The organism is Ramlibacter sp., from assembly GCF_028291745.1.
Taxonomy (GTDB): Bacteria; Pseudomonadota; Gammaproteobacteria; order Burkholderiales; family Burkholderiaceae_C; genus Ramlibacter.
The window spans coordinates 56,903-114,573 of record NZ_JAQGNQ010000051.1 but is presented as its reverse complement, the minus strand read 5'-3'; the positions used below and the strand labels follow the sequence as shown (position 1 = coordinate 114,573).

Annotated in this window: 46 protein-coding genes (2 of these 46 running past the window's edge); 15 read left to right on the top strand and 31 right to left on the bottom strand. The window is 67.8% G+C overall.

Annotated features, from left to right (window positions below; all coding sequences use genetic code 11):
- Window positions 1-790, bottom strand: the 5' portion of a protein-coding gene (locus tag JWP60_RS08090) for a carbon-nitrogen hydrolase family protein (RefSeq protein ID WP_299788923.1). It extends 20 nt beyond the left edge of the window; 790 of the gene's 810 nt are visible here — the first part of the coding sequence; its start codon is at window positions 788-790; its stop codon lies off the left edge, out of view.
- A gap of 11 nt (window positions 791-801) precedes the next feature.
- Complete coding sequence (locus JWP60_RS08085; protein ID WP_299788920.1) at window positions 802-4,926, bottom strand: YhdP family protein; 4,125 nt, start codon at window positions 4,924-4,926, stop codon at window positions 802-804.
- 24 nt (window positions 4,927-4,950) lie between these two features.
- Between JWP60_RS08085 and glnE the strand changes: the two genes are divergently transcribed.
- The 4 genes from glnE (at window position 4,951) to JWP60_RS08065 (ending at window position 13,681) form a co-directional block, all read left to right on the top strand.
- Window positions 4,951-7,752, top strand: coding sequence for a bifunctional [glutamate--ammonia ligase]-adenylyl-L-tyrosine phosphorylase/[glutamate--ammonia-ligase] adenylyltransferase (glnE, locus tag JWP60_RS08080; RefSeq protein WP_299788917.1), 2,802 nt, complete (start codon window positions 4,951-4,953; stop codon window positions 7,750-7,752).
- 211 nt (window positions 7,753-7,963) lie between these two features.
- Complete coding sequence (locus JWP60_RS08075; RefSeq protein WP_299788914.1) at window positions 7,964-9,403, top strand: efflux transporter outer membrane subunit; 1,440 nt, start codon at window positions 7,964-7,966, stop codon at window positions 9,401-9,403.
- Window positions 9,404-9,414: 11 nt separating this feature from the next.
- The gene (locus tag JWP60_RS08070) at window positions 9,415-10,584 is read left to right on the top strand and encodes an efflux RND transporter periplasmic adaptor subunit (RefSeq protein ID WP_299788911.1); all 1,170 of its coding nucleotides are present in this window, start codon (window positions 9,415-9,417) and stop codon (window positions 10,582-10,584) included.
- A gap of 13 nt (window positions 10,585-10,597) precedes the next feature.
- Window positions 10,598-13,681, top strand: coding sequence for an efflux RND transporter permease subunit (locus tag JWP60_RS08065; protein ID WP_299788908.1), 3,084 nt, complete (start codon window positions 10,598-10,600; stop codon window positions 13,679-13,681).
- A 119-nt stretch (window positions 13,682-13,800) separates the two neighbouring features.
- Here JWP60_RS08065 and rfaE2 read toward each other — a convergent pair whose 3' ends face one another.
- On the bottom strand, window positions 13,801-14,283 hold the full coding sequence (rfaE2, locus tag JWP60_RS08060; protein ID WP_299788905.1) for a D-glycero-beta-D-manno-heptose 1-phosphate adenylyltransferase: 483 nt from the start codon (window positions 14,281-14,283) through the stop codon (window positions 13,801-13,803).
- Entirely contained in the window at window positions 14,280-15,143 is an 864-nt protein-coding gene (locus tag JWP60_RS08055) for a ferritin-like domain-containing protein (protein ID WP_299788902.1), read from the bottom strand. Before JWP60_RS08055 ends, rfaE2 begins: the two co-directional genes overlap by 4 nt.
- A 168-nt stretch (window positions 15,144-15,311) precedes the next feature.
- Between JWP60_RS08055 and JWP60_RS08050 the strand changes: the two genes are divergently transcribed.
- Window positions 15,312-15,914 (top strand): glutathione peroxidase, encoded by a 603-nt coding sequence (locus JWP60_RS08050; RefSeq protein WP_299788899.1) that lies wholly within the window; start codon window positions 15,312-15,314, stop codon window positions 15,912-15,914.
- A 367-nt stretch (window positions 15,915-16,281) separates the two neighbouring features.
- Here the strand turns inward: JWP60_RS08050 and JWP60_RS08045 are convergent, their stop codons facing one another.
- Window positions 16,282-16,896: a glutathione S-transferase N-terminal domain-containing protein gene (locus tag JWP60_RS08045; RefSeq protein ID WP_299788896.1), complete on the bottom strand. Its 615-nt coding sequence runs from the start codon at window positions 16,894-16,896 to the stop codon at window positions 16,282-16,284.
- A 142-nt stretch (window positions 16,897-17,038) separates the two neighbouring features.
- On the opposite strand from JWP60_RS08045, the gene purB reads away from it, so the two are divergent.
- Both purB and JWP60_RS08035 read left to right on the top strand, forming a co-directional pair.
- A complete protein-coding gene (gene purB, locus JWP60_RS08040) occupies window positions 17,039-18,418 on the top strand; it encodes an adenylosuccinate lyase (protein WP_299788893.1) in 1,380 nt (459 codons plus the stop codon).
- Between the two features lie 10 nt (window positions 18,419-18,428).
- Complete coding sequence (locus JWP60_RS08035) at window positions 18,429-18,989, top strand: YaeQ family protein (protein ID WP_299788890.1); 561 nt, start codon at window positions 18,429-18,431, stop codon at window positions 18,987-18,989.
- Window positions 18,990-19,160: 171 nt separating this feature from the next.
- Here the strand turns inward: JWP60_RS08035 and JWP60_RS08030 are convergent, their stop codons facing one another.
- On the bottom strand, window positions 19,161-19,460 hold the full coding sequence (locus JWP60_RS08030; protein WP_299788887.1) for a DUF2007 domain-containing protein: 300 nt from the start codon (window positions 19,458-19,460) through the stop codon (window positions 19,161-19,163).
- A gap of 2 nt (window positions 19,461-19,462) precedes the next feature.
- Window positions 19,463-19,885 (bottom strand): DUF3717 domain-containing protein, encoded by a 423-nt coding sequence (locus tag JWP60_RS08025; protein WP_299788885.1) that lies wholly within the window; start codon window positions 19,883-19,885, stop codon window positions 19,463-19,465.
- Window positions 19,886-20,163: 278 nt separating this feature from the next.
- Here JWP60_RS08025 and JWP60_RS08020 point away from each other — a divergent pair, with 278 nt between their 5' ends.
- The 3 genes from JWP60_RS08020 to JWP60_RS08010 are packed head-to-tail and all read left to right on the top strand — an operon-like array spanning window position 20,164 to window position 21,667.
- On the top strand, window positions 20,164-20,847 hold the full coding sequence (locus tag JWP60_RS08020; protein ID WP_299788883.1) for a TerC family protein: 684 nt from the start codon (window positions 20,164-20,166) through the stop codon (window positions 20,845-20,847).
- 22 nt (window positions 20,848-20,869) lie between these two features.
- Entirely contained in the window at window positions 20,870-21,274 is a 405-nt protein-coding gene (locus tag JWP60_RS08015) for a hypothetical protein (protein ID WP_299788881.1), read from the top strand.
- A gap of 39 nt (window positions 21,275-21,313) precedes the next feature.
- Window positions 21,314-21,667: a phage holin family protein gene (locus tag JWP60_RS08010; protein ID WP_299788941.1), complete on the top strand. Its 354-nt coding sequence runs from the start codon at window positions 21,314-21,316 to the stop codon at window positions 21,665-21,667.
- On the opposite strand, the gene JWP60_RS08005 is transcribed toward JWP60_RS08010, so the two are convergent.
- A complete protein-coding gene (locus JWP60_RS08005) occupies window positions 21,635-23,023 on the bottom strand; it encodes a M48 family metalloprotease (protein WP_299788938.1) in 1,389 nt (462 codons plus the stop codon). The genes JWP60_RS08010 and JWP60_RS08005 overlap by 33 nt on opposite strands.
- A 168-nt stretch (window positions 23,024-23,191) precedes the next feature.
- On the opposite strand from JWP60_RS08005, the gene moaC reads away from it, so the two are divergent.
- On the top strand, window positions 23,192-23,677 hold the full coding sequence (gene moaC, locus JWP60_RS08000; protein ID WP_299788879.1) for a cyclic pyranopterin monophosphate synthase MoaC: 486 nt from the start codon (window positions 23,192-23,194) through the stop codon (window positions 23,675-23,677).
- Here the strand turns inward: moaC and JWP60_RS07995 are convergent, their stop codons facing one another.
- Complete coding sequence (locus JWP60_RS07995) at window positions 23,678-25,354, bottom strand: Wzy polymerase domain-containing protein (protein ID WP_299788877.1); 1,677 nt, start codon at window positions 25,352-25,354, stop codon at window positions 23,678-23,680.
- Between JWP60_RS07995 and JWP60_RS07990 the strand changes: the two genes are divergently transcribed.
- Window positions 25,338-27,785, top strand: a complete 2,448-nt coding sequence (locus JWP60_RS07990) for a hypothetical protein (RefSeq protein ID WP_299788875.1) — start codon at window positions 25,338-25,340, stop codon at window positions 27,783-27,785. The two genes, JWP60_RS07995 and JWP60_RS07990, sit on opposite strands and share 17 nt — an antisense overlap.
- A 67-nt stretch (window positions 27,786-27,852) precedes the next feature.
- Here the strand turns inward: JWP60_RS07990 and JWP60_RS07985 are convergent, their stop codons facing one another.
- Complete coding sequence (locus JWP60_RS07985; protein WP_299788873.1) at window positions 27,853-28,986, bottom strand: glycosyltransferase family 4 protein; 1,134 nt, start codon at window positions 28,984-28,986, stop codon at window positions 27,853-27,855.
- A gap of 77 nt (window positions 28,987-29,063) precedes the next feature.
- Here JWP60_RS07985 and JWP60_RS07980 point away from each other — a divergent pair, with 77 nt between their 5' ends.
- Window positions 29,064-30,008: a glycosyltransferase family 2 protein gene (locus JWP60_RS07980; RefSeq protein WP_299788871.1), complete on the top strand. Its 945-nt coding sequence runs from the start codon at window positions 29,064-29,066 to the stop codon at window positions 30,006-30,008.
- Window positions 30,009-30,054: 46 nt separating this feature from the next.
- Here JWP60_RS07980 and JWP60_RS07975 read toward each other — a convergent pair whose 3' ends face one another.
- The 17 genes from JWP60_RS07975 to sucC form a co-directional block, all read right to left on the bottom strand.
- A complete protein-coding gene (locus JWP60_RS07975; protein ID WP_299788869.1) occupies window positions 30,055-31,095 on the bottom strand; it encodes a class I SAM-dependent methyltransferase in 1,041 nt (346 codons plus the stop codon).
- Between the two features lie 18 nt (window positions 31,096-31,113).
- Window positions 31,114-32,664, bottom strand: coding sequence for an oligosaccharide flippase family protein (locus tag JWP60_RS07970; protein ID WP_299788867.1), 1,551 nt, complete (start codon window positions 32,662-32,664; stop codon window positions 31,114-31,116).
- A gap of 30 nt (window positions 32,665-32,694) precedes the next feature.
- On the bottom strand, window positions 32,695-33,867 hold the full coding sequence (locus tag JWP60_RS07965; protein WP_299788865.1) for a glycosyltransferase family 2 protein: 1,173 nt from the start codon (window positions 33,865-33,867) through the stop codon (window positions 32,695-32,697).
- Between the two features lie 34 nt (window positions 33,868-33,901).
- Complete coding sequence (locus JWP60_RS07960) at window positions 33,902-35,623, bottom strand: hypothetical protein (RefSeq protein WP_299788863.1); 1,722 nt, start codon at window positions 35,621-35,623, stop codon at window positions 33,902-33,904.
- Window positions 35,624-35,638: 15 nt separating this feature from the next.
- Window positions 35,639-37,261 carry an NAD(P)/FAD-dependent oxidoreductase gene (locus JWP60_RS07955; RefSeq protein ID WP_299788861.1) on the bottom strand — a complete coding sequence of 541 codons (1,623 nt, stop codon included), beginning with the start codon at window positions 37,259-37,261 and terminating at the stop codon, window positions 35,639-35,641.
- Complete coding sequence (locus JWP60_RS07950) at window positions 37,258-37,707, bottom strand: GtrA family protein (RefSeq protein ID WP_299788846.1); 450 nt, start codon at window positions 37,705-37,707, stop codon at window positions 37,258-37,260. Before JWP60_RS07950 ends, JWP60_RS07955 begins: the two co-directional genes overlap by 4 nt.
- Entirely contained in the window at window positions 37,685-39,592 is a 1,908-nt protein-coding gene (locus JWP60_RS07945; RefSeq protein WP_299788844.1) for a hypothetical protein, read from the bottom strand. Before JWP60_RS07945 ends, JWP60_RS07950 begins: the two co-directional genes overlap by 23 nt.
- Window positions 39,593-39,679: 87 nt before the next feature.
- Window positions 39,680-40,099 carry a prepilin-type N-terminal cleavage/methylation domain-containing protein gene (locus JWP60_RS07940; RefSeq protein ID WP_299788842.1) on the bottom strand — a complete coding sequence of 140 codons (420 nt, stop codon included), beginning with the start codon at window positions 40,097-40,099 and terminating at the stop codon, window positions 39,680-39,682.
- A 189-nt stretch (window positions 40,100-40,288) separates the two neighbouring features.
- On the bottom strand, window positions 40,289-40,708 hold the full coding sequence (locus JWP60_RS07935) for a prepilin-type N-terminal cleavage/methylation domain-containing protein (protein WP_299788840.1): 420 nt from the start codon (window positions 40,706-40,708) through the stop codon (window positions 40,289-40,291).
- A 147-nt stretch (window positions 40,709-40,855) separates the two neighbouring features.
- Window positions 40,856-43,261 carry a GspE/PulE family protein gene (locus tag JWP60_RS07930; protein WP_299788838.1) on the bottom strand — a complete coding sequence of 802 codons (2,406 nt, stop codon included), beginning with the start codon at window positions 43,259-43,261 and terminating at the stop codon, window positions 40,856-40,858.
- 55 nt (window positions 43,262-43,316) lie between these two features.
- A complete protein-coding gene (locus tag JWP60_RS07925) occupies window positions 43,317-44,108 on the bottom strand; it encodes a 3',5'-cyclic-nucleotide phosphodiesterase (RefSeq protein ID WP_299788836.1) in 792 nt (263 codons plus the stop codon).
- Window positions 44,109-44,122: 14 nt separating this feature from the next.
- Window positions 44,123-46,372 (bottom strand): adenylate/guanylate cyclase domain-containing protein, encoded by a 2,250-nt coding sequence (locus JWP60_RS07920; protein WP_299788834.1) that lies wholly within the window; start codon window positions 46,370-46,372, stop codon window positions 44,123-44,125.
- Window positions 46,373-46,391: 19 nt separating this feature from the next.
- Window positions 46,392-47,099 carry an FHA domain-containing protein gene (locus JWP60_RS07915; RefSeq protein WP_299788832.1) on the bottom strand — a complete coding sequence of 236 codons (708 nt, stop codon included), beginning with the start codon at window positions 47,097-47,099 and terminating at the stop codon, window positions 46,392-46,394.
- 46 nt (window positions 47,100-47,145) lie between these two features.
- Window positions 47,146-47,931, bottom strand: a complete 786-nt coding sequence (locus tag JWP60_RS07910) for a Stp1/IreP family PP2C-type Ser/Thr phosphatase (RefSeq protein WP_299788830.1) — start codon at window positions 47,929-47,931, stop codon at window positions 47,146-47,148.
- 10 nt (window positions 47,932-47,941) lie between these two features.
- A complete protein-coding gene (locus JWP60_RS07905) occupies window positions 47,942-50,767 on the bottom strand; it encodes a serine/threonine-protein kinase (protein ID WP_299788828.1) in 2,826 nt (941 codons plus the stop codon).
- Window positions 50,768-51,032: 265 nt separating this feature from the next.
- The gene (gene sucD / locus JWP60_RS07900; RefSeq protein WP_299788825.1) at window positions 51,033-51,926 is read right to left on the bottom strand and encodes a succinate--CoA ligase subunit alpha; all 894 of its coding nucleotides are present in this window, start codon (window positions 51,924-51,926) and stop codon (window positions 51,033-51,035) included.
- Window positions 51,927-51,980: 54 nt separating this feature from the next.
- Window positions 51,981-53,147 (bottom strand): ADP-forming succinate--CoA ligase subunit beta, encoded by a 1,167-nt coding sequence (gene sucC, locus JWP60_RS07895; protein WP_299788823.1) that lies wholly within the window; start codon window positions 53,145-53,147, stop codon window positions 51,981-51,983.
- A 166-nt stretch (window positions 53,148-53,313) separates the two neighbouring features.
- Here sucC and argC point away from each other — a divergent pair, with 166 nt between their 5' ends.
- Complete coding sequence (argC, locus tag JWP60_RS07890; protein ID WP_299788821.1) at window positions 53,314-54,234, top strand: N-acetyl-gamma-glutamyl-phosphate reductase; 921 nt, start codon at window positions 53,314-53,316, stop codon at window positions 54,232-54,234.
- Window positions 54,235-54,350: 116 nt separating this feature from the next.
- Here argC and recX read toward each other — a convergent pair whose 3' ends face one another.
- On the bottom strand, window positions 54,351-54,800 hold the full coding sequence (gene recX / locus JWP60_RS07885; protein ID WP_299788819.1) for a recombination regulator RecX: 450 nt from the start codon (window positions 54,798-54,800) through the stop codon (window positions 54,351-54,353).
- Between the two features lie 15 nt (window positions 54,801-54,815).
- Window positions 54,816-55,877 carry a recombinase RecA gene (gene recA / locus JWP60_RS07880; protein ID WP_299788817.1) on the bottom strand — a complete coding sequence of 354 codons (1,062 nt, stop codon included), beginning with the start codon at window positions 55,875-55,877 and terminating at the stop codon, window positions 54,816-54,818.
- Between the two features lie 148 nt (window positions 55,878-56,025).
- Between recA and JWP60_RS07875 the strand changes: the two genes are divergently transcribed.
- On the top strand, window positions 56,026-56,502 hold the full coding sequence (locus tag JWP60_RS07875; RefSeq protein WP_299788815.1) for a MarR family transcriptional regulator: 477 nt from the start codon (window positions 56,026-56,028) through the stop codon (window positions 56,500-56,502).
- Here JWP60_RS07875 and JWP60_RS07870 read toward each other — a convergent pair.
- Both JWP60_RS07870 and JWP60_RS07865 read right to left on the bottom strand, forming a co-directional pair.
- Window positions 56,499-57,170 (bottom strand): glutathione S-transferase N-terminal domain-containing protein, encoded by a 672-nt coding sequence (locus tag JWP60_RS07870; RefSeq protein ID WP_299788935.1) that lies wholly within the window; start codon window positions 57,168-57,170, stop codon window positions 56,499-56,501. The two genes, JWP60_RS07875 and JWP60_RS07870, sit on opposite strands and share 4 nt — an antisense overlap.
- A 21-nt stretch (window positions 57,171-57,191) precedes the next feature.
- Window positions 57,192-57,671, bottom strand: the 3' portion of a protein-coding gene (locus JWP60_RS07865; RefSeq protein ID WP_299788814.1) for an SPOR domain-containing protein. Its footprint extends 177 nt past the window's final position; the window shows 480 of its 657 coding nt (coding positions 178-657); its start codon lies off the right edge, out of view; it ends in the stop codon at window positions 57,192-57,194.

The following is a 57,671-nucleotide window of genomic DNA, read 5'->3' as shown; positions in this document are numbered from 1 at the left end:
GCGCCGGTAACTGGCGCCGCAGCTGCACCAGTCGATCCGCATCGAGTTCCGCGAGCACCACGCCGGCGCCTTCCTGCTCGCGAACCGCCAGCACCTCGCCCCAGGGATCGACCACCATGGAATGGCCCCAGGTCCGCCGGCCGTTCTCGTGCCGGCCCCCTTGCGCCGGCGCCGCCACATAGGCGAGGTTTTCCACCGCGCGGGCGCGCAGCAGCAGTTCCCAGTGCGCCTGGCCGGTGCCGTAGGTGAAGGCGCTGGGCACCAGCAACAGGTCGGCCCCCAGTCCGCGATAGAGCTCGGGAAAGCGCAGGTCGTAGCAGACCGACAGGCCGACGCGCCAGGCGTGGCCGTCGCGCGCAGGCAGCGTGAAAGCCTGCGGCGTGCTGCCGGCCTCGATCACGCGCGACTCGTCGTACTGCTCGCGCCCGTTGTCGTATTTGAACAAATGGATCTTGTCGTAGCGGGCGACGCACTCCCCCTGCGGCGAGAAGGCCAGGCTGGTGTTGCGCACGTGCGCCTCGCTGTCGGCCGCCAGGGGCAGCGTGCCGCCCACGATCCACAGCGACAAGTCGCGCGCGGCCTGCGCCAGGAAGGACTGCACGGCGCCAGCGCCGAAGGGCTCGCGCACCGCCAGCTTGTCGCTGTCGCGCTGCCCCATGAGGCAGAAGTATTCGGGCAGCACGGCCAGCTCCGCGCCTTGCCGCGCGGCTTCGACCAGCAGCGTGTGCGCGCTCGCCAGGTTGGAGGCGAGGTCGATGCCGGAGACGGTCTGTAGGGCAGCGATCTTCATGCGGGACTCCTTCAGCGGGTCGCGGGTTGGGCTGGCGCGCCGGAGGCGCCAGTGGTTTCGGGAACGGGCGCGGCGGCCGCATGGGCGACGCGCGCGATCCGCGGGTCGGTCCAGCTGCCGTCGACGTGGAACTCCTGCGTGGCGGCGCGCATCAGCGGCTCGCGCAGGAACATCTGCGCCAGGAAAGAGCCAAGGCCGACCGCCGGATTGATGATGGTGGCCACCAGCGAGGCGGTGCCGGCATTGATCTCGGGCACCACCACCACCTTCAGGTCCTGCGTCTCGCGGGCGAGATCGGCCTTGCCCTCCATCAGCACCGCGGCGTTGACGCCCTTCATCTGCAGGTTGTTGGTGGCGGCCACGCCCTGCTCGATGCTGACATCGCCGCGCACGAAGTCGAAGGTGAAGCCCTGGCTGAACACGTCGCGGAAATCCAGTGCCAGCCGGCGCGGCAGCGACTGCAGGCTCAGCACGCCCAGCAGCTTGGCGAGGCCGGGGTCAGCCTTGAGGAACTGCCCGTTCTCCACGTTCACATTGACGCTGCCGGCCAGTGTCGGATAGTCCAACGCGATCGGCGAGCCGATCCACGAAGCGGTGCCTTCCATGCGGCCGTGGCCGCGCCGCACGAGGTCCTTCATGCCGAAGCGCGCGAGCGCCTGGCCCGCATCGACGATGTCGAGGCGGAACTTCATCGAGGTGCGCCGACGCTCGCCGGCCGGCACCGCCTGGCGCGCACCGCCCGGCGCGACTGCCTGCGCGCCGACTGCCGCCCAGTTGCCCGAGGCGCTGAACACGGCATCCGGCGCACTCAGCGTCAGCTTGTCGAGCCGCCATTCGCGAATGCCGCCCTCGCGCGCCACGGTGCCCGCGCCGCGGTTGACGGCCTCCACTTCCAGCCGCCCCAGCTTGTGTCCCTTGAGCTCGAACGAATCCACCACCACGTCGAGTGCCGGGATGTTGCCGGGTTGCTGCTCCAGCAGGTTCTGCACGTGGCTGGCCGCCGCCTCGGCCATGCTCAGGCGGGCAAGCCGCGCATACACGCGGCCGGCGCCGGTGTTCTGCGGCTGCCGGTATTCGACGTAGCCATCGAGTTCGTCGGCATCCACGTTGGCGCGCCACACGAGGCCTTCGCGCGACCCGCCGATCACCACGTTGTGCAGGGCGCGGCCGTCGACGCTCAATTGCCTGGCGCGCAGCGCCAGCACCGTGGGCAGGTAGCTGCTGGCGGTGCCGGCTTCGGCGCTGTCGGCAGAGGCGGCCCCTGCGGCCGCCGGCTCGCTGCCGGCCACGCGCTGCAGCGCGTCCTTCCAGGCATCGACGTTGACGCTGGCCAGCTGCACGTTGGCGGTCACGCCTTCCTGCGGCATCGCCACGGTTTCACCGGGCGCGAGCCCCACCGCGATGGTGCCGCGCTGCACCTGCTGCGCCCCGGCCACGTCACGCACCAGATTGATCGAGGCCAGGCGAGCGAGATCGAGCGACAGCACTTCCTGCATCCGGGCCCCGGGAGCCAGCGATTCGCGCGTGAGCGCCGTCTCGTAGCGCAGCGGCAGCACGCTTTCGGCCGGCTTGTTCAGAGGCGCCGGCAGATCGATCGCCAGCCCCTGCAGGTTGCTGGTGACCTGCACTTCCGGCGGGCCGCGGCGGAAGGCCAGCGTGAGGTTGTAGTTGGTGCTGCCGCTGAAGTCGCGTGCCAGCCGCGAGAGAAAACCCAGCTCGGTGGCCTGCCGCAGGCCCTCGGCGCTGGCGCTGCCCTGGCCGCGCAGCACCACCGTCGCGGGCTCGCCGTTCGCGCCTGCGCGCGTGCCGCCCTCCAGCCGCACCTCGCCGCCGAACGCGCGCGCCTGCACGCCGGCCACCTGGAAGCCCTTTTCGGAAAACAGCACCGGGCCGTGCGCCCGCGCGAGCAGCGGGCTCTCCGGCGTGATCTGCACGTCGTTGCCGGTGAGGGTGACGGTGCCCTGCACCTGCGAACGCGCCAGCTCGCGGATCGGCAGGTCCAGCTTGAGATCGACATCGGCGTTGCCGGTGGCGGTGGTCCGGGCCAGCGCCTGATTGACCATCCCGCCCACCGGCGAGGTGTTGACCACCGTGAGCGCGTCGGCGATCGGGCCACGGATCCTGCCTTGCACCAGCACCTCGGTCTGGTGGAAGTCGGGGATCTGCACGTTGGCCTGCACCTGCAGCCGCGGCAGGCTGGCGACGCGGCCCGTCACGTCCTTGATCTGCATGCCATGGCCCTGGAACACCAGCTCGCCGGCCAACTGGCCGAACGCAGGCCAGGCCACGCTGCCTTGCTGCACGCTGTGCGGCACGTAAGCGAGGTTCACATCCTTGACCTGCGTCGTGACCAGGAACTCGCCGCCCTTGCCGTCGGCAAACGGGAACTGGCGGAGGTCGCCCTTGACGCGGAAGTTCGTGCCGGTGGCGCCGCCGCTCAGGACGGCGTCATGCACGTAGTCGCGCGCGCGCTTGGGCACGGCCAGCGGCAGGTAGCGCCAGACGCGGGCGCCGTCGGCACGGCTGAGGCTCGCCTGCAGGTCGAGCGTGCCGGGAAGGCGCGCACCGCTGCGGGCGTCGCCGCTGTGCCAGCTGGCCTGGCCCTCGCCTTGCGCATCGGCATTGCTGAACTTCAGGTTGGCAACGCTCACCGACCACTGCGGGCCGGTCATGCGCCACCGGACGTCGGCGGCCAGGCTGTCGAGCGGCAGCAGGGGATCCTCGAAGATACCGGGCAGGTCGAGCGCGCCCTGGGCGACCAGCAGCCTGGCCTTGCCGCCGGACTGGTTCAGGTCGAAGTCGAGCGCGGCGCCGCGGATGCCGGGCGTGCCGACATGGCCGGCCGGGTCGGGTTGCGCTGCCAGCTCGAGACCGGTGGCGCGGCCATGCGCCTCGTACTTCTGTAGGGCGTCGAGCGGCCCCTGCCAATGCGCCTGCACCGTCTCGACCAGGCCGCGCGGGGCGTACGCCTGCAAGGCTGCATGCGTCGCGGCGCCCAGGGGCAGGCGGCTGGCGATCTGGCTCAGCGCGGCGAGGTCGAGTTTGTCGGCCCGCAGATCGCCCTGGGCCAGCGCACCGCCTTCGGGCGCCGTCCAGGAAACAGCCACGTTGCCGCCGGGCCAGCGCTCGCCCTGCGCGGTGACGAACTGCAGGTCCTGCGTCTGGAACTCGAAGCCGCCCGCGATGCGCTTGCCACCGAGCCGGCCGGAGACCGACTGCAGCGCCAGCGGCTGCAGGTCGGGAGCCAGCGTGGCGTTGACGTCGGCCAGCACCACGTCCGCGGTGCCGCCGGTGACGCGGCCGCGATCGACATCGGCCCAGGCACGCAGCCGGCCGCGGCCCTGCGCGATGGCGAAGCCCAGGCTCGCATGGGCGCTCAGTTGCGCCAGGTCCACGGCGGCGAAGTCCGCGTGCATCTCGCCGGTCCACTGCTGCCAGCGGCCCGGGTTGCGAGTCAGCAGCGGCTGGCGGAAGATGCCGGCCAGGGTGAAGCGCTGTCCCCATTGCGGCGGGGGCGTGGCATCCAGCCGCAGCTGGTGGCCGCGCGCCTGGTTGCGCGCGACGAACTCGACCTGGGAGAGCGCCAGTGGCGGCGCGCCACGCAATTCGTCCGTCCACTCGATGCGGCCGCCTTCGACCACGAATTCGCGCTGGCTGAAAAACCAGTCGGCGAGCCGGCCGCCGTTGTCGCTGCCCCGCGAAACATCGAGCCCCGCGACGAAGATGTGGCCATCGCGCGCCCGCCGGATCGCGACCTGGGGCCGGTCGATGTACAACTGCTCGAAGCCCAGGTTCCACAGCGAGCGGGGCGACAGCGCGCCCACCACCACCGGCAGCTTCAGCGCCGTGCGACCCTGCGGATCGAGGAGTTCCACGTCCTGCAGCGTGAAGGAAGGCACGAGGCCTTCGCTGCGGGCGCTGATGGCCCCTATGCGCACCGGCACGCCCAGGATGCGGCTGGCGCGAATCTCCACCTGGGGACGCAGGTCACCGATTCGCGGCACAATGAATCCGTGCAGGCCGCCCCACGCGAGCGCCAGCAGCGAGGCGGCAGCAAGCAGCAGCCACAGGGACCACTTGATTGCTGCTGCACAGAACCTCAGCGTGCGTGAGGGAATCGGCGTGGTCGCATTCATGAACAAATCGGACTGGCGGGAATTATGACCCTGGGCGCTGCGCCGGGTTCTGCGAAGAACGAGATTGCTGCCTGCGACAACCGGGCCGCGGCGCCTGGCGTCCAGGCGGCAGCGGGACAAATTCCTCTGGCAGGGCATTCGCGCCTGGTGCAGCGGCTGCGGCGCCGCTACGACAGCGAATTGTCGCTGCTGCCGGCCGGCGCGCCGAACCGCGACACGATGGATGCCTGCTACCAGGCCTTGCGTTCGCGCGGCCACGAGGTGGCGGTGGCGCTGCGGGTGCTGCGCCAGTTGGTCATGGAGCGCCTGGTGGTGCTGGATTGCGAGGAGCGGGCGCCGCTGGCCACCGTAACCTCGGCGGTGACCGAGCTGGCGGAGTTCGCGCTCGATGCCGCCTGCCTGCAGGCCTTCCACGACCTCGACCAGCTGCACGGCGCGCCGCTCACGGCCGAAGGCCAGCGCGCGCAGCTCTGGGTGATCGGCATGGGCAAGCTCGGTGCGCGCGAGCTCAATGTCTCGAGCGACGTCGACCTGGTCTACATCTTCGACCAGGATGGCGAGACCGCCGGCACCCCGCAGGGGCGCGGCCGCATCACCAACCACGAATACTTCGGCAAGGCCGTCAAGTGCATCTTCGGCCTGATCGGCGACGTCACCGAGCACGGCTTCGTGTTCCGCGTCGACCTGGCGCTGCGCCCCAACGGCAACTCGGGCCCACCGGCCGTCTCGCTCGATGCGCTGGAGGATTATTTCCTGGTGCAGGGGCGCGAATGGGAGCGCTTCGCCTGGATGAAGAGCCGCGTGGTCGCGCCGCGCAACTGCATCGAGGACGGCTCGGCGCAGGCCTTGCGGGGCGCGGTGCTGCCTTTCGTGTTCCGCCGCTACCTGGATTACGCGGTGTTCGACGCGCTGCGCACGCTGCACCGGCAGATCCGCGAGCACGCGGCGCGGCGCGCGGCCGGCCGGCCGGAGCGCGCCAACGACGTCAAGCTCTCGCGCGGCGGCATCCGCGAAATCGAATTCACCGTGCAGCTGCTGCAGGTGGTGCGCGGTGGCCAGTTCCCCGAACTGCGCACGCGGCCCACGTTGCAGGCGCTGGAGCGCCTGGCCGTCGCCGGCCTGATGTCCGACGAGACGGCGCAGTCGCTCGCCGCGGCGTACACCTTTCTGCGGCGGGTCGAACACCGCATCCAGTACCTGGACGACCAGCAGACGCACGTGCTGCCCATGGGCTGTCGCGATGACGACGATGGCAGCGATCTCTCCTGGATCGCGCACACGATGGGCTATGCCGATTGCTCCCCTTTCCTGCACGAACTCGATGGCCACCGCGAACTGGTGGCGCAGGAATTCGACAAGCTGCTCGGAGGCGGCGCCGGCGAGTGCCGCACCTGCAACGGCCCCAAGGGCGCCAAGCCGCCGCCGGAACTCGACACCCTGATCGAGTACCTGCCGGCGCAGATGCAGCAGCGCATCAAGCGCTGGTGCACGCATCCGCGCGTGCTGGCGTTGCGCGACGACGCGCGCCATCGCCTCTCGCGGCTGATCGCGCGCACCGGCGTGTGGCTGCAGGAAGGCCGCGTCAGCGAAGAGGCAGCTCTGCGCATGGCCGACTGGATCGAGCCGCTGCTGCGGCGCGAGAGCTATCTGGCGCTGCTCTGGGAGCGCCCTTCGGTGCACGAGCGGCTGCTGCGCCTGCTGGGTGCGGCGCGCTGGCCGGCGCGCTACCTGATCCAGCATCCGGGCGTGATCGACGAACTGGCCAGCGACGCCCTGCTGAGCGAGCGCTTCAATGCGGAAGACTTCGAGCGCGAGCTGGAGCACCGCAAGCGCTCGGTGCAGATCACCGGCGAGGACGACGACGAGACCATGCTCAACCTGCTGCGGCGGGCGCATCACGCGGAGCTGTTTCGCACGCTCGCGCGCGACGTCGAAGGCGCGCTGACGGTGGAACAGGTTGCCGACGAACTGAGTGCCCTGGCCGATGCCACCCTGAACATCACCGCGCGCTGGTGCTGGCAGCGCCTGAAGCAGCGGCATCGCGAGACGCCGCTGTTCGCCATCCTCGGCTACGGCAAGCTAGGCGGCAAGGAACTGGGCTACGGCAGCGACCTCGACATCGTGTTCGTCTACGAGGACGACGACGAGCGCGCGCCCGACACCTATGCCGCCTTCGTGCGCAAGATTATCAACTGGCTGTCGACCAAGACGGCCGAAGGCGACCTGTTCGAGATCGACACGGCCCTGCGCCCCAATGGGAGCTCGGGCCTGCTGATCACCACCTTCCACGCCTTCGCCAACTACCAGGAAGGCCGCGGCAGCAACACCGCCTGGACCTGGGAACACCAGGCGATGACGCGCGCGCGCTTCGTGGTCGGCCTGGAGTCGCTGCGCCCGCGCTTCGACACCGTGCGGCAGAACGTGATCAGCGCGGAGCGCGACGTCGATGCGCTCAAGCGGGAGATCGTGGCCATGCGCGAGAAGGTGCGGCAGGCGCGCCCGGTCAAGGAAGGCCACTTCGACCTCAAGCACAGCCCGGGCGGCATGGTCGATGCGGAGTTCGCGGTGCAGTTCCTGGTGCTGGCGCACTCGGCGCGGCATGCCGAGCTGATTCCGAACGTGGGCAACATCGCGCTGCTGCAGCGCGCCGAGGCCGCGGGCCTGCTCCCGCAGGGCGTGGGCCAGGAAGCCGCCTCGGCCTATCGCGAGCTGCGCCGCCACCAGCACCAGGCGCGCCTGAACGAGGAGTCGACCCAGGTGCCGCAACCGCAGTTGCAGCACGCGCGCGCCGCGATCCTCGATCTCTGGCAGCACGTCTTCGGATGAGCAGGCGCGGCTGACAAGCTGCCGGAGGCGGTGTTAGCCTTCAGGGCTTTCGCCGCTGGTCGTCCTTGGATGTCATTGCGGGCTTGACCCGCAATCCATGCAGCGCCGGTGCACAGAGGCGGTCGTGGATCCCGGGTCAAGCCCGGGATGACATCCCAGGGCCGGCGGCCAACTCGCAGTGCGACCGACAAGCCCGATCCGGGAAGGACCCATGAAGCTCTTGCGCCCCTTCGCGGCGGCGGCCGGTTTGCTGTTGCTGGCCGGCTGCGCCGTCCCGCGTCCGCCCGCGAGCGCCGACAGCTACGCGCCGCCGGCGTGGTATGCGCCGCTGCCGCACGGCGGCACGCTGGCCGACCTGCACCAGTGGTGGACGCAATTCGACGATCCGCTGCTGGTGGACCTGATCGACGCCGCCCAGACCGTGAGCCCCGATGTGGCCACCGCCGGCACGCGCATCGCGCAGGCGCGCGCCGATCGCATCGCTGCCGGCGCGGCCATGTTGCCCAGCGTGGATGCCACCGTGTCCGCGCAGCGCGGCAACGCGATCGGCGGCGCCGCGCCTACCCTCAGCGCGCAGGGTGCCTTGCCGGTCGCGACGCTGGTGCAGTCCGGTGCCCAGGTGTCGTGGGAGGCGGACCTGTTCGGCCGTCTCTCCGCCCGCACCGATGCGACGCGCGCGCGCCTCGCCGGCGCGCAAGCGGGCTGGCACGACGCCCGCGTGGCCGTGGCCGCGGAAACGGCGACCAGCTACGTGGACCTGCGCACGTGCGAGCGGCAACTGGCCGTGACGCGCAACGACGCCGGCTCGCGGTCCGAGACCGCGCGGCTCACCGGCCTGAGCGCCGACGCCGGCTTCACCGCGCCGGCCGTGGCAGCGCAGGCGCGGGCCAGTGCCGCCGATGCGCGCGTGCGCCTCACGCAGCAGCAGGCCCAATGCGATCTCGACGTGAAGGCGCTGGTCGCCTTGTCGGGCCTGCCGGAGCCGCGCCTGCGCACCCTGCTGGCAACGCCCTGGAAAGAGCCGAGCGGATTCGCCCTGGCGGCCTTGCCCTCGTTGCCCGCCGCCCTGCTGCTGCAGCGCCCGGACATCTACCAGGCGCAAACCAACGTGGCCGCGGCCAGTGCCGATGTGGGCGCCGCGCGGGCCGACCGCTTTCCGCGGCTGACGCTCGCTGGCCAGCTCGCCAACGTGTTCATCAGCACCTCGGGCCTGAGCGGCAATCTCCCCACGTGGTCGATCGGGCCGCTGTCGCTGACGATGCCGCTGTTCGATGCCGGCCGCCTGGAGGCGGCGCAGGATGCGGCCGAAGCCCGCTACGACGAGGCCGCCACGCAGTACGCGGCGCGCGTGCGGCAGGCGGTGCGCGAAGTGGAGCAGGCGCTGGTCAATCTCGACAGCGCGCGGGCCCGCAGCGAGGATGCGCGCGTGGCCGTCGAAGGCTACCGCGCCTCCTTGGCCGGCACCGAGTCCATGTACCGCAGCGGCCTGGGCAGCCTGATCGAAGTGGAAGACCAGCGCCGCCTGCTGCTGGCCGCGGAGACCGCGCTGGTCACGGTGCAGCACGATCGCGTCGCCGCCTGGATCGCGCTCTATCGCGCGCTCGGCGGCGGCTGGACCCGACCCGACGCGGCGCTCGCGCGCCAGGAATGACGCCAGGAACCATGAGAATCCCCCACGTGATGCTGCCGCCCCCTCTCGCTTCGCTGCTGGCCCTGCTGGCTTTCACCCTGCTGCTGGCCGGCTGCGGCGACCAGAAGCCGGACGCGAAGAAGACCGCGACCGCCAAACCCGCGCTGACCGTGACCACCGTGCGGCCGCAGCAGACGATGCTGCCCGTGACGCTGGCCGCCAACGGCAACCTCGCGGCCTGGCAGGAGGCCAGCCTGGGCACCGAGACCAGCGGCCTGCGCATCGCCGAAGTGCTGGTCGGCGTGGGCGACCGCGTGCGCCGCGGCCAGGTGCTGGCGCGCTTTGCCGCCGAGACGCTGCGCGCCGAGGCGGCGCAGGCGCGCGCTTCGCTGGCCGAGGCGGAGGCGTCCGCTGCCGAGGCGGCCAACAACGCGGCGCGCGCCCGCACGCTGCAGCAGACCGGGGCCATGAGCGCCTCGCAGATCAACCAGTACCTCACCGCCGAAGCGACGGCGCAGGCGCGCGTGGCGGCAGCGCGCGCGCAGTTCCAGGCGCAGGAAGTGCGCGTCAAGCAGAGCGCGTTGCTGGCGCCCGACGACGGCATCATCTCCGCGCGCACGGCCACCGAGGGCGCCGTGGTCGGCCCGGGCACCGAGTTGTTCCGACTGATCCGCAAGGGCCGGCTCGAATGGCGCGCCGAAGTGACCTCCTCCGAGCTGGGCAAGCTCACCGTCGGCACGCATGCGCTGGTCACGGCCACCAGCGGCGCGCGGCTGGAAGGGCGGGTGCGCATGATGGGTCCGACGGTCGATCCGCAGACCCGCATCGCGATCGTGTACGTCGACGTCAATCCGCTGCCCGGTCCGGCGTCCGGCAGCGCGCGCGCCGGCATGTTCGCGCGCGGCGACTTCGACCTCGGCGCGCAGCCGGCGCTCACCTTGCCGCAGCCCGCGGTGGTGGTGCGCGAGGGCTTCAGCTACGTCTTTCGCATCGGCCCCGACAACCGCGTGAGCCAGGTGAAGGTCCAGGTCGGCCGCATCGCCGAAGACCGGCTGCAGATCCTGTCCGGCGTCACGCCCGACATGCGCCTGGTGGCCAGCGGCGGCGGCTTCCTGAACGACGGCGACCTGGTGCGCGTGGTCGATGCGCCGGCCAGCGCCTCGCCGGCGGCGACCGCGGGCGCCGCATCGGCGGCCCGCTGAAAGGACTCCTGCCATGAACGTTTCGGCCTGGTCGATCCGCAACCCGGTTCCGGCGGTGATGCTGTTCGTGATGTTGACCTTCGGTGGCCTGCTGTCCTTCAAGGCCATGAAGATCCAGAACTTTCCGGACATCGACCTGCCCACCGTGGTGGTCACGGCCTCGCTGCCGGGCGCCGCGCCGGCGCAACTCGAGACCGACGTCGCCCGCAAGATCGAGGACTCGATCGCCACGGTGCAGGGCCTCAAGCACATCATGACCAAGGTGCAGGACGGCGTGGTGACCCTCACGGCCGAATTCCGCCTGGAAAAGCCGGTGCAGGAAGCGGTGGACGACGTACGCTCCGCCGTCTCGCGCGTGCGCGCCGACCTGCCTTCGGACCTGCGCGACCCGGTGATCACGAAACTGGAACTCGCGGGCCAGCCGGTGCTGGCGTTCACCATCGCCTCGCGCAGCATGGATGCCGAGGCGCTCTCCTGGTTCGTCGACAACGAGGTCTCGCGCAAACTGCTGGCCGTGCCCGGCGTGGGCGCGGTGAACCGCGTGGGCGGCGTCACTCGCGAGATCCGCGTGGCGGTGGACCCGGTGCGGTTGCAGGCGCTGGGCGCGACCGCCAGCGACATCTCGCGGCAGCTGCGCCAGGTGCAGACCGAAAGCGCGGGCGGCCGCACCGACATCGGCGGCGGCGAGCAGCCGGTGCGCACCATCGCCACCGTGCAGACGGCGCGCGAGATCGGCAACATCGACATTTCGCTCGCAGGCGCTCGCTCGATCAAGCTGAGCGACGTCGCCGAGGTCAGCGACACCATCGCCGAGCCGCGCGCGGCGGCGCTGCTCGATGGCCGGCCCGTGGTGGGCTTCGAGGTGGCGCGCAGCCGCGGCGAGAGCGAGGTCGCGGTCGGCGCGGCCGTGCACCAGGCGCTGGACCAGGTCAAGGCGCAGCACCCGGATCTCGAGCTGACGCAGGCTTTCGATTTCGTGACGCCGGTGGAGGAGGAATACCACGGCTCGCTGCACCTGCTGTACGAGGGCGCGGCGCTCGCGGTGCTGGTGGTGTGGCTGTTCCTGCGCGACTGGCGCGCGACGCTGGTGTCGGCGGTGGCGCTGCCGATGTCCGTGCTGCCCGCCTTCATCGGCATGTACCTGCTCGGCTTCTCGATCAACATCGTCACGCTGCTGGCCCTGTCGCTGGTGATCGGCATCCTCGTGGACGACGCCATCGTGGAGGTGGAGAACATCGTGCGCCACCTGCGCATGGGCAAGACGCCTTATCAGGCGGCGATGGAAGCGGCCGACGAGATCGGCCTGGCGGTGATCGCCACCACGTTCACGCTCATCGCGGTGTTCCTGCCCACCGCCTTCATGAGCGGCATCGCCGGCAAGTTCTTCAAGCAGTTCGGGTGGACTGCGGCGCTCGCCGTGTTTGCCTCACTCGTCGTCGCGCGCGTGCTGACGCCGATGATGTCGGCGTACCTCCTGAAGCCGCACGACACGGAGCATGCGGATCCGGCGTGGCTGCGCACGTACATGAAGTGGGCGCGGTGGAGCATGACCAACCGCGCCAAGACCATGGTGCTGGCCACCCTGTTCTTCTTCGGCTCGGTGGCGCTGATCCCGCTGCTGCCCACCGGCTTCATCCCGCCGGACGACAACTCGCAAACGCAGGTCTACCTGGAACTGCCGCCCGGCTCGACCCTGCAGCAGACCAACGCCGCCGCGGAACAGGCGCGCGTCGCCGTGATGCGGGTGAAGCACGTGAAGAGCGTGTACACCACGGTCGGCGGCGGCAGCGCCGGCGGCGATCCCTTCGGCAACCTCGGCGCCGCGGAGACGCGCAAGGCAACGCTCACCATCCTGCTCGATCCGCGTGCCACGCGGCCGCGCAAGCAGGTGATCGAAAACCAGATCCGCACGGCGCTGGAACCGCTGCCCGGCCTGCGCAGCAAGGTGGGCCTGGGCGGCTCGGGCGAGAAGTACATCCTGGTGCTGACCGGCGAGGATCCCAAGGCGCTGCAGGCCGGCGCGCTCGCCGTGGAGAAGGACCTGCGCACCATCCCCGGCCTGGGCCAGATCGCCTCGACCGCCAGCCTGATCCGCCCCGAGATCGCCGTGCGGCCGGACTTCGCCCGGGCGGCAGACGCGGGCGTCACCAGTTCGGCGATCGCCGAGACCTTGCGCATCGCCACCGCGGGCGACTTCGACGTCGCCCTGCCCAAGCTCAATCTCGCGCAAAGACAGGTGCCCATCGTCGTGAAGCTGCGCGACGACGCGCGCCGCGACCTGAGCCTGCTGGAGCGGCTGCCGGTGCCCACCAGCAGCGGCCACACCGTGCTGCTCGGACAGGTCGCGACGCTGGAACTCACGGGCGGGCCGGCGGTGATCGATCGCTACGACCGCTCGCGCAACATCAACTTCGAGATCGAGCTCTCGGGCCTGCCCTTGGGCGAAGTGAAGGCCGCCGTGCAGCAGCTGCCCGCGGTGCGCAACCTGCCGCCCGGCGTGCGGGTGGTGGAGATCGGCGATGCGGAGGTGATGGGCGAACTGTTCGCGAGCTTCGGGCTGGCCATGCTCACGGGCGTGCTGTGCATCTACATCGTGCTGGTGCTGCTGTTCAAGGACTTCCTGCACCCGGTGACAATTCTCAGCGCGCTGCCGCTGGCGCTGGGCGGCGCCTTCGTGGGTTTGCTGGTCGCCCAGAAAAGCTTCTCGATGCCATCGCTGATCGGCCTCATCATGCTGATGGGCATCGCGACCAAGAACTCGATCCTGCTGGTGGAGTACGCGATCGTGGCGCGCCGCGATCACGGCATGAGCCGCTTCGACGCGCTGCTCGATGCCTGCCACAAGCGGGCGCGGCCGATCATCATGACCACCATCGCGATGGGCGCCGGCATGCTACCGATCGCGATCGGCGTCGGCGCGGCGGACCCGAGCTTCCGCTCGCCGATGGCGATCGCGGTGATCGGCGGGCTGTTCACATCGACGGTGCTGAGCCTGCTCGTGGTGCCGGTGGTGTTCGAGGTGGTCGACGACACCGAGCAGTGGGCGCAGCGGATGCTGACGCGGGCGCGGCGCAAGGGACGGCCGGCGCCTGCGTGAGGGAAATGGTGGGGCGCGCTGCGCGCGTCCCACCCTACAGGGTCGAAGGCACCCACCGAGGGATCACGCCACGGCCCGTCCTAGGGTGGGATGCCGAGGGCACCCCACCGGCCCGGGGATCACGCACCCTTGATGCGCTTGACGAGATCGCTCGTGGAGTACCCGTCGACGAACGGAATGGCGAGCGCGCGCCCGCCATAGCTTTCCACCAGCGCCGTCTCGGCCAGCTTGCGCATGTCGTAGTCGCCGCCCTTCACGTACACCTGCGGCTTCAATTCGGACAGCAGTTGCACCGGCGTGTCCTCGTCGAACCAGGTGACCAGGCTCACGGACTCGAGCCCAGCGATCACGATCGCGCGGTCTTCCTGCTTGTTCAGCGGGCGGTCGGGGCCCTTGCCCAGGCGCCTGGCCGATGCGTCGGTATTGAGCGCGACGACCAGGCTGCCGCCCACCGCGCGAGCATGGGCCAGATAGGTGACATGCCCGCGATGCAGCACGTCGAACACGCCGTTGGTGAAGACGACCGGGCCGGGCAATGCCGCCATGCGCGCGGCCGCTTCGCTGCGCGCGACGATCTTGCCCAGGAAGGCGGCCTCGCTCACACCGGGTCCGGTACGCTGCCGGCGCCGGTCGCGAGGCTGGCCTGCAGTTCCTTGCGGTAGCGATTGAGTTCCTGCACGCTCTTGAAGCTGCGGTCCATCAGCAGGCTCAGGTTGTGCAGGATGCGCTCGACGACCTTGTTTTCCCACACGGTGTCGAACTGGATCTGCGTGTCCAGCCAGTGCTCCAGCCACTCGGGGTTGGGCAGGCGCGACTGGATGGTGTCGCGCGGGAACAGCGCCTTGTTCACGTGCAGGTTGGTCGGATGCAGGGCCTGCGCCGTGCGCCGCGCGCTGGCCATGAGCACGCCCACCTTGGCGAAGGCCGCCTTGGCTTCCACGCCGAACTTGTTGATCGCGCGCTTCATGTAGCGCAGATAGGCGCCGCCGTGGCGCGCTTCGTCCTGCGAGAGCGTCTGATAGATGTGCTTGATCACCGGCTCGCTGTGCCATTCGGAGGCGCGGCGGTACCAGTGATTCAGCCGGATCTCGCCGCAGAAGTGCAGCATCAGCGTCTCGAGCGGCGGCGCGGTCTCGAACTCGAAGCGGACTTCGTGCAGTTCCTCCTCCGTCGGCACAAGGTCCGGCCGGTAGCGCTTGAGGTATTCGATCAAAACGAGCGAGTGCTTCTGCTCCTCGAAGAACCAGATCGACATGAAGGCCGAAAAGTCGCTGTCGTGCCGGTTGTCGCGCAGGAACATCTCGGTGGCGGGCAGGGCCGACCACTCCGTGATGGCGTTCATCTTGATGGTCTGCGCCTGTTCCTCCGTCAGCAGCGACGGATCGAACGTGTCCCAGGGGATATCCTTTTCCATGTCCCAGCGGACGGACTCGAGCTGCTTGAACAATTCCGGATACAACATGAGGCGTTCTTTCGAGGTAACCCTCGATTTTACGGTTGACATCGGCCTTTGGCGCAGCGCAGTGCTGGCACATCGTATTCCGCGGAAGGACAATGTCGCGCTGGCGCCGCACCGTGCGTCGCCCCGCGGCACTGGCAGGGTCATCGCCAGCGGCGTATCGTCGCGGCCATGAACCACTCCGCCACCGTGATCGCCCTGGCCGCTGCACTCTGGAGCGCGGCCCCCGCGTTCGCGGCAACCCCTGCCGGCACGGCCCCGGTCCAGGTTGCGGCGGCGGCGCCCGCCGCCTCGTGCGCGCCCCTGCTGCAGTACACCTTTCCGCGCCTGCAGGACGAAAAGCCCCAACCGCTGTGCCAGTACAGCGGGCGCGTGCTGCTGGTCGTCAACACGGCGAGCTTCTGCGGCTTCACGCCGCAGTACGAGGGGCTGGAAGCGCTCTATGCAAAGTACCGCGAGCGCGGGCTCGTGGTGCTGGGGTTCCCGTCCAACGATTTCGCGCAGGAGACCGGCAGCAACAAGCAGATCGCGGATTTCTGCGAGAACACCTTCGGAGTCAAGTTCCCGATGTTCGGCAAGAGCTCGGTCAAGGGCGCCGATGCCAACCCGCTGTTTCGGGAGCTGGCGACGCAGACCGGCAAGGCGCCGACGTGGAACTTCCACAAGTACCTGATCGGCCGCGACGGCAAGGTGATCGCGCACTACAGCAGCACCGTGCGGCCGGACGATCCGGCCCTGCTGAAGACGCTGGAGCAGCAGTTGTCCACGCGCTGAGGGCAGCAGGCGGGGGTTCACAAATGTTTACCCTGTGAGAGGGAATACCCGGGAACCGGCAGCCCGCTTGCCGGGTCCATTTGAGCAACAAGCAGGACACCCGGTTTTATTGCTGCGAAGTCATTCGGCCCCCGTGGGTTCCGGATGCAATCCCGAGGCGACTCTTCTCCTCCTCCCTCCCTCCCTCCTTCGTCAAGGGGCGCTTCGCAGCAACCTTTATGCAAACAAAAAACGCCCCGATGGGGCGTTTTTTGTTTGGCTGATCAGTGCGATGAGGACCGGCGAAGCCGGATCCTCATCGCAAGGGGAACCGCGCTGCATGTTATTCCGCGCGGTTCGTCGCTGGCGGCCCGCGAGGCCGCCCAAATCAGGCGGGAATCGATTCCGCGAAGCTTGCTCGCTGCATCAGCTTGTCCTGCAGCTTGGCCAGGTTGGGGTAGCTCGTGCGCCAGTCGATCTGGGGGAAGCGGAAGTCCAGGTAGCCCAGCGCGCATCCGACGGCGATGTCGGCCAGGCTGAGGTAGATGCCGGCACAGAAGGGTTTCTCGCCCAGGCCCAGGCTCATGGCCTTCAGGCTGGCCTGCGTCTTGGCGATCTGGCGATCGATCCAGGCGTGGCAGCGCTGGGCCTCGTTGCGACCCGCCCAGTTGCCTTCGAGGCGCGCCAGGATCAGTGCGTCGAGAACGCCGTCGGCCAGCGCCTCCCAGGTCTTCACCTCGGCGCGCTCGCGGCCCACCGCCGGAATCAGCTTGCCCACCGGCGACAGCGTGTCGAGGTATTCGACGATCACCCGCGAGTCGAACAGCGCCTCGCCGCCTTCCATCACCAGGCAGGGCACCTTGCCGAGCGGGTTGGAATGCATGATGCTGGTGTCGGCCGCCCAGACGTCTTCCTCGACGAAGTGGTAGTCCAGCTTCTTTTCGGCCATCACGACGCGCACCTTGCGTACGTAGGGGCTGGTGGTGGATCCGATCAACTTCATGGGCGCTGCCTGGCGTTTTCGAGTTCTGGGTGAGAGGGAGAGGACGGTTTCATTCTAGGGGAAGAGATTGGCACCGCTGTCGCTCACCTGCGACAAGGCGGCCGGGCCGAGGGGCAGGAAGGGGCCGCCTACAATTCGGCCCATGCCCTTGTCCACGATTTCCGCGCTGTCGCCCCTGGACGGCCGCTATGCCGGCCGGCTGGCGCCGCTGCGTCCCCTGATGAGCGAGCAGGGCTACATGCACAAGCGCGTGCAGGTCGAAGTTTGCTGGTTCATCGCACTGTCCGACGCGGGCTTTGCCGAATTCAAGCCGCTTTCCCCCGGAGCGCGTACTTACCTCCTGGGCCTGGTGAAGAACTTCTCCGAGGCCGACGCCCTGGCGATCAAGGACATCGAGAAGACCACCAACCACGACGTCAAGGCCGTGGAGTACTGGATCAAGTCGAAGTTCGAAGCGCGACCGGAACTGCGTTCGGCCAGCGAATTCGTCCATTTCGCCTGCACCAGCGAGGACATCAACAACACCAGCCATGCCCTCCAGTTGAAGGGTGCGCGCGAGCACGTCTTGCTGCCCGCGCTGGACACCGTGCTGTCCAAGATGCGCGAGCTGGCGCACGCCCATGCGGCCGTGCCCATGTTGAGCCGCACGCACGGCCAGACGGCGAGCCCCACGACGGTGGGCAAGGAGATCGCCAACGTCGTGGTCCGCCTGGCCGCGGCGCGCGAGAAGATCGCCGCGGTCCAGCTGATGGCCAAGATGAACGGCGCGGTGGGCAACTACAACGCGCATCTGGCCGCCTGGCCGGAGTTCGACTGGGAAAGCTTCAGCCGCAAGGTGGTGGAAGTGGCGGAGCCGCTTGGCCTGGGCCTGACCTTCCAGCCTTACAGCATCCAGATCGAGCCGCACGACTACATGGCGGAACTGTTCGACGCGATCGCCCGCACCAACACCATCCTGATCGACTGGTCGCGCGACATCTGGGGCTACATCAGCGTGGGCTACTTCAAGCAGAAGCTGCGCGAGGGCGAGATCGGCTCGTCCACCATGCCGCACAAGGTCAACCCGATCGACTTCGAGAACGCGGAAGGCAACCTCGGGCTGGCCAACGCGCTGCTGCGCCATCTGTCCGAAAAGCTGCCGATCTCTCGCTGGCAGCGCGACCTGACCGATTCGACCGTGCTGCGCAACATGGGCGTGGCCCTGGGCTACACGGCACTGGCCTATTCCGCATTGAGCGTCGGCCTGGGCAAGCTCGAACTGAACGAGGAGGCGCTGCACGCCGACCTCGATGCGGCCTGGGAAGTGCTGGCCGAGCCGATCCAGACGGTGATGCGCCGCTACGGCGTGCAGGGCGCGTACGAAAAGCTCAAGGAGGTCACGCGCGGCAAGACCGTGGCGGCGGCCGACCTGCATGCGCTGATCCGCTCGCTGGAAATTCCGGAGGCGGAAAAAGACCGGCTGCTGGCGATGACGCCGGCCTCGTACACCGGCAAGGCTGCCGAACTGGCGCGCCGCGCCTGAAAGCGGCGAATTGGCCCTGAAATCCACCGTCTTCAAGGCGCAGCTCGCGGTCGCGGACATCGACCACGGCTACTACGCCGATCACGCGCTCACCCTGGCGCGCCACCCCAGCGAAACCGACGAACGCATGATGGTGCGGCTGGCGGCGCTGGCCTTCCATGCCCACGAACTGCAGACGGTGTGCGGCGGCGACGGCACGCTGGCCTTCGGCAAGGGACTGTCCGACCCGGACGAGCCCGATGCCTGGCTGCGCGACTTCACCGGCGCCACGCGCCTGTGGATCGAGGTCGGCCAGCCCGACGACGTGGCGATCACCAAGGCCTGCCGGCAGGCCGACCAGGTGGCCCTGTATGTCTTCCAGTCCGCCGCCGAGGTGTGGTGGAAGGGCATACAGAACAAGCTGACGCGCCTGCACAACCTCGCGGTGTGGCGCATCCCGACCGAAACCTCGCAGGCGCTCGCGCAACTGGCACAGCGCTCGATGCAGTTGCAGGCGACGGTGCAGGAGGGCGTGCTGATGCTGGGCGACGCGAGCCGGCATGTGGACATCGAGCCGGTGAAATGGAAGTGAGCCGAGCACGGACGTCATTGCGGCGGGGCATGTCATTGCGGTGAGGCATGTCATTGCGGGCTTGACCCGCAATCCACGACGGCGCTCGCTCACGCGCAGTCATGGATCCCGGGTCAAGCCCGGGATGACATCCAGAGAGCGCGGGATGACATCCTCATGGCAACTGACTCGTCACGGCATCATCCGCCCGCAATTCCAGCACGACTCGAACCCGCCCTCGACCAGTTCCCCGCATTCGCAGCGCCAGCGCCGTTGCGGCAGGTTCAGCAATTGATCCAGCAGCTTGCGCGCCTCGCCGAGCTGCTGGTCGTGCGTGATCCAGATCTCGGGCAGGCACTGGTCCGGCGGCAGCTCGCCGGCGGCACTAGAGAGGAACTGTCGCTGCACGCTGGCTTCGATGCCCGCCTGCCGCAGCACGTCCGCCCACAGTGTCGCGATCGCGAGGTTGGGGGCCTGCCGCAGCCGCAGCACGATCAGCGTTTCTCGCCGGGCTCGCCGGTCGCGCGTTCCGCGTAGCGATTGAAGCGCCAGGCATCGCCTTGCAGCGTGATGCGGCGCCACACCTGGCGCTTGGCGCCCGGCGTCATTTCGGTCCAGCGCTGCACCTCCTCGAAGCTGCGGCCGCAGCCCTTGCACTGCGCATCGCCCTGGCTGGTGGAACAGATCGCGATGCAGGGGGTGTCGGGCTGGGTGTCGTACCAGACCTTCCACGCCGCGTAGGCGGCGCGCGGGAAGCTGTCCTCGTCGGCCTCGTGCTCGCGGTAGTACACCATCAGCGCATACACCTCGGCCAGCGCGCGCAGTTCGGGCGCGAGCGCGATCCCGTCCGGCGAGGGCTTCTGCCCGCGCCAGAAATTGATCGCGGCTTCGATGTCGGTGATGTGGATGCCGGGCATGGCGCAGTAGGACCGGGCATGATAGCCCGCGGCTGCAGGGCACGCCGCCCGCTGTGGTCTAATCGATCCAGCGAAGGGGAGTAGCTCCCACATTCGGCCAGTCGTCAACACGAAGCGCAAGCTTCCGGCTGTCCGGGCACCGGTGCACCACCGGGGCCGAGCAAGACCTTCGATCGGGCCCGTGCGGTCCGGATCGAAGCACCTCTCGCCCCCTGCGAACAGCTTCGGTCCGCCGCCGCGACGGGCACATCGTGTCCTCTGTCCGGAGCTTCGTGCGCATGGAAATCCTCTCCGCCCCCTGGTGGTCCGCCCTGCTGGCCATCGTCCTCATCGACCTCGTGCTGGCCGGCGACAACGCCATCGTCATCGCGCTGGCCGCCCGCGCGCTGCCCGCGCACCGGCAGAAAAAGGCGATCGTCTGGGGCACGCTCGGCGCGATCGTGGTGCGTTCGGTCATGACCGTGGGCGTGGTCTGGCTGCTGAAGATCCCCGGCGTGATGCTGGTGGGCGGCCTGGGCCTGCTCTGGATCGGGTACCGCTTGCTCGCCCAGGAGGGCGGCGAGGAGGCGCACGGCGCCGGAGCCACCACTTTCTGGGGGGCCATGCGCACCATCGTCATCGCCGACGCGCTCATGGGCATCGACAACGTGCTGGGCGTGGCCGGCGCAGCGCACGGCGCCATCGACCTGGTGATCCTGGGCCTGGTGATCAGCGTGCCGATCGTGGTGTTCGGCAGCACCCTGGTGCTGAAGCTGGTGGAGCGCTTCCCCGTCATCATCCAGTTGGGGGCCGCGGTGCTGGCCTTCACGGCGGCGAAGATGATCGTGGACGAGCCGCTGCTGGATGCGGTATTCGACCCATATGCAAGCGTGCGCTGGAGCACGTATGCTGTATGCATCGCCGGCGTGCTTGGCGCCGGTTGGCTGGCCAGCCGCGGCGCGCGGGGCCCCGGGGCCCATTAGCAATCGAGCGGCAGGAGGCTGCATGGACAAGGTGATTGTTTATCTTGACGACCCCGCATATGCCAGACAGCAGATGCCGCCGGTCGAAGCCCCCACCCACTGGGTGCTGGTCGCCTGCGCGCCGCGCATGACGCATCGCATCAGCAAGTGGGTGAGCCATTCGGCGCGCGAGAACTGGCGCGCCAAGTGGGCCGACAAGCTGTTCGCGCAGGTGATTCCGCCGCTGCGCGCGCGCGGCGACGCCGTCACTCCCGTGCTGGCGCGCGGGCCGCTGCCGGAGCTCACGCGCTCCCTGATGGCCGAACACGGCACCGCCCGCGTGGTGGACGTCCGCCGGCCCAAGTCCTCCGACGGGGGCGACTTCGGGCGCTGGTCGCCCGGTGCGCTGCTCGGGCTGGGCGCGCTGCTGATCCTGTCTCTGGACTGACGATGCGCGCGCGGCGCGGTGCTATGCTCCGCGCCCATGCTGAAGCTCGTTGTGAAGTGGCTGCTCAGTGCCTCGGCGCTGTTGTTCGTGGCCTATATCTACGACGGGGTGGAGATCAAGACTTTCGGCGCGGCGATGGCCGCCGCCGTGGTGATCGGCCTGCTGAACGCCGTGATGCGCCCCGTGCTGGTGGTGCTGACGCTGCCGGTGACGGTGCTCACGCTGGGCCTGTTCCTGTTCGTGATCAACGCGCTGGTGTTCTGGGCGGCCGCTGGTCTGCTCTCCGGCTTCACGGTGCACGACTTTGGCGCGGCCCTGGTCGGATCGCTGCTCTACACGGCGCTGGGCGTGGTGATCGAATCAGCGCTCGAGCGCCTGTTCCTTAAGAAGTGAGTCGACCTGCCGGGCCCGGGTATCGATGATCGACGCCTCGATGTGATCGTTGCCGTCCTGCCCCTTGCGCACCATGTCCTGCGCCGCCTTGAACCGATCGAGCGCGGCCGCGTAATCGAGCTGGGCCACCCGTGCTTCGGCCTCGGCGCGGACCGCGCGCAAGGCTTGCCCCTGCGCCGTATACGCACTCGAGAGCAGCAGCCACGCGAGCGCGTCGCGCGGCTGCGTGGCCACCCACGTCTGCAGGCGCTGCGCCGCCTCCGCGGCATGGCCGGACTGCACCTGCGCCTGCAGCGCGAGCAGCAGTTCGGGCCGTGACTTGCTGTCCGCGTCGACCAGCCGCAGCACGCGCGCGGTGTCGCCCTGGTCCAGTGCGATCTCGGCGGCCAGCAGGCGCGCGAGCCGCTGGCCGGCGGCATCACCCGCCACGACCGCATCGAGCCGCTGCAGCAGGCGCGCCGCGGCGGGGCCGTCGTGCATGCGCGCGGAGGCCAGGGCCGCTCCATAGAGCACCTGGGCCTGGCGGACCCGCGGTTGCGAACTCAGGGCAGCCGCATCGGCCTCGCCGACGATCGCGCGCTGCGCATCCACCCCGGGATTGGAGAACACGCGGGCGCGCCCGGCGATCATCGCGTGTTGCAGCGTGGGCTGCACCGGCGTCTGCGGCGCCAGCTGCTGGCGCGACTGCATCTCCGCCGCGCGCTCCGTGGTCATGGGGTGCGTGCGCAGGTAGGGATAGGCGCCGTTGTCGTTCAGGCGCGAGGCCTGCTGCAGCTTATCGAACATCGTGACGAAACCCTGCGGCTGGAAGCCGGCGGCGGTCATCACGCCGAGGCCGATGCGGTCGGCCTCGCGCTCCATGTCACGCGAGAAATTGAGCTGCTGCTGCATGGCCAGCGCGGGACCGCCGGTCATGAGCGCGGCGCCAGCCTGCGGGTTCTTGGTGGCCGCCAGCGCACCCAGGAGCATGGCGGCGATCATCAGCGGCGTCTGCTGCTTTTCCTGGGCCATCAGGCGGGCGATGTGGCGCTGCGTGACGTGGCTCAGCTCGTGGGCGAGCACGGAGGCCAGTTCATCGTCGTTGGCGGTGACGCTCACCAGCCCGAGCTGCAGGCCCAGCCAGCCGCCCGGCAAGGCAAAGGCATTGACGGTGCGGTCCTTGCCCATGAGCACCGTCCAGGCAAAGCGCTCGTCGAGTTCGGACGTGAGCTCGCCGCGCGCGCGCGCCGCGTTGAGCAGGCGCTGCCAGATGCCCTGCACGTATTCGACCAGCACCGGGTCGTCGATGTAGTCGGGGTCGCGGTACAGCTCGCGCGCCACGCGCTCGCCGAGCTTGCGCTCGGCGCCGCTGGTCATGTCGCTGTTGTCGCCGAGCGTGGGCAGTTGCGCGTAGCTGGGCGCGGTGCCGGCGAGGATCAGCACCGCGGTCAAGACCCCGGCGAACACGCGCGAAGGGCTCAGCCGCAAGAGGGCTCCCGCACGCCAGCGGCCGTATGATCCTCGATCGATCCAGAAGGTTGTTGCATGAGCGGACTCACCCATTTCGACGCGCAGGGCCAGGCGCATATGGTCGACGTCGCAGCCAAGCCGGCTACGCACCGCGTCGCGGTGGCGCGCGGCAGGATCGAAATGTTAGCGGCTACCCTTGCCATCATCCAGAGCGGGAGCGTAAAGAAAGGCGACGTGCTGGGGATTGCGCGCATTGCCGGCATCCAGGCGGCCAAGAAGACCAGCGACCTCATCCCGCTGTGCCATCCGCTGGCGCTCACCCGCGTCGCGGTCGATTTCGAGCTGGAGCCCGGACCTGATCATGGCGCCGTGGTGTGCAGCGCGACCGTCGAAACCGTCGGCCCCACGGGCGTCGAGATGGAAGCACTGACCGCCGTCAACATCGCCCTGCTCACCATCTACGACATGTGCAAGGCGGTGGACCGCGGCATGATGATCGCCGAGGTGAAGCTGTTCGAGAAGCATGGGGGGAAGTCGGGGAGCTACGTGCGCGAAGGCTAGCTAGGGCGCGCGCGGCAACGGAAGCCGCACGGCTCCGCGCCACGTTTCGTAGTCGCGCGGAAAGGCGGCGCGAAAGCGCGCCAGGTCCAGCACCGCGGCATCGCTGCGTCCGAGCAGGGTTTCGCTCTCGATCAGGCGCTCGATCACGCGCGGCTCGGGCGAGTAATGCAGCGAACCTTCGGCGAGGAAATACACGCGCGGCGCAGTCGCCTGCGTGACCTCCTGCAGGGTGAGATCCGCAAACCCCGCCTGCCCGGAGAAGAGCCACGAGCGCCGCACATGCGACAGCGTGTCGTCACGCCAGGCGGCGCGTCGCTGCTCCGGCACCAGGTAGATCTGGCTCACGCGGGCGTAGTCCCACGCGGCATAGGCGGTGACCGCCAGCAGGATCCCGAGAGTCGTGAACCATGCAGTGTTTCGACGGTCGGGTACAGGTCCCGCGCGCGGCAGCAGCCAGCCACAGGCAACCCCGAACACCAGCTGGAACGGCCCGTACCAGAGTGGATATTCCAGCAGGCTGTGCAGCGCGATGATCGCCAGCAGCGCCCAGGCGAGCTGCCGCAGCGGCGACTGCTCCGCCCACGGGCGCAGCTTGCACGCGCCGTAGAGCGCGATTGCGCAGATTGCCAGCGCCACCGGCACGCCCAATTCCACGGCGAGATGCAAGGGCAGGTTGTGGGCGTTGTCCAGGATGTCGCAAAACCGGGCGCCGGGATACAGCGTTTCGAAGTGCGCGAAATCCAGTTCGCCCCAGCCCCAGCCGGCCAGCGGCCGCTGCGCGATCAGGTGCAGCACGTTGCTCCAGAGGACCGTGCGGCTGCTGCAGGAAGCGCCGCCGCTGATCCGGCCCCACAGCGTGCGTTCCGGCGCCACGCCGGTGGCAAGTTCCAGCAATGAAGGAAGTGCCCAGGAGGCAAGCAGGTACGCGGCGGCGCCGATCGCGCACAGGAGCAGGCGCCGTCGGCGATCGGGCCCGCGCCACCATGCGGCAAGCAGCGCGAGCACGATCGCCTGCACGGCACCCGTGCGCGACACCGAAGCCGCACTGGCCGCCGCGAGCAGCACCATCAGCACCACGCTCAGCGACAGCCGCAGACGCAGGCCGCCCCACAGGAGCACCGCGATGCCCAGCGAGCAGAGACTGGCAAAGAGGTTCGGCTGCCGCAGGTTGCCGTAGGCCTCGCCGAGTTGCGCGGCGTTGAACCAGGGATGCATGGCCTCGGCGAAGCCGAAGTACTGCAGCAGTGCGATGACCGCACTCAGGGCCGCAGCGGTGAGCCAGGCCCATTGCAGCGCGCGGGCGAGCGAGCCGCATCCTTCATCCGCAGGCACCGCGGAAGCGATCGCGACCAGCAGCAGACCGCCGGCGAGCATCGCCACCTCGGGGCGCGCTCCGGTGACCATCGCCGCCCACGCCGCCGCCACTGCCGTCAGAAGCAACAGGCCTGGTGAAGGCCGCCCGCCACGCGCAACCGCCACCATGCCCAAACCGATGCCGCAGGCGGCGCTCACGAGCCACGGGCCTACCGAGGCCGAGGGGCCGGGGGCGAAGGGATTGAGCCACGGCAGGAAAGCCAGGACGGCGGCCAATGCCGTCTGGGCCGTCAAGCGCTGTGCGGGCGCCAGCGTCGCCAGGAGCCGCGGGGCGTCAATTGCGCTCGTGGAAGTGCTCTTCATGCAGATTCATCGATCGGATTATCTGCTTCCCGGCAGCAACGCTCTGCACGCGAACTTTGGAGTGATAGCGGCGGTGGTCACCCGCAGGCGGGGAAGATTGCCAGTCGCAACGCTCACCACGATTGCGACCGTTTTCGTGCAACGCTGCACGGTTCTCGAGTCGGCTTGCAATATCGATGTGGCAGCATGGAATCCAGCGGGGCACAGAATTTTCGACCAGGACAAGAACATGGATAGCGAGGGGATGCCGGTGCGTCAGCGGCAGGCTTGGTCGACTGCATTCGGCATCGTACTTGTCGCAGGCGTGATCCTGCTGGGGTGCGTCGCCGGGTTCGATGACTTCTTCTTCATCGATGACGCGCAGAACGAGTGCTTGCCCTTTTTCCGCGAAATGGGCCGGCTCTGGCTGTCCGGCGACCTGCCTCTCCTGACGACCCATACCTGGCTCGGGGGCAACATGTTCCTGGACATGGTCCTGTCGCCGTTCTCTCCGCAGACGATCGTGGCCAGCCTGCTCGCGGCCACGAGCGAAGGAAGGACCCTTCCGGTGCTGGCATTCGCGGGAACGAACTTCGTGCTCGTCGTCTTTTCCGGCTGGTGGCTGGGACGCATCTACGGGCTGGGCCGACGCTGGTCCCTCCTGCTCGGATTCCTGCTCGCCACGCAACCGATGTTCCTGTACGTCTTTGCAGCATCGTGGTGGAACAGCGCATCCGCCTACGCCTGGTTCCTGTTCGCCTTCGCCGCGCTGCTGCATCTGCGCCGCAGCCTCGCGCCCGGGGCGTTCGCGCTCGCCGCCGCCGGCGGGTGCGCTCTCTTTGCCTCGGCGATGACGCAGCTCCACCTGGCGTATGCGCTGTTGTGCGTGATCGTTGCGGTGGCCGACTTCCGGGCGCATCGCTCGCTGCGGCGCATCGCGCTGCTTGCGCTCGCACCTGCCAGTGCATTCCTGGTCGCGGCCGTTCCTCTCATGGCCGAATACGTCATGAGCTCGGGCTGGGTGATGCGCAGCTCCGGCTGGCACAACAATGGAGGCGAGCAGGTTTCGCACTGGGGTCTGCTGCTGAACACGTTCAACCCGTTCTATGGGAGCTACACGACCTGGTTCGGCCACCAGCAGCACCTGCCATCGCTGGGATATTCGACCGCGCTCCTGTTCTTCGCACTGGCCTTCTTCCGCTGGAAGCCACCGGCAACCCCGGAACAGAAGGTTCTGTTGGCCTTTGGATTCGCCGCATTCCTCCTGTGCTTCCTGCCAAGCCAGACCGGGCCGATGCGCTACCCGATCCGCTTCCTGCCGGCGCTGGCGGTCCCGCTCTCGGTTTATGCGCTGCAACGCGTGGCACACGGCACCGCGCGCATCGACCAGCGAACGATCAAGCGGGCCGCGGCGTTCATCGCCACCGTCACCCTCCTGACCTATTTTTCGGCCGAAAGCGGCCTCTTCTATTTCGATGCCCTCATGCGGCTGGCGATGGTGCCCGTGCTGTTCGGGGGCGGGGCGCTGGTACTGGTGCACCTGCTGCGGCAACCGACGCCCCGCGACCCGCGCGTCTCCTGGGCCATGTTGATCTCCGCTTTCGCCTGGGTCGTAGGCCTGGCCCTCACACCGAGCCTCGGCGGCAGCAAGTGGCCTTACGCGATACTGCCCGACACCGACGCCATCCGTCCGACGGGCCGGCCAGGCTATGTCCTGGGGCTGTGCGACCGGGGCTCTGCCTGGGGCAGGCCGGAACAACTGGGCGAGTTGATCAGCGGACGGTACCTGCTGTACGGGCAGCCCGCCATCAACGGGTACTCACCAGTGGGCCACAAGGGTTTCGCGCACCACTTTCCGTACGGGGGCGATGCGCATGGGCTGTTTCAGCCGCGGGCGACGCTGGTCGACATGGCGCGTCCGGCACCAGGCTTGCCGGGAATCCATGTGCACCAGCTGTTCGAGATCTCCGACATCTTTGCTTGCGACCGCGACCTGGATGCTCCGCTGGTGCAGCAGATGGCCGCCGCCGGACTCCAGCCGGCGGAGGCCGGGCTGAGGGACGGGCGCGTGAGGATTCGCGCCGTGAACCAGCTGGCCAGCATCGGCAGCCTGCTCCGATTGCCGGATGCGGACGGCGTGGTGGCCGCCGCCGCCGCAGCTGCGAGGCGCGAGGCCTTCGAGGTGCCCGGGCGCGCGGAAGCACGCCACCTGCACTTCTCGCGACTGTACTGGCCAGGGTATTCGGCCACCCTTGCGGGCCAGCCGCTGCCCGTCCGGCCCTATCTCGGTGCCGTCGTCGAAGTTGAAGTGCCGCCGGGCGGCAGCGGGCGGCTGGACCTGCACTACGAGCCCGTGAGCTGGCGGTGGACGCGCTGGTCGCTCCTCGTCGGGCTGCTGGTGATCGGGGGCACGATGGCGGGGCTGGCGGTGGGCAGGAGGCGGCGCGCCTAGGGCTTGCGCTGCGCGGGCTACGCCGTGCCGTGCTCGAACGGAGCCCTGCACGATCGAACCGGACCCGTCACGGACGAACGACGCTCTCGATCACGTTGGCGTAGTGTTCGACGCAGCGCCGCCACGACCACTGCTCGGAGGCGAAACGGGCTACCTCATGCCGGCGTGCAGCCAGGTCGCTCGCCAGGGCGCCATCCAGCAAATCCAGCCAGCGTTGCAGCGTCCGCGGGTCGTCGGCGTCTACCCGATCCGAGAAGACCATCTCTCGCACGCCCTCCAGCGCCCGCGCCGTTTCCGAGGCGACGGCCGCCGGCAGGCCACAGGCCATGGCCTCCTGCACGACGAGGGGAAAACCTTCGCCCGTACTCGGAAGCACCAGCAGGTCGGCGGCCCGGTACCAGTCGGGCAACTGCTCCTGCGAAATTCGGCCGACGACACGCACTTGCGGCAGCCCCCAGCGGCCGGGGTCCAGCGGTCCGGAGCCGACGAAGATGAACTGCCATTCCGGGCGTTGCCGCGCCAGCGCCTCGAGCAGCCGCAGGCCTTTCTTTTCCACGAAGCGGCCGACGAACAGCAGCGCGGGGCGGCTCCCGGAGATCCCGAGCCTGGCCCGGGTGCGCTCACGCTCACCCTGGACCGCGGGATGGAAACGAGCCGGATCGAACCCGTTTGGAATCAACAGTTGCCTGGACGCATTCGCGGGCCGACCGGCGCAAAAATAATCCTTCACCACCGCGCTGACGAACACCACCCGCGCCGCGCAAAGCTGGGCGAACCGCGCGGCCAAGGCGTTGCCGGCCCGTACGACGGTGCGCAGGGCGCGGCTGCGATAGGGGACCTCGCCGACATGCTGCACCAGCAGCAGCGGCTTGCCAAGAATTCGCGCGGACCCGGCAGCCCACAGGTTGGCCAGGTACAGCGATTCGTGCATCAGCACGACATCGCAGGCACGGATTGCGCGCCAGAGCTGTCGCATGGCGCCCGGCGTCCACAGCGGAACCGGAACGCCGGTGCGCTTTTCGATCGCATTGTTGGCACGCATCGGAATGCATAGCACACCGTCGTCGGTGGCAGCGGCGTCCGTGTCGGATGCGGCCCAGGTCACCTCGAAGCCGCGGGCTGCGAGCCCCGAGGCGAGCTGCCCCGCCACCATTTCCACGCCGCCGCCATGCGATGCGTAATACGGACTGACTACCAGCAATCGAAGATGGGGCGGGCTCTGCTGCATGGGCTCGGACGCGTCAGGACGACGCGAAGCCTCCGGCGATAATCCGGAGAATGAGAGTCGTGGTGCTGTTATCCACCTGGCAAGGCGAACGCTTCATCGAGGAGCAGCTTCGTTCGATCCTCGGCTCCTTGCCTGCGGATGGCCGGATCATTGTACGGGACGACGGATCCACCGACGGCGTGGTCGCTCGCATCGAATCGCTCGGCGAATCGCGCGTGACCGTGCTGCGCGGCGAGAACATCGGCTTCGCTCGCAGCTTCTTCACGCTGCTCCATGCCGCGCCCGACGACGCCGACCTGGTGATGTTCAGCGACCAGGATGACGTCTGGCTGCCAGACAAGATCGGGCGCGCCATGGCGGCGCTCGCGCCGCTGCGCGACGAACCTGCCTTGTACTGCTCGCGCCTGCGCCTCGTCGACGAACACCTGCATCCGCTGGGTCTCTCGCCCGCGTGGCCGCGGCCGCCGTCGTTCCGCAATGCACTGGTGGAGAACATCGCATTCGGCTGCACGTGCGCGCTCAATCGCGCCGGCCTGTTGCTCGCAAGGCGCAACGGCGACGAGCGCCTGCTGCAGTTTCATGACTGGTGGCTCTACCTGGTCATCTCCGCCTTCGGCCGGGTCGTGGCAGATCCCGAGCCCACCATTCTCTATCGGCAGCACACCGCGAATTCCGTCGGCGCCCGGCTTGGGTGGCGGCGCTACACGCACGCGATCCGCTTCCTCGGAAGGAAGAACTGGGTGCATGCGATGTTCGCGCAGATCGACAACTTTCGTCGTGTGCATGGCGACAGGCTGGAACCCGAAGATCGCCGCCTGCTGGACCGCTACTTCGACCCGCGTCGGCCGTCCGCCGTCGCACGCCTCCTGCTGATGCCCGTGCGCTTCCGCCAGCGGCTGCCGGACGAGGTGTTGCTGCGCCTCTTGCTGCTCGCGAACCTGCTCTCCGGTCGACGCTTGCTGCCCGACGCCGCATCGGAATCTCCGCGCACCTGAGTCACGTCAGCAAGCAGGTCGTGCAGTAGCCGCTTCTTGCAACCGACTATGCAGTGACGGTCGCCGTCAGCGTGATGAACTCTCGTTTGCGAGGATCGTCGCGTCCAACGCGCTCGTCGGGATCGCTCCCCCTGAACAGGGCTCGTGCCAGACCGGGAGCGCGAGTGCCTTCGCGGCTGGCGTTCGCCATCCACTGCCACTCTCCTCGCCAAGGCGCAAACCGGACCTGGTCGAAGCCGGCTTCTTCGAGCAGTGCACGCAGGACCTCGGGCGTGAAGATCTGGAGATGCCGAGGCGGCTCCAGTCCCCGCCAGCGGGCGCCAAAGCACTGGTGACCGTGCGCCGCAATGTTCGGCGTCTCGATCCAGAAGTGCCCCCCCGGCTGCAAGAGCTGCCGCGCGGTCCGCAGGACGGCGCGCGGGTCGTAGACGTGTTCGATGACGTGGCCGATCGTGATCGCCTCGAACTTCCGACCGGAGGCAAGCAATTCCTCCAGCGGCCCCTCATGGACCTCGAAACCTTTCGCGCGCGCCCGAGTAGCAGCGTCGGGGTCGACCTCGGTGCCCATACCCTTCCAGCCGGCGAATCGTGCCCAGGCCAGGAAGCGACCGCTGCCGCAGCCGATATCCAGGACGGTGTCGCCCGGATGCGGACGCGCCACACCTCTCATCGCGCCATCGAGCTCGCTTCGTGCGTCGGGAAACAGCCGCATGACCAGCGCGAGACTGTCGCTCGGCCGCGCAACCACGCGCCCGAAATGGCGCCGGAGGTAGGCACGCAGCACCGCCAGCTGCAAAGACTGGATCCAGGTCGTGCCCGGTTGCTGGGGGTCGCCGAGCGGATCGTCCGCATGGGTGAAGTACCGCGCGTACGCCCTGTGGATCTCCTTGGCGTTCGGCCGGGGATCGAGATAGGCGATTCCACATTGCCCGCAGGCATGCAGGCGCCATTCCCCGGGTGTGCCGAACAAGCGGTCGGTCAAGCCCTCATGCAGGCACGACCTCGCCGTGGCGGCGCACAGGGGGCAGGCGCCCAGGCGCTCGATGGAACCCGCGGGCCAGCCGTCGATGGTGCACTCGTCGCGCATGTGAGGCCGTCTACAGGATCAGGCGCTGGTGCCGCGGCGAACCAGCGAAGCCAACCCAGCGTCCTTGGGCCACGGCAGAAGCCGCTTGCCCCATATCAGCAGAAACACGAGTGGAACGGCGAGCGTGAGCGCCCTCGAGGCGACCGACCCCACCTGAGTGAGGCCGGCCAGTATGAGACTCAAGGCGAGTGTTACCACCAGGGTCCGCCACAGGCGCGTCCGTGCCTGCGCACCGACGGTGGATGCCGCCATGCCGCAGAACAGGATGGCGTCGGCCGCAGTCCGCAAGCTCCAGGCCAAAGCCACGCCCACGAGACCGAAATGGACCGCTGACCACCAGAGCAGCAGCAGGTACACCGGGAGCTGGGCAAGGTGCGCGACGGCGATCGCCTTGGTGCGCCCCAAGCTCTGGACCTGGAGAACGAAAACTTGCGAAACACAGTTGATCAGCGCGCCCCCGCAGAGGATCTGCAGGGCGGCCGTACTCTCCGAGGAGGCGACCGCCGGTAGCCAGCGCCCCAGCAGCTCGGGGGCCGTCGCTGCGAGCAAGGCTGCGGGCAGAAAGCAAAGGAGCGCCACACCCGAGGCCAAGCGAGAAAACAGCTGCTCGCTTTCGGCGACATCGCGGACCCGGGCGCCGATCAGCAGCGGAAAGAAGATCTGCACCACGAGCGCGGGGGGCAGCAAGAGCTTGCTGGCCAGCTCGTAGGTTGCCACGTAGCCGGCTACCTGACTGGGCGAGGTGGCCGCAGCCAGATAAAACCGGTCCATGTACACCATGACCGGTCCGACCATGCTCGAGACCGTCGTCCATCCTCCGAAGCGAAGCAGGGTCAGCAAATCCAGCCGGAAGGATCCGCCCGGTGCCGGGCGCCACAGAGCCGGAAGCACCCTCGCGCACTGCCGTGCCTGAATCGCGGCGACGCCGACGCGAATGGCCAGCAACAGTTCGGCAGCGACCACGAGGTCGGCACCGCATACCGCCGCAAGCGCAGGTGCAATCGCAATCAGCACGCCGAACGGAACGCGCGTGCGATTCAGAGGGCCGAAGGCTTCATGGGCGATCAGGACGCCGGAGAAGACCGCTGCCACGAACACCAGCGGAAGCGAAGCGGCAAGCATCCTCAGGCAGTCCGTCGCTTCGGCCAGGTGAGCGAAGTCGGACCCAAGGATCACGGTGCACAACCACCTGGCCGACAGCGAGAACGCCGTCGCCGCGAGCGCGCCGGTGACCAACGCCGCGATCGTGGCAGACCGGACCGTCGCTCGCACCCGGGCGGCGTCGGCTGCCTCGTGGATCATGTGCGCCACGCGGTAGCTCACCGCCGTGCCGAGCCCGAGATCCAGCAAACTGATGTAGGCAAACACCCCGAGCAAAAGCGAAAGCACGCCGAAGCGGGCGGCCCCGAGACCCTGCACCGTGACCGGCAGCGCCAACAGCGAGGCGATCACCGGTAATGCCATTCCAAGCGAGCTGAGGAGCAGATTGCGACCTACGGCCTGGCGCTTGCCGGGCAGCGGCAAGCTCGCCGCATCGCGCGACTGCTGGTCCCGCAGGGTGATGGTCATGCGCGCAAGGGCTGAGGCCACGTTGGCAGTCTAGCCAACGACCCGCAGGTCTTTCCCGGCCGCTCGCCAGCAAAGCTGCACTGCGCCGGCGAACAGCGCCGCAGCCGCAGCCTGCATGCCCAGCACGACCAGGGTCACCGCCGGGATCGCTGCCCGCATCTCGGCGCGCGGATCCAGCGGGCCGAAACCCGCCCCTCCCCACTGCTGCACCAGCATGGCCGACCAGACCACTCCGGAGACGAGCAGGCAGGCAGCGACGACCAAGCCGAGCTCGATCGACAGCACCCGCTCCGCCCACGGCAGCCAGGACGGTCGCGGAACGATGCCCGCGACCACCCCGATCCATTTGGTCAGCAAGGCCAGCTGCACCATCTGCACTCCCACGATGGTGGCGCCCGCCATGTAGAGCAGCGAATGGATGTCCAGCCCCACAGATGCAAAGACCACCGGCGCCCGCTGCAGCGTGACGAAACCGGTCAGTCCGATCGCGGCCAGCGCCAGTCCCGGATAGAGGAACAGCCAGCGCGGGCAGAACAGCAGCAGGAAACGCAGATGGCGCCAGCCATCGCGCCAGGTGCGCAGATGGGGGGGCCGCCCACGGCCGTCCGGTCGGAGCGTCGTCGGAACCTCAGTGATCCGCAGCTTCGCGAGCGCCGCTTTCGCAACCATCTCGCTAGCGAACTCCATGCCGGGGCTGACCAGGCCGAGATCGGCAACGGCGCCGCGGTCGAAGCCGCGCATGCCGCAATGGAAATCGCCGATCGGCGTGCGGAAGAACAGGCGGCCGATGAAGCTCAGAACCGGATTGCCCAGATAGCGGTGCAGGAGCGGCATGGCACCGGCGGCAATCCCGCCTCGGAAGCGATTGCCCATGACCAGCTGCGCGCCGCGGCGCAGGGCGTCGACGAAGCCCTGCAGTGCCGAGAAATCGTAGCTGTCATCCGCGTCGCCCATGATCACGTAGCGACCGCGCGCGGCAGCAATGCCCCCTTTGAGCGCGGCACCATAACCACGCTCCGCCACCGGCACGACGCGAGCACCCGCGGCTTCGGCGAGAGCCTGTGAGCCGTCGGTCGAGCCGTTGTCGGCGATCAGGACTTCGCCCTCGATCCCGGCGCGCACGAGAAATCCACGGGCTGCATCGACGCAGCGCTGGACGGTATTTGCCTCATTGAGGCAGGGCATCAGGATGGTCAGTTCCACGGCACCAGATCCAGAAGTGAAGAGTTGGGGCGCTTCAGCGCGCGCCTGCCGCGCGGACGGACATCGCGCGGAGCTTTTCGGCCAGCATGCCCTCCGGCAAGCGCCACAACGAACCGCGGCGATCCCGCTCTAGGCGCACTGCGCCGGGAAATTGCCGCGCCATCAGGGCATTGTCTTCCGCCTCGCCCCGGCTCACCAGATGGAGCCGGCCCGTTCGGTCCGATGCGTTCTGCACGAGGTCGCCTCGGTAGCGTCCGGTGTCCTCGGCGACAAAGACGACCCACTCTCCGGTTGCCGGCGGAGACAGTCGCCAGGAAAGTGTCTCCGCGATCGTCTGGTGGGTTTGCCACATGAAGACGGGGGTCGCGAGAAGGCCGGCCGCGATCATCGTGGCGCCCCACTTACGCGATGCATCTCGCGCCGTGGCCAACCAGATGCCCGCCGCGACGGGCAGCGCTGCCCATGCGGTGTGGATATACCGGTAGCCCCACCCGTGCCCCTGGTCGAAGCGGACGAACAGGAAGAACAGGAACGTCGTCGCGAAAGCGGCGAGCAGCAATCGTTCGGCGATGCCCTTGCTGCGCGGAATGAACAGCACGAACAGCAGGCCGGGGCAGCCCCAGATCCAGACCTTCCAGGTGGCGTACCACCGCGCCAGGACCATGTCGTCCGTGGGCACCATCAGGACGCTGCCGAAGAAATACGAGACGACATCCAGAAGACCGTGGTGGGCGGCTGGTGCGCCGGTACGAGCCACGGCGGCTTCCACTCCCGACAGGTAAGACACCCATCCGAGCAGCAGGATGGCCGCCGGCGGCACGTACCCGGCCAGTGCGGCTGCGAGCCAGGGCCAGCGCTGGCGATCCCAGGCCAGCCACACCAGCGCCGGCGCCGCCATGAGGGCGTGCGGCACCGGGTTGTGCATTGCCAGGGCCAGTCCGCCCACCAGGCCGGCGGCAAATGCGCTTTTCGCACTCGGCCTGAGCAGCAGCCAGAGAAACAGGAGGTTCAACGCCAGCTCGCCCGGCATTGCGTAGAGCGAGATGGCGTTGACCGTGAACTGCGGGGAGGCCAGTGCCGCCAGCATCGCCCACCCGCCCGCCACACGCTGTCCCGTGGCCTCGGAGGCCAGCTTGTAGATCATCGCCAGCGCGAGGGCTCCGAACGCCGGATTCAGGCACCAGCCGAGGTCCAGCCAGACGAATGGCGCCAGCATCAGGGCGAGGCCGGGCCAGTACTTGGAAGCTGCTTCACCGGTCGAATGATTGACGCCAATGAAGTACCCCTGGAACTCCTTCGGCACGATCGCGTCCAGCAATTGCGGCGGATAGTGCGCGGCCAGATGGCCCTGTGCGAATGCATGGGCCTGCATCCACGGCGCGTATTCGTCCATCGACAGCGGATGCGCCATGTAGACGAAACGCGAGCACGCGGCCAGCGTGACGAAGGCGGCGGCTATGGTGGCGCCCGGATGCTCGCCGACCCAGGTCGCGAGGCCGATCACGGCCTGCTGCACCTTCGGCAGCGCCAGCGCCACGACCAGCGCCACCAGCATCGCGAGCGAGCCGGCGTAGTCGTTGAAAAAGAACAGCCGCTCGAAGATCAGATAAGCCTCGCGCGGCGCCTGCCCCGAGCGCGAGAGCGATGTCAGCAGCGGCGCCACGCAGCACAGGGCGACCGTGCCTGCCACCAGCACTTGCGTGATGGTTTCGGGCTTCGGCGATGCTGCCGAGAGCCGACCGGTGGGTCTGGCCACGAGCACGCGTCGTCCTCAGGCAGCGACCGGCGCGGCCCCGCTCGACGCGGGCTGGTTCGCCTTTTCGGCCTGCTCGTGATACTCGTCGTCGATGTTCACCGCCCAGATCGCCGAGCGCTGGTCCTTGCCGGTGAGGATGCTCTGCGCCGCCAGGCGGGCCGACAGCATCGAGTGATCTTGGTTGTTGTACCGGTGCATGCCGTTGCGACCCACGAGGTACAGGTTGGACAGGCCGCCCAGCCAATCCTTGACCGTGTCGAAACGCTCGTACGCGGAGCCGAAGTAGCCCGGATAGGCCTTGGGCATGCGGATGACGGTGGCGTCCAGCGCATCGGCCTCGTCGGCGAGCTTGAGTTCGCGCATTTCGCGGATCGCCAGCGCCTTGAGCTGCTCGTCGCTCATCGCCCACAGCGAGTCGTCGTCGCGCGCGAAGAACTCCAGGCCGATCCACACGGTGTCCGGGTCGGCCACCATGTACGGGCTCCAGTTGTTGAAGATCTGCAGGCGGCCCACCTTGACGCCCGAGTCCTGGATGTAGATCCAGTTGTCGGGAACCATGTTGGTCTTGGCCTGCAGCGTGGCCGACGCCGTCTTGCGCAGCTTGCGATACAGCAGGCCCACGGTGATGAAGTCGCGATACTGCAAGCCGCTGCCGACTTCCATGACCTCCGGCGTCGGCGCCGGGCGCATGGCCTGCACCAGCTCGCGCACGGGCATCGTCGAAACCACGTGGCCGGCGTCGAAGACCTGCTCCTGGCCATCGGCGTGGCGGGCGCGCACGCGCGTGACACGGTTGCCATCGCGCTCGACGGCCGCCACCGTGGCATCGCGGACGATGCGTCCACCGGAGCGCTCGAAGCGCTCGGCCACCGTTTCCCACATCTGGCCGGGACCGTACTTCGGGTACAGGAAGTTCTCGATCAGCGAAGTCTGTTCCGCGGCCGCGCCACCGGTGATCGCCTTGCGCATCGCATGCAGCAGGGCCTTGCTGATGGACAGGCTCTTCACGCGCTGTGCGCCCCACTCGGCGCTGATCTCGTTGCAGGGCACGCCCCACACCTTCTCGGTGTATTCCTTGAAGAAGGTGAGATAGAGCTGGCGGCCGAAGCGGTTGATGAAGAAGTCTTCCAGCGAGCGCTCGGGCGTGATCGGCCGCACGGCCGAATACGCGTAGCTGCTGCCCAGGGTCATGCACTTCATCGGGCCCAACTTCAGGGCCATCTCGAGATTGGGCTTGAGCGGGTAGTCGAAGAACTTGCCGCCCCAGTAGATGCGCGAGAGGCGGTTGCGCACCATCATCACGGATTCGTCGCTCTCGCTCGCCTGGATCTCGTTGGCGCCGAGCAGACGCTGCGACCCCTGGTAGGCGAGGCGGAATTCGCGCTCGGCACCGGCGCCGGGAGGCAGTGCGACCGGCAGGATGTCGCGCCACCAGTTCATCACCCAGTCGGACTTGGAGAAGAAGCGATGGCCGCCGATGTCGATCCGGTTGCCCTTGTAGTTGACCGTCTTGGAGAGGCCGCCGATGTCCTGCGTCGCCTCGAGGATGGTCACGCCGGTGCGACCGGCGCGGACCAGTTCCAGGCCCGCGGTGAGGCCGGCCGGACCAGCGCCGATGATGATGGTGTCTTGGCTCATGCTGCCGCGCCCTTGGTGAAGAGCAGCGCCTTGCGGGCGCCGAAGTTGAAACAGAAGACGAAGCCCGCGCTGGCGAGCTTCGCGTAGCCGGCGTTCCAGTGCGCGTGCCCGACCAGCAGCCAGAGCAGCAACTCGGTCAACAGAAGGCCGGCGACACCGATGGCCGCGAATACAAGCAACTCGGCGCGCTCGTCGCGCAGCCGGCGCTCGCCGAAGACGAAGCGGACACTGAGGCTGTAGGCGATCCACAAGCCGGAGATGAAGCCAATGGCCGCCGCGATCGGATAAGGCACGTCGAGGCGCAGCCCCAGGGCATACAGGCCGCCATCGGCACCCAGCGCCACGGCACTGCAGCCGAAGTATCGGAGGAACTCCCAGACGAGTCGACCGGGTGTGATCGACGCGGGTGCCGCAACCGCCGGATCAGCGAATTTGTTGACAGTCATGGAGGTAGAAGGTCTCGTGGGAGTTACGGGAGGCATCGAACGTCCACTGCGCGACGACCCCACGGGCGAGCGGGTGGGACACGATGACGAAGTCGGGGCCGCCCGCGGCCTGGCACGCCTGCTCCACCGCCGGCATGGTCGGCCAGCAGTCTTCGTGCACGGATCCGGGTTGCAGGCCGGACATGAGGTCGCAGACATCGCGCTGCAACTGAATGGCGCCGACGATGCGCCCGCGCCGCAGGAACTCCTCAGTGGTGTCGCGGCTGAACAGCAATCCGCCACTCTGCAGGCTCGAGAAATAGCTGCGGCGGTGGAGCAAGGCCCACACGGCGGGAGTCTCGTCCCACCAGAGGACCTCTGCCTGCGCAGGAATCAGCTTGGCGAAGGGGTGCTCGTCGCGCACATGCGTTTCGATGTAGCGAATCCAGCTCGGCCTCTGGTCCCAGTGCATGACACCGAACACCGTGCCGGCGACGACGAGCGCCAGGACTCCAGCCGCCGGCAACCCGCCGCGGCGATGAAGGTTCAGGAAAAACAGGGCCAGAGGAATCGAAAGAGCCGGCATCGTCGCGACCAGCAGCAGGATGTACGACGTATCGGGCGCGCCGCGCGCAGCGAATAGCTGCTGCGCGGTAATGCGAAGGATCAGGGCGACGATCGTGACGAGTGCCGCCACGGTCACCCCGCGAGCGACCTGCAGCAGGCGCGGAGAGATGGCAGGCCGGGTGTACAGCAGGCAGACCGCAAAGGCTGCCCACGCCACCAAGCCGGGCTCGGCGGCATACCGGACGTTGGTGGCGACGGCGGCCGCCGCCCCCGCGAGCACCGCGGTCTGCGCCAGGACATCGCCGGCACGCCAGGTGCGCCACAGAAGGATGACCAGCAGGGGCAGTGCCAGCAGATGGCTGATCCAGTGCACACGCCATAGCTGCAATTGCGTGATCAGCACGTTGTGCATCCAGTCCGCACCCACCGCTGAAGTGGCCAGCAGGGCGCCGGTGACGACCGCCGCGACCCGCAGCAGAGTCCCCATCGAGGGGAAGACGCGCGCTGCGACCCAGAGAATCCCACAGTCGAACAGCACCGCAACCCAGTCGACAAAGGGCCACCTGACGACGAACACCATCCCGTTGGACTGCCCGATGGCCTTCCACCACTCGGCATCGTAGGTATGGAGCAAGGTGGCAAAGGGGGGAACCCCCGCGGCCGCCAATGCAAAGGCGACGGGCGCCGCCGCGAGAGCGGCCAGCCAACGGCGGTCGCGCACGACCAGCATGCCCCAGGCGACCACCACGGCAGGGAGGCCGATCAAGGGGTGGAACAGCATCGCGGCGAGCAGTGCGAGCCCGGCTCGAACCAGCTGCTTGCGGTCCACCGCGAACAGCGCATACAGCGCGAACGGCTCCGCGAAGCTGCGTCCCGTGATGAAGCGCTCGGAGAAAGAAAGAATGCTCCAGCCGCCATAGTTGTGCGACATGACGCACAGGGCAGCCATGCCCAGGAGTCGCTGGAGCGGGTCCACTCCGGCGCGGCGCAGGAAGTCGAACACGAGCAGGAGGACCGCGATCTGCGTTGCGGCGATCAGCAGCATCTGCCCCTGCGCTACGCCGATCTCGCCATAGAACACTGCGAGGAAGCGCGAAACGATGCTGTAGGTGTCCTGCGAACCGAACTTGAAAAAGAGGTCCTGCGAGAGGATCTCCGGATACCAGTGCAGAAGCATCTGGCCCAGATACAGCTCGCCATCGTGGCGCAAGCCGATGTAGGGGCGGGCCAGCAACCACAGTGCCGCCACCAGGCACACCGCGAAGACGGCGAAGGAGCGCCGGGTGTCCGTCACAGGCGACACGTGCGCCAGCGGGTGGGAGGCGGAGGGGGATTGCATGGAAACCGTGAATAAGTCGGGACGGGGGGAGATGAAGAACGGGGGCCACAGGCCCCCGTTCTTGACTACGCTAGTGCGCGCGGTCTATCAGCGGCAGGAGCCGGGCATCAGCTTGGTCGGCGTGCCGGTGCACTTCCACTCGGTGATCTGGTTGTCGTTGACGATGGTAGGTTGCAGGATGACCTGCGGCTCGCCACTCGAGTCGATGCCGCGACCCGTGACAGTGACGATGCCGGTGATGGGAGCAACCGTCAGGCCGGACACGTACTTGGTGGACGTGAACGAGCTTGCGCAGCTGTCGAGGGCACCCGCCGACGCACCAGCCGATTGCACGATTTCCGTCACGCAGGTACGGGCCGAGCTGGCAGCCAGCACGACTTCCGAAGTCTTGGCGCGCTTCGTGTAGTCCTGGTATGCGGGCAGGGCGACGGCAGCCAGGATACCGATGATCGCGACCACGATCATCAGTTCGATGAGGGTGAAGCCCTGTTGCATTTGACGTTTCATTGGATAACTCCTCGGGGTTGATGAAAGATGCGAAGGATGAGGTGCAATCGCTGTGCCAAGGTTTCTTTGTGAACTTCCTGGCTATTACCGACGTCGGACCGCGTTCTTTTCTGACAGAACCCGGCGGGCGCCGACAAATTTGTCGGAGCTCCCGGATCCAGGTCACGCTTGACAGCCCGTCTGCCTCGATCAGCGGCAGGAGCCCGGCATCAGCTTGGTCGGCGTGCCGGTGCACTTCCACTCGGTGATCTGGTTGTCGTTGACGATCGTGGGCTGCAGGACGACCTGCGGTTCGCCGCTCGAGTCGATGCCGCGACCGGTCACGGTGATGATGCCGGTGCCGTTGGCGACCGTCAGGCCGGACACGTACTTGGTGGAGGTGAACGAACTGGCGCAGCTGTTCAGGCTACCCGCCGAGGCCCCTGCCGACTGCACGATCTCCGTCACACAGGTACGGGCCGAGCTGGCAGCCAGCACGATTTCCGAGGTCTTGGCGCGCTTGGTGTAGTCCTGATACGCAGGCAATGCCACGGCGGCCAGGATGCCGATGATCGCGACCACGATCATCAGTTCGATCAGGGTGAAGCCCTGCTGCAATTGACGTTTCATTGGGGATAACTCCTGCGGTTGTTGAAAGATGCAAACGATCTGTTGCAACCGCCGTGCCGTACCGATTGTGTGAAATTGTTGGCTATCGAGGCGCGGCCGTTAGGTCTTTTGTGACACTAATCGGCCGAAACCGACACTTTCGTCGGATTACCTGATGCAGACCGACCGAACTTGCTTCAGGTCGGTCAGGCCCATGAGGACCTTCTCCATCCCGTCCATCTTCAGCGTGCGCATGCCGCCGGCCACCGCGGCGACAAAGACTTCGGCCACGCGGGCGCGCTCCTGCACGAGTCGCTTGATGTGGTCGTCGGCGATCAGCAGTTCGTGCAGGCCGACGCGGCCCTTGTAGCCGGTGTTGTTGCACTTGGCGCAGCCCACGCCGCGGTAGAGGCGGATGTCCCCGTCGTGGCCGTGGTTCTCGGCCCAGTGCTCATAGAGCTTCTGCGCCTCGCCGCCGGGGTCGGCCTTCCAGGCTTCCGTCTGCTTCAGGTCCAGGGCGTATTCGGCGATGAAGCTGCGCAGTTCCTCGTGCGAGGGGGCGTAGTGCTGCTTGCAATCGCACAGGCGCTTGGCCAGGCGCTGCGCCAGGATGCCAAGCAGCGCATCGGCGAAGTTGAAGGGGTCCATGCCCATGTCCAGCAGGCGGGTGATGGACTCCGGGGCCGAGTTGGTGTGCAGCGTGGAGAACACCAGGTGGCCGGTGAGCGAGGCCTCGATGCCCATGCCCACTGTCTCCTTGTCGCGCGATTCACCGACCATGATGATGTCCGGGTCCGCGCGCAGGAAGGCGCGCATGACCATGGCGAAATCGATGCCCGCCTTCTTGTTCACCTGCACCTGGCGCAGCCCGCGCTGCGTGATCTCCACCGGATCCTCCGCCGTCCAGATCTTGGTTTCGGGGGTGTTGAGGAACTTGAGGATCGAGTGCAGCGTGGTCGTCTTGCCCGAGCCGGTCGGGCCGCACACGTAGAACAGTCCGTACGGCTTGCTCACCGTGCGCTCGAGGTTTTCGCGGTTGTGTTCGGTGAGCCCGAGCTTGGTGAGCGGAATGGGCTCGCCGGCGGACAGGATCCGCATCACGATGTCCTCGACGCCGCCCGCCGAGGGAATGGTGGCCACGCGCAGCTCGATGTCGAGCGGACCGAACTTCTTGAACTTGATCTTGCCGTCCTGCGGCTTGCGCTTCTCGGAGATGTCGAGATCGCACATGATTTTCAGCCGCGTGACCAGCGCCTGGCGGAAGTGCGCGGGCACTTCGACATAGGCCATCAGCGAACCGTCGATGCGAAAGCGGATGCCGGTCTTGGCCTTGCCGGGGAGCGGCTCGATGTGGATGTCCGACGCGCGCTGGTGGTAGGCGTCGATGATGATCTTGTTGACGAACTTGACCAGCTCGTTGTCGGCTGCCGCGGATTCGGGCGTGCTCTCTTCGCCAGCTCCGTCATCCAGCGGCGCGTTGAGGTCGGCCAGCATGGCCTCGACCGACTGCTCCGACTCCTCCTGCCCCCATAGCTGGTTGAGCGTCTGGTTGAAGTCGGTCTGCGTCGTCACGCACCACGCGAACCGGGAGATGCGCGGGAACACCTGCGGCACGATGCGCGAATTGCGCACGGCCTCGGGATCGAGGCACATCACGACCAGGCCCTCGGGCGTTTCCTCCAGCGGGATCCAGCCCTGCTCCATCACGAACTCGGGCTTGAGCACCCCCTGCAGCGCATCGACCCGGATGCGCCCCGGGTTCGATGCCTCGTAAGGCACGGCGAAGAACTTGGCGAGCGAGGGGCCGATCTGCGAAGGCCGCAACGAGAAGTCCTCGATCAGGACTTCTTCCACCGGCCGCGCCTCTTCGCGCGCGCGCTGCACCGCGCCCTGCAGTTCTTCCTGCGTGAGCACGCCGTCGGCGATCAGGCCGTCGTACTTGGTGGCCTTGCGGCGCGCGCCCTCCTGCTCGCGCTGCACGCGCTGGTGGATGGCGGTGGCGAGCGTCTTGCAAAGCTGCTGCGCGCCCTCGACCTCGAGCTCCCCGAAGGGGATGTCGCTCTTGTTGTTGATGATCTGCAGCACGCCGTGCAGCACCGGTCCGTCGAGGATCGGCGCCACCAGCATCTGCTTGGTGCGGTAGCCCGAGCGCTTGTCGACCTCCTTCAGGAAGGTGAGGCTCGGGTGGATCTGCTTGAGCGCCTCGTCGTCGTAGACGTCCGCGATGTTCACCAGCTCCTTGGCGAGCGCCACGTAGCCCGCGATGCTTTGCGGGCTGACCGGCAGCTTGAGGTCGCGGCTGGTGTTGAGGCCCGTCTTCACCTTCGAGACGATCGCCGTGCGGTCCTCGTTGACGGCGTACAGCGTCAGGCGATCCGCGTTGAACAGCTTGCAGATGTCCTGGCTTGCCTCGAGCATGATCTCGTCGATGTGCTCGGTGGCGTGCACCCGCGTGGTCACCGCCTGCAGCTGGCGGAAGAACAGCGCCTCGAACGAGATGCCGCGCTTTTCCGGCGGCAATTGCTGCGAGCTGAGGAACTCCTGTTCGGAGTCCCTGCGAAGCACCGCGCTCACTCGGCACCTCCGTGCTGCGCACGGCGGTATTCGCCCTTGGGGCGGCCCGGCGGGCTCATAACTCGAATTCCTGCCCTGCGCGCAGCCAGCGGATGTCGTGGCTCACGTTCAATCCGGCCGGCTGCGCCTGGTCGAAGCACTGGATCTCGGTCATGATCAGCTCGGTCTCGGCCGGCTTGGTGTGGGTGATGAAGATCGGGAACTGCCGGCCCTTCTCGATGCAATCGAGTTCCTCGGCCAGCGCGTGCGGCGACAGGTGCAGGCTGCGCTTGGCGAGGTCGCGTTCACGGTTGCTGAAGGCTGTCTCGATCACCAGCGCCGCCACCTTCATCTGGTTGATGCGATGCCAGAACGCGGGATTGCGCTCGGTGTCGCCCGTGAAGACCCAGGAGCCGCGCTCCGTGGCCACCGCATAGCCGCAGGCCGGCACGGTGTGCACCGCGGGCAGCACCTCGATGTGCTTGCCATCGAGCTCCAGCGTCTGGCCGACCTGGATCTCGTGGAAGCTCACGAACGGCGCCTGCGGCGAAGGGATGCGACTGAAGTCCGGCCAGATCACGTTGTTGAAGACGTGCGTCTTGAGCGCGGCGATGGTGCCCGGCAAGGCATACACGCGGATCGGCGCGGTGAGCTGCGAGGCGACCGCATCGACCATCAGCGGCAAGGCCGCAATGTGGTCGAGATGCGAGTGCGTCAGCAGCACGTGGCGCACGGCCCGCATTTCCTGCAGCGAGAGGTCGCCCACGCCGGTGCCGGCGTCGACCAGCACGTCCCCGTCGATCAGGAAGGACGTGGTCCGGCAGTCCTTCGCGATCGCGCCGGAACAGCCCAGCACCCGCACCCTCATGGAAGCGCCCCTATCTATTTCGTCTCGAAATTGGTCGCGCCATCCCACGACGGGTCGAAGGGTAGCAACCTCATCGAGGCTACACGTTCGGAGTACAGCTCGTAAAGGTATTTTTTGACGCCAAGCCGCTGCAGATTGAGCAGTTGCAGCTCGCACTGGTCCCAGTCCTGCGCCCGGTACGCCTTGAGGAAAAAGCCCCACGCGCGCAGTTCTTCCGCTGTCTGCCTGTCCAGTGCGGCGGCGGTCGCGACCGGGTAGAAGATGCCGACCGCCTGCTCCTTGCCCTTGACGCGCACGCGATCCAGTTCCTGCCAGGCGAACTCGGCGGATTGCCGGCGCGCCGCTTCGCTGACGATGATGTCGACGCCATACACCTTCGACAGGCCCTCGAGGCGCGAGCCCAGGTTCACCGCGTCGCCGATCACCGTATAGCTGCGGCGGATGTCCGAGCCCATGTCGCCCACGCACATGGTGCCGGTGTTGATGCCGATGCCCACGCCGATCTCGGGCAGCCCGCGGGCAGCGTGTTCGGCATTGATCTCGTGCACCGCACGCGACATCGCCACCGCCGATTTCACCGCCAGCTGCGCGTGTTGCGGCGTGTCGACCGGCGCACCCCAGAAGGCCATCACGCAATCGCCCATGTACTTGTCGATGGTGCCGCGGTTGGCGCGAATGATGTCGGTGAGGCGGCTGAACACCGCATTGAGCAGTTCCTGCAGCTGCGTCGGCTCCATGCGCTCGGACATCTTGGTGAAGCCGCGCATGTCGCAGAACATCACCGTCAGCTCCTTGCTGGCCGCCTTCATGCTGTAGCTGTCCGGGTCCTTCACCATCTCGTCGACCAGCTCGGGCGGGACGTAGGTGCCGAACAGGTTGGCCAGTTCGCGCTTGCTGCGGCTTTCCACGAAGTAGCCGTAACTCATGTTCAGCGCGAACGCGGTGCCCACCATCGCCAGCGCCGAAGCCACCGGCATCACCAGCCCCTGCGCCATGAACAGGTAGTAGTTCAGCGCCACCAGCAGCGCGGCGACGCCGACGCTCACCAGCACCGCCACGGTCGCCGAGAACAGCGGCAGCACGAAGGCGAGCGTCAGCCCCGCGATCAGCAGCAGCACGACCTCATAGCCGACGGCGTAGTCCGGCTTCACGAACAGCCGGTTTTCCAGCAGGCCGGAGATCACGTTGGCGTGCGTCTCCACCCCCGGATAGGTCTCGCCAACGGGCGTGACCCGCAGGTCCAGCAGGCCGGGCGCGGTAGTGCCCACGAGCACGATCTTGTCGCGCAAGGTGCCTTCGGGCAGCCGCTTGAGCAGCAGGTCGGAGGCGGATACGTAGCGGAAGGAGCCGCCGCGCGCGCCGCCGGGCCCGCGGAACGGCACCAGCGCCGCCACGCGCGCATCCACCGGCACCGCGATCTGGTGCTGCCCCTGTTTGAGCAGGATGCTTTCCAGCCCCGAGTAGTTGCGCCCCGCCGCGCCCTCGCGCGGAAAGCCCGGCGCCACCGCCGGTTCGCCCATGAGCATGCGAAACATGGCCAGCGAGAGCGACTCGTAGTAGCTGCCCTTGTACTCGGCCAGCAGCGGAATCGAGCGCACGACGCCATCGCCATCGGTGATCGAATTGAAGAAGCCCGCCATGGGCGCGGCACGCGCGATCTGCGGGATGTTGGCGCCGTAGCCGTTCCAGCTGGTGAAGGCGATCGGGCGGCCCTGCAGGCTCTCGCGCGTCATCACCGGCGCCGGCAGCACGCCGCTGGTGCGGCCCTCGCGATCGCTGGTGAGGTAGTAGCCCAGGACCACCGGCCGCTTGTCGAGGGAGCGCGCGAAGGTGGCGTCGTAATCGAGCGTGGCCTGCAGCTGCGTCAGCCGCTCCTGGAAACCGGCACTGCCCTTGAGCTCGCCTTGCGCCATCTCGCGCAGGCGCTTGAGCCCCGAGCTGTCGTCCGGCTCGGCGAACACCACGTCGAAGCCGGCCAGCGCCACCTTCTGGCGCTCGAACAGTTCATCGACCATCACCGCCAGCTTGTTGCGCGCCCACGGCCAGCGCCCGACTTCGGAGAGGCTTTTCTCGTCGATGTCGACGATCACCACCCGCGGGTCCTGCGTGTTCGGCATGGTCGCGCGCAGGCGCGCGTCGTAGATGATCGCGTCCAGCCGCTGCAGCACGCCGATCGGCAAGACCCCGACGGCATGCAGCAACGCGAACAGCAGCGGGACCAGGGTGATCGCGATGCGCGACCAGTGCCTGGCAAGCAAACCCATGGCCCCGGGCCGCGCGGGCTCAGCCCGCCTGCAGGAACTGCATCTGCGTGCCGGCCAGCTCCAGCATGTCGCCGTTCTTCAGCGTCACCGGCTCGGGCCCGATCGCGGTGCCGTTGAGCGTGGGCTTGTTGGAGCCTTCGACATGTGCCACCACGAAGCCATGCGCGCGCTTCGTGATCGCCGCCACGGCGACGCCGGGCTTGCCGATGGTGGTGACCACCTTCACCAGCGGCACCTCGCGGCCGGCCGCGGCGCCCGACAGCACCTTGATGCTGGCAGTCGCCGGCTCGAGGGGCTTGGCGAACGTGCCAGCAGCGTTAGGGCCAGGCGCGGATGGCGTGGCAGCGCCGGTAGCGGCCGCGGCACCGGTTGCCGGCTTGGGGATCGGCGGCACCATGCCGGGCTTGAAGATCATGGTCTTCTCGAAGTTCGCACCCGGCGCTTCGTTGATGAACTTGATCTTGTACTTGCCGATCTCGACGGTATCGTTGTTCTGCAACAACTGCTTCTTCACGGCCTTGCCGTTGACATAGGTCCCGTTGGTGCTGTTCAGGTCTTCCAGGAAGACCTCGTCGTCCGTCAATTGCAGCACCGCGTGTTCGCCCGACACCGCCAGGTTGTCGATGACGATGTCGTTGTACGGCCGGCGACCCAGCGTCGTCCGGTCCTTGGTCAGCTGAACTTCCTTGATGACGACACCGTCGATCGAAACGATCATTTTCGGCATGGTCGACTCCTGTTGATCAATCTCTTGAAATACTCTTTGCCGCAGGTCATTGTCCCAGCCATCGCGAGATCAATCCCCGTTTCTTGGAGCCGCTGTTGGCTTGCGCCAGAAACACCGAAATATTGTCCCGTCCGCCGTTCGCATTGGCAGCGTCCACGAGTTGCACCGATTTCTGCTCCAGCGGCACATCGCTGGCCAGGATGTTGGCAATGGCACCGTCGTCCAGCATGTCGGACAGGCCGTCCGAGCACATGAGATAGAGGTCGCCCTGCTCGACGCGGTGCTCGTTGACTTCCAGCAGCACGGCGTCCTCGACGCCCAGTGCCCGGGTGACGAGGTTCTTGTTGGTGGAGGTGGCCGCCTGCTCCGGCGTGATCAGTCCCGCGTCCATCTGCTCCTGCAGCAGCGAGTGGTCCTTGGTGATCTGTTCGAGCACGTTGTTGCGCAGGCGATAGCAACGCGAGTCGCCGATGTGCCCCAGCATCAGCCGGCCATCCTGGAACACGCCCACCACCAGCGTCGTGCCCATGCCGCTGTATTGCGGATTGGAATTGGCGGCATTGAAGATCGAGCGGTTGGCGTTGTCAACGCAGATCTCCATCGCGCGGCGCACCTCGCGGGCGTTGGCGTGCCGGCCGGCCTGGGCGAGCCAGCGACCGAGCTCCGACTTGATGAAGGTGGTGGCCATGCCGCTGGCGACCTCGCCCGCGTTGTAGCCGCCCATGCCGTCCGCCAGGATGCCCAGCCGCGTCGCTTCATCGACAGTGACGGAGTCCTCGTTGTTTTCGCGCGCAAGACCGGGGTCGGTCCGGATGCAAAACTCGTAGTTCATAGTTCGCGGGTCAAGGCTCCTGGCCGGCCTGGCCACCGCCGGCCCGGGGCTGGTCCGGAGCCCCTGGCGTGTTCGTCACAGGTGTTGTCCCGGGCCCGGCCTGCCCGGCCGGCCCGCTCTCTTTCTGGGCCGCATCATAGCCGGGCAGCGCGGAAGTCGGCACGGCCCGCTGCAAAGCGTTGTCGGCAGGCTGCGCCGTGCGGGCCGATGCCCGGGCGGCCAGCGAGACGGCGACGGTCTGCTCGGGGTCCGGGGCGCAGCTGGCGGCCGCCGGCGCAGCTGCTGGTGCGGCCGACCCCGTCGCTGCGCCGGCCGCGGGCGCGGCACTTTCCGCGGCGGCCAGCGCGCGCAGATCGCGGGCGAGTTCGTCGCCGTCCTGGTAGCGCAGGTCGGGCTTCTTTGCGAGCGTGCGGCCCACGATCTCGACCAGCCGCTGCGGCAGCTCCGGGCGGACCGCGCGCAGGTCGGGCGTGTCTTCGTTGGCGATCTTGTACATCAGCTCCGCCATCGACTCGCCGCGGAAAGGCAGCGTGCCGGCGAGCATCTGGAACAGCGTGACGCCCAGGGAGTACAGGTCCGAGCGGCCGTCGACATGCTTGCCCGCGATCTGTTCGGGCGACATGAAGCTGGGCGTGCCCAGCACCAGGCCGGTTCGGGTCTTGCTGGAGTCGGTGATGCGGGCGATGCCGAAGTCGGTCACCTTCACGGTATCCGACGCGAGCTCGTACATGATGTTGGCCGGCTTGATGTCGCGGTGCACGACGCTTTGCCGGTGCGCATAGGCCAGCGCCTCGGCGACGCGCGCCACGATAGCCAGCACCCGCGGCACGGGCAGCAGCTTGCCCGGCTTGCAGTGCTCCGCCAGGTCGCTGCCCTTGAGGAATTCCATCGCGATGTAGGCCAGGTCGTGCTCTTCGCCCGCATCGAAGATGGTGACGATGTTCTGGTGCTGCAAGCGGCCGGCCGTTTCCGCCTCGCGGAAGAAGCGCTCGCGCGCGTCGTTCAGCTCCTCGCCCTCGAACTCCTGGGCCAGCGCCATCGTCTTGATCGCGACCTCGCGGCCGATCTTGGGATCGCGTCCCTGGTAGACCACGCCCATCGCGCCCTTGCCCAGCTCCTTCTCGACCTGGTAGCGACCGAGCATCGGCTTCTCGACTTCGCCGCCGGCCAGCAGCAGCGTGCCGCCGGGATGCGTGCTGCCGCCCCCGAGCATCACCGTCTCGGAGAGGTTCTTCGCGCGATTGAGCTTGGCTTCGAGGTCCTTGTACTTGCGGTTGTGGCGCGCCATGTGCTCGTACACAGCCTCGGCCTTGTTGAACTGGCGCTTGCGCTCGAAGTCCAGCGCCAGGTTGTACAGGTTGGCCATCACCTCGTCGCCCACGGGCACGCGCTGGAAGCGGTCGAAGGCCATGTCCAGCTGGCCCTGTCCTTGCAGCGCCAGCCCCATCATGCGATTGGTCTCCGCCGACTCCTCGTCGGCGCGCACCTTGCCGGCCTCGGTGATCAGGAAGCGCTTGGTGGTGAGGGCCACGTGCCCGATCAGCAGCAGCGTCGCGGGAAACACCAGCTGCACCCACACCGACGCGCCGGACAGCAAGCCGAACTCGGCCCCCAGCAGCAGCACGAACAGCGCCGCCGTCACCGCGCCGCCCATGCCTGCGGAGAGCCGCGGCAGCACCGTCACGATGTAGCCGGCCACCAGCAGCAGGGCGCCGAGCGTAGCCAGCAGGCTCCAGGCCGGCTGCACGATGAAGTGCTCGGACAGGATGCTGGAGGTGATGTGCGCCATCAGTTCCACCGGGGTGAGGTTCTGGCCGCCGGGTGCCGGAAAGGGCGTGCCCACGCCGGCCGCCGTGGCGCCGATCAGCACGATCTTGTCGGCGTACTTGCTCGCCGGGATCTTGCCCGTGAGCACGTCGTAAAAGGAATCGACCGCGAACGCCGGCTTGCCGTCACGCGTGGGATAGAACTGCGGCAGCATGCGCGCGGCACCGTCGGTGCGGACCTTGAGCCTGCCGATCTGCACCGAGTCGCCGACGTTCAACCGGATGTCCGAGGCGTTCAGGTTGAGGCTGCGCGCGGCCGCCAGCAGCGCCATCGAGGGCACCGCCTTGCCGTAGTAGTTGACCAGCATCGGCTCGTAGCGCACCGAGCCGTCGACGTCGATCGATTGATTCAGGTGGCCGATGCCGGCCGCCGCATTGCCGATGCTCTCGATCGGCTGCTGCGCGCTGACGCTGGCCAGCGAGAACGCGTTGCTGTCGTCCAGCGCGTACTTCAGCATCGCCTTGGACAGCGGCTTGTCCGGCCTGCCCTGGGGCTCGCCCAGGCCGAACACGGAAGGCGTGAGCACGTTGCCGGCGCGGGCCATGGCGGCGGCCAGCTTGCCGTCGGTGTCGAGCGCCTGCTCCGCGTCGGCGATCAGCTTCTCGGCGTGCTGGATGCCGGCATTGCCGCCGGGATGTCCCAGGGCTTCCTTGATCTTGCGGATGTAGGCCAGGCCGCGGTCGGTCTGCGGCTCGAAGAAGAAGGCCGTGTGGACGATGGTCTTGGCCTTGGCAGCGGCCAGCTTGTCGATCAGTTCCGCGTGCACGTCACGCGGCCACGGCCAGCGCCCGATGTTGGCGATGCTCTGGTCGTCGATGGCGATGATGGCGATGCGGTCGGACGGCTTGCGCGAAGTCGCCGTGCTGGCGTAATCGTAGAAGCGGCGCTCCAGGGTGCCGATGAAATCGGTGGCCTGATACAGCAGCACGACGGCAACAACCACCAGCAGGCCGGCGAACCAGTCGGTACGCCAGAACCTGCCGCGCCGTGCGGACGACGATGTGCTCACTGCCTGCCCCTTGCCCGGCCGCGCCGCCGGGCTGTCCTGTAGGTATCCAAAAAGCGATGCTCACCCAACCGACGCCATCCGGGGCCGGACACTCCGGCAAAGTTAGCAGAGGGGTGCGCAGGCAACAAGCGACTATGTCACGACCGCCGAACGTTTTGTTGCAAGACCCGCGCCGGGCGTCAAGCGTTCGGCGGCCCGGATCCAGGCAGGCAACAAAAAAGCCGGCCACCTCGCGGTGCCGGCTTTCCTGCGGGAGCCTATGCGCTTAGAGCATGGCCTTCAGGAGCTTGGCCATCTCGGACGGATTGCGCGTCACCTTGAAGCCGCATTCCTCCATGATCGCCAGCTTGGCATCGGCCGTGTCGGCGCCGCCGGAGATCAGCGCGCCGGCGTGGCCCATGCGCTTGCCGGGGGGCGCGGTGACGCCGGCGATGAAGCCCACGATCGGCTTCTTCATGTGGTCCTTGCACCAGCGGGCGGCTTCCGCCTCGTCGGGGCCGCCGATCTCGCCGATCATGATCACGGCATCGGTTTCGGGATCGTCGTTGAAGGCCTTCATCACGTCGATGTGCTTCAGGCCGTTGATCGGGTCGCCGCCGATGCCGACCGCGCTGGACTGGCCCAGGCCGATCTCGGTGAGCTGCGCCACGGCTTCATAGGTCAGCGTGCCCGAGCGCGAGACCACGCCGATGCGGCCCTTGCGGTGGATGTGGCCGGGCATGATGCCGATCTTGATCTCGTCGGGCGTGATCAGGCCGGGGCAGTTGGGGCCCAGCAACAGCGTCTTCTTGCCGCCCCTGGCTTCCTTCGCCTTCATCTTGTTGCGCACTTCGAGCATGTCGCGCACCGGGATGCCTTCGGTGATGCAGATGGCCAGGTCGAGGTCGGCTTCGACCGCTTCCCAGATCGCCGCGGCCGCGCCCGCGGGCGGCACGTAGATCACCGACACGGTGGCGCCGGTCTGGTCCTTGGCTTCCTTCACCGAGGCGAAGATCGGGATCTCGAAGATCTTCTCGCCCGCCTTCTTGGGGTTCACGCCGGCCACGAAGCAGTTCTTGCCGTTCGCGTATTCCTGGCACTTCTCGGTGTGGAACTGGCCGGTCTTGCCCGTGATGCCCTGGGTGATGACCTTGGTGTCCTTGTTGATGTAGATCGACATGTCTTTTTCCTGATCAGTCGGGGACAGAGCTGAAGATCTGTCCCCAATGTATTTTTAAGCCTTCTTCACCGCAGCCACCACGCGTTGGGCAGCCTCCGCCATCGTGTCCGCACTGATGATCGGGAGGCCGCTTTCGGCCAGCATCTTCTTGCCCAGGTCCTCGTTGGTGCCCTTCATGCGCACGACCAGCGGAACGCTCAGGTTCACGGCCTTGCAGGCGGTGATCACGCCTGTGGCGATCGTGTCGCACTTCATGATGCCGCCGAAGATGTTGACCAGGATGGCCTCGACCTTCTTGTTCTTCAGCATGATCTTGAAGGCCTCGGTCACCTTCTCGGGGGTGGCGCCGCCGCCCACGTCGAGGAAGTTGGCCGGCTCGGCGCCGAACAGCTTGATGGTGTCCATGGTGGCCATCGCGAGGCCCGCGCCGTTCACCAGGCAGCCGATGTTGCCGTCGAGGGAGATGTAGGCCAGGTCGAACTTCGACGCCTCGATCTCCGCCGGGTCTTCTTCGTCCAGGTCACGCAGGGCCACGATCTCGGGGTGGCGGAACAGCGCGTTGGCGTCGAAGTTGAACTTGGCGTCGAGCGCCGTGACCTTGCCCTTGCTGTCGCGGTTCAGGGGGTTGATCTCGACCAGAGACGCATCCGTCTCCATGTAGCACTTGTACAGCTTCTGGCAGATGTCGATGAACTGCGCCTGCGACTGCGCCGGCATGCCGATGCCCTTGGCCAGTTCTTCGCCCTGCGCCTGCGTCAGGCCGACCAGCGGATCGGCGAAGACCGTCACGATCTTCTCCGGATGGGAGTGCGCCACTTCCTCAATGTCCATGCCACCTTCGCTGGAGGCGATGAAGGCGATCTTCTGCGTCGCGCGGTCCGTGACCACCGAGACGTAGTACTCCTTCTGGATGTCGGCGCCATCCTCGATGTAGAGGCGGCGGACCTTCTGGCCTTCGGGGCCGGTCTGGTGCGTCTTGAGCTGCATGCCCAGGATCTCGCCGGCCAGGCGCTTGACGTCGTCCACCGATTTGGCGACCTTCACGCCGCCACCCTTGCCGCGGCCGCCGGCATGGATCTGGGCCTTCACGACCCAGACCGGGCCGCCGAGCTTCTGCGCCGCCTCGACGGCTTCCTGCACCGTGAAAGCCGGAATGCCGCGCGGCACCGGGACGCCGAAGTTGCGCAAGATCTCCTTGCCTTGGTACTCGTGGATCTTCATGAGGTTTGTCTCTTGGGGAAATGGGAAAACGGTGGCCCGGCGGGCGGCAGGAGTCGGCGGCGGGCGGGCGTCAGCAGGGTGTGACGAGCGACTGTATCATGGTGCAACGCACCAATACCGGGGTGCCGCTTACAGTATCCATAAGCAGTTCCTATAGGAAAACGAGATGGCCAAGGTCTTCATCGATGGCGAGGCCGGCACCACCGGATTGCAGATCCGCGAGCGCCTCGCGACCATGCCGCAGATCGAGCTGGTGAGCATTGCCGCGGACCAGCGCAAGGACCCCGCCGCCAAGCGCGAACTGATGGCGAGCGTCGACCTCGTGATCTTCTGCCTGCATGACGACGCGGCGCGCGAATCCGCGGCCATGGTCGAAGAGATTGCCCGTGCCGGCGGCAAGGCGCCGCGCATCATCGACGCCTCGACCGCGCATCGCACCGCCGAGGGCTGGGTATTCGGTTTTCCCGAGCTTGCGCGCGAGCAGCGCGCTGCCATCGCCAACGCGCAGCGCGTGAGCAACCCCGGCTGCTACGCCACCGGCGCCATCGCGCTGCTGCGGCCGCTGGTGGACGCGGGCGTGCTGCCCGATGACTATCCGGTGGTGCTGCCTTCGGTGAGCGGCTATTCGGGCGGCGGCCGCTCGATGATCGAAGCGCACGAGGCGGGCACCGCGCCGGCGTACGAGCTGTACGCGCTGGGCCTGAAGCACAAGCACCTGCCTGAGATCATGAAGTACACGGGCATGGTGCGGCGGCCGATCTTCATTCCCGCGGTGGGCAACTTCCGCCAAGGCATGCTGGTGGAGTTGCCGCTGCACCTGAACACCCTCCCCGGCAAGCCAACGCCGCAGGACCTGCAGAGCGTGCTCAAGCGCCACTACGAAGGCAGCGAGTGGGTGAGCGTGCTGCCGGCCACCGAGGACGGCAAGCTCGAGCCGACCGCGCTGAACGACACCAACAAGATGGAGCTGCGCGTCTACAGCAACATGGACTACGCGCACGCCGTCGTGGTCGCGCGGCTGGACAACCTGGGCAAGGGCGCGAGCGGCGCGGCGGTGCAGAACTTGAAGATCATGCTGGGGCTGTGAAGGCCCTGGTGGTGTGCGCTGCGCGCATCCCACCCTAGCGACGGCCCGTGGGTGCTTGCGCGCATGCCCGACGCGCATCTGGGTAGGGTGCGACACGCAGTGCCGCACCACCCCCCTCACTCCTCGTCGCGCATGTTCAACACGCGGCGAATCGCTTCCCCGCCAAAGCCGCGCGCCGCGAGAAAGCGCGCCTGCCTGGCCCGTTGCGTCGCGTCCTGCGGCAGCTCGCCGAATTTCTTGCGCCACACTTCGCGCGCGCGTTCGATCTCGGTGGCCTGCAGGCTGGCCACCGCGACGGCCACGCGTTCCGCGTCCAGCCCCTTGGCCTGCAATTCCTGCTTGATGCGGCCGACGCCGAGGCGCCCGGCGCGGCGGTGCAGCAGCGAGTCGACCACCCGCTGTTCGTCGATGAAGCCGCGGGCCTGCAGCTCGTCGAGCGCGGTCTTGAGCTGGCCCGGCTCGGTCTCGTGGGCCGCGAGCTTGCGTTCGAGCTCGCGGCGCGAATGTTCGCGGCCGGCCAGCAGCCTCAGCGCGCGGCCCTTGAGCGACAGCTGCCCGAAGGCCATGCGGAAAGCGTCCCCTTACTCGGCGGTCGTGACGTCCGCCGGCAGCAGCGGGATCTCCAGCTGCTCGCGCACCTTGTTCTCGATCTCGCGCGCCAGTTCGGGGTTCTCGCGCAGGAACTCGCGCGCGTTGTCGCGGCCCTGGCCGATCTTCTCGCCGTTGTAGGCGTACCAGGCGCCCGACTTCTCCAGCACCTGGTTGGCCACGCCCATGTCGATGACCTCGCCCTCGCGGCTGATGCCCTCGCCGAACAGGATGTCGAATTCGGCCGTCTTGAACGGGGGCGCCACCTTGTTCTTGACCACCTTCACCTTGGTCTCGTTGCCGATGGCCTCTTCGCCCTTCTTGATCGTGCCGGTGCGGCGGATGTCGAGGCGCACGGAGGCGTAGAACTTCAGCGCGTTGCCGCCGGTGGTGGTCTCGGGGCTGCCGAACATCACGCCGATCTTCATGCGGATCTGGTTGATGAAGATGACCATGCAGTTGGTCCGCTTGATCGACGCGGTGAGCTTGCGCAGCGCCTGGCTCATGAGGCGGGCCTGCAGGCCGGGCAGGGAGTCGCCCATCTCGCCTTCGATTTCCGCCTTGGGCACCAGCGCCGCCACGGAGTCGATGACGATCAGGTCGACGGCGCCGGAGCGCACCAGGCTGTCGACGATCTCGAGCGCTTGCTCACCGGTATCGGGCTGCGAGATCAGCAGGTCGGACACGGTGACGCCCAGCTTCTGCGCGTACTGGATGTCGAGCGCGTGCTCGGCGTCGACGAAGGCGCAGGTGCCGTTCTGGCGCTGCATCTCGGCGATGACCTGCAGCGTGAGCGTGGTCTTGCCGGACGATTCGGGGCCGTAGATTTCCACGACGCGCCCGCGCGGCAGGCCGCCGACGCCCAGCGCGATGTCGAGGCCCAGCGAGCCGGTGGACACCACCTGGATGTCCTCGATCTTCTCGCCTTCGCCGAGACGCATGATCGTTCCCTTGCCGAACTGCTTCTCGATCTGCGCCAGCGCTGCCTGCAGCGCCTTGGCCTTTTCGCTGTCCGCCGCCGGGGCGACCTTGCTTCCCTTGACCTGGGCATCCATGTCGTTTCTCCTGGGCATTCGATTCCGTGGTTGGTGTGGGCCCCAGCCTCTGACTTTAAGCACAGGCTGGATGCATGGCCAGTACTATAACGAGCGCGGTCTCCGCAAGACAACAGGATTTTTGGTCAGTCTGCCTTACGATTCCAGTATGACAGTTCACGAAGAAGGCTGGCGGCTGACCCACCTCGGCCGCCTGCTCGGTGAAGCCGGGCGCCGGTTCGATGCGCGCGTGCTCCACCTGATGGCGCACGACGTCGACGTGCCGCTGGCGCTGTCCAACCTGGCGGCGCGCGCCCAGGTCAGCGCCGCGCACATCCACATCACGCGCCACCTGGAACTGGGCGGCACGCGGCTGGTCGACCTGGCGCAGCGGGCCGGCATGAGCAAGCAGGCGATGGGCGACCTGGTCGACCAGTGCGAGGCCTGGGGCCTGGTCACCCGCGAGCCGGACCCGCGCGATGCCCGCGCGCGGCTGGTGTGCTTCACGGCCGCTGGCCTGGCGTGGCTGAAGGCCTTCAAGGACGCCGTGGCGCAGGCAGAGCGGGAATTCCGCAGCGAAGTGGGCGCGGACGTGGCCGCGGTGGTCGCGATCGGCCTGGAGGCGTACGCGGGCGGCACAGCCTAGGCGGCGGTCCCGCGGCTATCCGGCTTGTACAAATTCAACTGCAGCCGCTCCCGCTCGATCGCGCGCGCCACTCCCGGCAACTGCGCCACCTTCTGCACGTGCGCCCACAGGCGCGGGAAGCCCGTCGGGTCGATCTGCGCGAAGCCGCCCCAGCGCAGCAGCGTCAGGGCGTAGGCGTCCAGCGGCCCGAAGCGTTCGCCGCCGAGGAAGGCTTGGCCGGCATCCGCCACCTGCTGCGCCATGACCTCGATGTCTCCCAGCAGGAGTTCGTAGGTCCCGGCGTTGAAGACCTTCAGCTCCGCCTGTGCCGCTGCCGTCTGCGCGTACTTGAAGGGCATGAACACGTGCGTGAAGGTCGGGTGCACGGTGTTGTTCATCCAGGCCAGGGTCTCCAGCACGCGGGTGCGCGGTTTCAGCTCGCGCGGCAGCCACTGCTGCTGCGGGAACTTCGCATCGAGGTACTGAACGATGGCGACGATCTGCGTGATCGTCTCGCCCTCGTCCACCAGCACCGGCACCTGGCCGCGCGGATTGATCGCGCGGTAGGCGGGCTCGTTCTGCTCGCCCTTGTGCAGCTTGACCATGACCGGCTCGAACTCCGCGCCCGCGCTTTCCAGCAGGCTGTGCGGCACGAAGGAACAGGCGCCCGGGGCGAAATAGAGCTTCATGGTCACGTCAGGTCTCCTTGGTCAGCGGCAGGGCCGCAGGGGCGTCGTGTTCAGCACGGTCTTGAGCGCATCCAGCCGCGGCCGCAGGGCATCGTCGACCGCCGGCAGCGTCAGGCGCTGGCCGCGCTGCTCGGGGCGCTCCTGCACGACGCGCGCGGTCCGCACGCCCTTGGCAGCGAGCGCCTCCATCTGTTGGATCGCATCATCCTCGCTCGCGAAGCCTCCCAGCGAGAGCCCCGGCTCGAGCTCGGGATTGGTCAGCGCCTCGAAGGAGATCCCCAGCTGGCGCAGCTCGGCGCGCTTGCGCGCCACCTGTTCAGCCCCGGCGAACTTGCCCATGTAGACGATCCAGCGCGCCGGATCGCTGACGGGATCAAGCCGCCACGAGCCGGCGGGCCAGGGCTCCAGGGCGCTGCGCACCGGCGCGAGCTGGCCAGCGTCCAGTGCCGCGGTCTGCAGGCATTCGGGCGGACGCGGCGCCTGCGCCAGTTGGGTCTGAAG

Coding starts and splice junctions, on each gene's coding strand:
- JWP60_RS08085 (WP_299788920.1), bottom strand. CDS start 4,926: ATGAATGCGACCACGCCGATTCCCTCACGCACGCTGAGGTTCTGTGCA.
- glnE (WP_299788917.1), top strand. CDS start 4,951: ATGACCCTGGGCGCTGCGCCGGGTTCTGCGAAGAACGAGATTGCTGCC.
- JWP60_RS08075 (WP_299788914.1), top strand. CDS start 7,964: ATGAAGCTCTTGCGCCCCTTCGCGGCGGCGGCCGGTTTGCTGTTGCTG.
- JWP60_RS08070 (WP_299788911.1), top strand. CDS start 9,415: ATGAGAATCCCCCACGTGATGCTGCCGCCCCCTCTCGCTTCGCTGCTG.
- JWP60_RS08065 (WP_299788908.1), top strand. CDS start 10,598: ATGAACGTTTCGGCCTGGTCGATCCGCAACCCGGTTCCGGCGGTGATG.
- JWP60_RS08055 (WP_299788902.1), bottom strand. CDS start 15,143: ATGTTGTATCCGGAATTGTTCAAGCAGCTCGAGTCCGTCCGCTGGGAC.
- JWP60_RS08050 (WP_299788899.1), top strand. CDS start 15,312: ATGAACCACTCCGCCACCGTGATCGCCCTGGCCGCTGCACTCTGGAGC.
- JWP60_RS08045 (WP_299788896.1), bottom strand. CDS start 16,896: ATGAAGTTGATCGGATCCACCACCAGCCCCTACGTACGCAAGGTGCGC.
- purB (WP_299788893.1), top strand. CDS start 17,039: ATGCCCTTGTCCACGATTTCCGCGCTGTCGCCCCTGGACGGCCGCTAT.
- JWP60_RS08025 (WP_299788885.1), bottom strand. CDS start 19,885: ATGCCCGGCATCCACATCACCGACATCGAAGCCGCGATCAATTTCTGG.
- JWP60_RS08020 (WP_299788883.1), top strand. CDS start 20,164: ATGGAAATCCTCTCCGCCCCCTGGTGGTCCGCCCTGCTGGCCATCGTC.
- JWP60_RS08015 (WP_299788881.1), top strand. CDS start 20,870: ATGGACAAGGTGATTGTTTATCTTGACGACCCCGCATATGCCAGACAG.
- JWP60_RS08005 (WP_299788938.1), bottom strand. CDS start 23,023: ATGACCAGCGGCGCCGAGCGCAAGCTCGGCGAGCGCGTGGCGCGCGAG.
- moaC (WP_299788879.1), top strand. CDS start 23,192: ATGAGCGGACTCACCCATTTCGACGCGCAGGGCCAGGCGCATATGGTC.
- JWP60_RS07995 (WP_299788877.1), bottom strand. CDS start 25,354: ATGAAGAGCACTTCCACGAGCGCAATTGACGCCCCGCGGCTCCTGGCG.
- JWP60_RS07980 (WP_299788871.1), top strand. CDS start 29,064: ATGAGAGTCGTGGTGCTGTTATCCACCTGGCAAGGCGAACGCTTCATC.
- JWP60_RS07975 (WP_299788869.1), bottom strand. CDS start 31,095: ATGCGCGACGAGTGCACCATCGACGGCTGGCCCGCGGGTTCCATCGAG.
- JWP60_RS07970 (WP_299788867.1), bottom strand. CDS start 32,664: ATGACCATCACCCTGCGGGACCAGCAGTCGCGCGATGCGGCGAGCTTG.
- JWP60_RS07955 (WP_299788861.1), bottom strand. CDS start 37,261: ATGAGCCAAGACACCATCATCATCGGCGCTGGTCCGGCCGGCCTCACC.
- JWP60_RS07950 (WP_299788846.1), bottom strand. CDS start 37,707: ATGACTGTCAACAAATTCGCTGATCCGGCGGTTGCGGCACCCGCGTCG.
- JWP60_RS07945 (WP_299788844.1), bottom strand. CDS start 39,592: ATGCAATCCCCCTCCGCCTCCCACCCGCTGGCGCACGTGTCGCCTGTG.
- JWP60_RS07940 (WP_299788842.1), bottom strand. CDS start 40,099: ATGAAACGTCAAATGCAACAGGGCTTCACCCTCATCGAACTGATGATC.
- JWP60_RS07935 (WP_299788840.1), bottom strand. CDS start 40,708: ATGAAACGTCAATTGCAGCAGGGCTTCACCCTGATCGAACTGATGATC.
- JWP60_RS07925 (WP_299788836.1), bottom strand. CDS start 44,108: ATGAGGGTGCGGGTGCTGGGCTGTTCCGGCGCGATCGCGAAGGACTGC.
- JWP60_RS07920 (WP_299788834.1), bottom strand. CDS start 46,372: ATGGGTTTGCTTGCCAGGCACTGGTCGCGCATCGCGATCACCCTGGTC.
- JWP60_RS07915 (WP_299788832.1), bottom strand. CDS start 47,099: ATGCCGAAAATGATCGTTTCGATCGACGGTGTCGTCATCAAGGAAGTT.
- JWP60_RS07910 (WP_299788830.1), bottom strand. CDS start 47,931: ATGAACTACGAGTTTTGCATCCGGACCGACCCCGGTCTTGCGCGCGAA.
- sucD (WP_299788825.1), bottom strand. CDS start 51,926: ATGTCGATCTACATCAACAAGGACACCAAGGTCATCACCCAGGGCATC.
- sucC (WP_299788823.1), bottom strand. CDS start 53,147: ATGAAGATCCACGAGTACCAAGGCAAGGAGATCTTGCGCAACTTCGGC.
- argC (WP_299788821.1), top strand. CDS start 53,314: ATGGCCAAGGTCTTCATCGATGGCGAGGCCGGCACCACCGGATTGCAG.
- recX (WP_299788819.1), bottom strand. CDS start 54,800: ATGGCCTTCGGGCAGCTGTCGCTCAAGGGCCGCGCGCTGAGGCTGCTG.
- recA (WP_299788817.1), bottom strand. CDS start 55,877: ATGGATGCCCAGGTCAAGGGAAGCAAGGTCGCCCCGGCGGCGGACAGC.
- JWP60_RS07875 (WP_299788815.1), top strand. CDS start 56,026: ATGACAGTTCACGAAGAAGGCTGGCGGCTGACCCACCTCGGCCGCCTG.
- JWP60_RS07870 (WP_299788935.1), bottom strand. CDS start 57,170: ATGAAGCTCTATTTCGCCCCGGGCGCCTGTTCCTTCGTGCCGCACAGC.